The organism is Methylobacterium sp. 77, assembly GCF_000372825.1.
Taxonomy (GTDB): domain Bacteria; phylum Pseudomonadota; class Alphaproteobacteria; order Rhizobiales; family Beijerinckiaceae; genus Methylobacterium.
In genome coordinates this window covers 783,765-840,108 of the sequence record NZ_KB910516.1, presented here as the reverse complement: position 1 = coordinate 840,108, position 56,344 = coordinate 783,765, and the positions used below count along the sequence as shown (strand labels likewise).

The 56,344-nt window shown below is 65.3% G+C and carries 52 protein-coding genes and 1 pseudogene (2 of these 53 only partly in view); 26 read left to right on the top strand and 27 right to left on the bottom strand.

All coding sequences use genetic code 11. The features are described 5' to 3' along the window. The 4 genes in view from A3OK_RS0103910 to bchF are tightly spaced (at most 4 nt apart) and all read right to left on the bottom strand, a layout consistent with a single transcriptional unit that may run on beyond the window. On the bottom strand, positions 1-2,516 hold the 5' portion of the coding sequence (locus tag A3OK_RS0103910; protein WP_026596909.1) for a magnesium chelatase subunit H. The gene continues 1,195 nt to the left of window position 1, outside the view; only the first 2,516 of its 3,711 coding nucleotides appear in the window; it begins with the start codon at positions 2,514-2,516; its stop codon lies off the left edge, out of view. After that, positions 2,491-4,020 carry a ferredoxin:protochlorophyllide reductase (ATP-dependent) subunit B gene (gene bchB, locus A3OK_RS0103905; RefSeq protein ID WP_019903622.1) on the bottom strand — a complete coding sequence of 510 codons (1,530 nt, stop codon included), beginning with the start codon at positions 4,018-4,020 and terminating at the stop codon, positions 2,491-2,493. The genes A3OK_RS0103910 and bchB overlap by 26 nt, the downstream gene beginning before the upstream one ends. A 4-nt stretch (positions 4,021-4,024) precedes the next feature. Continuing rightward, a complete protein-coding gene (locus A3OK_RS0103900; RefSeq protein ID WP_019903621.1) occupies positions 4,025-5,308 on the bottom strand; it encodes a ferredoxin:protochlorophyllide reductase (ATP-dependent) subunit N in 1,284 nt (427 codons plus the stop codon). Continuing rightward, the gene (gene bchF / locus A3OK_RS0103895) at positions 5,305-5,811 is read right to left on the bottom strand and encodes a 2-vinyl bacteriochlorophyllide hydratase (protein WP_026596908.1); all 507 of its coding nucleotides are present in this window, start codon (positions 5,809-5,811) and stop codon (positions 5,305-5,307) included. Before bchF ends, A3OK_RS0103900 begins: the two co-directional genes overlap by 4 nt. A gap of 349 nt (positions 5,812-6,160) precedes the next feature. On the opposite strand from bchF, the gene A3OK_RS0103890 reads away from it, so the two are divergent. The 9 genes from A3OK_RS0103890 (at position 6,161) to A3OK_RS0103850 (ending at position 15,731) form a co-directional block, all read left to right on the top strand. After that, positions 6,161-6,988: a cobalamin-dependent protein gene (locus tag A3OK_RS0103890; RefSeq protein ID WP_245259305.1), complete on the top strand. Its 828-nt coding sequence runs from the start codon at positions 6,161-6,163 to the stop codon at positions 6,986-6,988. 35 nt (positions 6,989-7,023) lie between these two features. Continuing rightward, positions 7,024-8,466 (top strand): transcriptional regulator PpsR, encoded by a 1,443-nt coding sequence (gene ppsR / locus A3OK_RS0103885; RefSeq protein ID WP_019903618.1) that lies wholly within the window; start codon positions 7,024-7,026, stop codon positions 8,464-8,466. Positions 8,467-8,570: 104 nt separating this feature from the next. Beyond that, positions 8,571-9,491: a chlorophyll synthase ChlG gene (gene chlG, locus A3OK_RS0103880; protein WP_019903617.1), complete on the top strand. Its 921-nt coding sequence runs from the start codon at positions 8,571-8,573 to the stop codon at positions 9,489-9,491. Then, the gene (locus A3OK_RS0103875; RefSeq protein WP_019903616.1) at positions 9,491-10,834 is read left to right on the top strand and encodes a BCD family MFS transporter; all 1,344 of its coding nucleotides are present in this window, start codon (positions 9,491-9,493) and stop codon (positions 10,832-10,834) included. The genes chlG and A3OK_RS0103875 overlap by 1 nt, the downstream gene beginning before the upstream one ends. A 4-nt stretch (positions 10,835-10,838) precedes the next feature. Further along, complete coding sequence (locus A3OK_RS0103870) at positions 10,839-12,023, top strand: geranylgeranyl diphosphate reductase (protein ID WP_019903615.1); 1,185 nt, start codon at positions 10,839-10,841, stop codon at positions 12,021-12,023. Further along, entirely contained in the window at positions 12,023-12,547 is a 525-nt protein-coding gene (locus tag A3OK_RS0103865; protein ID WP_026596905.1) for a TspO/MBR family protein, read from the top strand. The genes A3OK_RS0103870 and A3OK_RS0103865 overlap by 1 nt, the downstream gene beginning before the upstream one ends. 17 nt (positions 12,548-12,564) lie before the next feature. After that, positions 12,565-12,903, top strand: coding sequence for a hypothetical protein (locus tag A3OK_RS0103860; RefSeq protein ID WP_036302544.1), 339 nt, complete (start codon positions 12,565-12,567; stop codon positions 12,901-12,903). A 46-nt stretch (positions 12,904-12,949) separates the two neighbouring features. Beyond that, on the top strand, positions 12,950-14,518 hold the full coding sequence (locus A3OK_RS0103855) for a c-type cytochrome (protein WP_019903612.1): 1,569 nt from the start codon (positions 12,950-12,952) through the stop codon (positions 14,516-14,518). Between the two features lie 319 nt (positions 14,519-14,837). Continuing rightward, complete coding sequence (locus A3OK_RS0103850; RefSeq protein ID WP_019903611.1) at positions 14,838-15,731, top strand: transporter; 894 nt, start codon at positions 14,838-14,840, stop codon at positions 15,729-15,731. 18 nt (positions 15,732-15,749) lie between these two features. Here the strand turns inward: A3OK_RS0103850 and A3OK_RS0103845 are convergent, their stop codons facing one another. The 8 genes from A3OK_RS0103845 to A3OK_RS0103810 all read right to left on the bottom strand — a co-directional run bounded on the left by A3OK_RS0103845 (position 15,750) and on the right by A3OK_RS0103810 (position 23,935). Further along, positions 15,750-17,003, bottom strand: a complete 1,254-nt coding sequence (locus A3OK_RS0103845; protein WP_019903610.1) for a cytochrome P450 — start codon at positions 17,001-17,003, stop codon at positions 15,750-15,752. Next, complete coding sequence (locus A3OK_RS0103840; RefSeq protein WP_019903609.1) at positions 16,996-18,315, bottom strand: FAD/NAD(P)-binding oxidoreductase; 1,320 nt, start codon at positions 18,313-18,315, stop codon at positions 16,996-16,998. The genes A3OK_RS0103845 and A3OK_RS0103840 overlap by 8 nt, the downstream gene beginning before the upstream one ends. Next, positions 18,312-18,560: a ferredoxin gene (locus A3OK_RS0103835; RefSeq protein WP_019903608.1), complete on the bottom strand. Its 249-nt coding sequence runs from the start codon at positions 18,558-18,560 to the stop codon at positions 18,312-18,314. Before A3OK_RS0103835 ends, A3OK_RS0103840 begins: the two co-directional genes overlap by 4 nt. A gap of 19 nt (positions 18,561-18,579) precedes the next feature. After that, positions 18,580-18,780, bottom strand: coding sequence for a hypothetical protein (locus A3OK_RS23870; RefSeq protein WP_155911942.1), 201 nt, complete (start codon positions 18,778-18,780; stop codon positions 18,580-18,582). Next, positions 18,777-20,066: a glycosyltransferase gene (locus A3OK_RS0103825; RefSeq protein ID WP_019903606.1), complete on the bottom strand. Its 1,290-nt coding sequence runs from the start codon at positions 20,064-20,066 to the stop codon at positions 18,777-18,779. Before A3OK_RS0103825 ends, A3OK_RS23870 begins: the two co-directional genes overlap by 4 nt. Before the next feature lie 146 nt (positions 20,067-20,212). Next, complete coding sequence (locus A3OK_RS0103820) at positions 20,213-21,958, bottom strand: patatin-like phospholipase family protein (protein WP_019903605.1); 1,746 nt, start codon at positions 21,956-21,958, stop codon at positions 20,213-20,215. Further along, complete coding sequence (locus tag A3OK_RS0103815; RefSeq protein ID WP_019903604.1) at positions 21,955-23,121, bottom strand: DUF3095 domain-containing protein; 1,167 nt, start codon at positions 23,119-23,121, stop codon at positions 21,955-21,957. The genes A3OK_RS0103820 and A3OK_RS0103815 overlap by 4 nt, the downstream gene beginning before the upstream one ends. Before the next feature lie 277 nt (positions 23,122-23,398). Next, the gene (locus A3OK_RS0103810) at positions 23,399-23,935 is read right to left on the bottom strand and encodes a fasciclin domain-containing protein (RefSeq protein WP_245259405.1); all 537 of its coding nucleotides are present in this window, start codon (positions 23,933-23,935) and stop codon (positions 23,399-23,401) included. 359 nt (positions 23,936-24,294) lie between these two features. Between A3OK_RS0103810 and A3OK_RS0103805 the strand changes: the two genes are divergently transcribed. From A3OK_RS0103805 to A3OK_RS0103780, 6 genes are all read left to right on the top strand, one after another. After that, positions 24,295-24,990 carry a DUF1223 domain-containing protein gene (locus tag A3OK_RS0103805; RefSeq protein WP_019903602.1) on the top strand — a complete coding sequence of 232 codons (696 nt, stop codon included), beginning with the start codon at positions 24,295-24,297 and terminating at the stop codon, positions 24,988-24,990. A gap of 3 nt (positions 24,991-24,993) precedes the next feature. Further along, on the top strand, positions 24,994-25,662 hold the full coding sequence (locus A3OK_RS0103800; RefSeq protein ID WP_019903601.1) for an NrsF family protein: 669 nt from the start codon (positions 24,994-24,996) through the stop codon (positions 25,660-25,662). 8 nt (positions 25,663-25,670) lie between these two features. Continuing rightward, a complete protein-coding gene (locus tag A3OK_RS22320; protein WP_019903600.1) occupies positions 25,671-27,743 on the top strand; it encodes a protein-disulfide reductase DsbD domain-containing protein in 2,073 nt (690 codons plus the stop codon). An 81-nt stretch (positions 27,744-27,824) separates the two neighbouring features. Further along, entirely contained in the window at positions 27,825-28,082 is a 258-nt protein-coding gene (locus A3OK_RS0103790) for a pentapeptide MXKDX repeat protein (RefSeq protein ID WP_019903599.1), read from the top strand. A 270-nt stretch (positions 28,083-28,352) separates the two neighbouring features. After that, positions 28,353-28,997: a cytochrome b/b6 domain-containing protein gene (locus A3OK_RS0103785; protein ID WP_019903598.1), complete on the top strand. Its 645-nt coding sequence runs from the start codon at positions 28,353-28,355 to the stop codon at positions 28,995-28,997. After that, positions 28,994-29,764 carry a molybdopterin-dependent oxidoreductase gene (locus A3OK_RS0103780; protein WP_019903597.1) on the top strand — a complete coding sequence of 257 codons (771 nt, stop codon included), beginning with the start codon at positions 28,994-28,996 and terminating at the stop codon, positions 29,762-29,764. The genes A3OK_RS0103785 and A3OK_RS0103780 overlap by 4 nt, the downstream gene beginning before the upstream one ends. Before the next feature lie 455 nt (positions 29,765-30,219). Here A3OK_RS0103780 and A3OK_RS0103775 read toward each other — a convergent pair whose 3' ends face one another. Together A3OK_RS0103775 and A3OK_RS0103770 are read right to left on the bottom strand one after the other, a co-directional pair. Beyond that, a complete protein-coding gene (locus A3OK_RS0103775) occupies positions 30,220-30,441 on the bottom strand; it encodes a hypothetical protein (protein ID WP_155911941.1) in 222 nt (73 codons plus the stop codon). Between the two features lie 164 nt (positions 30,442-30,605). After that, on the bottom strand, positions 30,606-31,505 hold the full coding sequence (locus A3OK_RS0103770; protein WP_019903595.1) for a LysR family transcriptional regulator: 900 nt from the start codon (positions 31,503-31,505) through the stop codon (positions 30,606-30,608). Between the two features lie 227 nt (positions 31,506-31,732). On the opposite strand from A3OK_RS0103770, the gene A3OK_RS0103765 reads away from it, so the two are divergent. The 3 genes from A3OK_RS0103765 (at position 31,733) to A3OK_RS0103755 (ending at position 34,530) form a co-directional block, all read left to right on the top strand. Further along, entirely contained in the window at positions 31,733-33,034 is a 1,302-nt protein-coding gene (locus A3OK_RS0103765) for a dicarboxylate/amino acid:cation symporter (RefSeq protein WP_019903594.1), read from the top strand. Between the two features lie 147 nt (positions 33,035-33,181). Continuing rightward, entirely contained in the window at positions 33,182-34,018 is an 837-nt protein-coding gene (locus A3OK_RS0103760) for a bifunctional allantoicase/(S)-ureidoglycine aminohydrolase (protein WP_019903593.1), read from the top strand. Beyond that, positions 34,018-34,530, top strand: coding sequence for an ureidoglycolate lyase (locus A3OK_RS0103755; RefSeq protein WP_019903592.1), 513 nt, complete (start codon positions 34,018-34,020; stop codon positions 34,528-34,530). The genes A3OK_RS0103760 and A3OK_RS0103755 overlap by 1 nt, the downstream gene beginning before the upstream one ends. Positions 34,531-34,630: 100 nt before the next feature. On the opposite strand, the gene A3OK_RS0103750 is transcribed toward A3OK_RS0103755, so the two are convergent. Further along, positions 34,631-34,951 (bottom strand): hypothetical protein, encoded by a 321-nt coding sequence (locus A3OK_RS0103750; RefSeq protein ID WP_026596902.1) that lies wholly within the window; start codon positions 34,949-34,951, stop codon positions 34,631-34,633. A 195-nt stretch (positions 34,952-35,146) separates the two neighbouring features. Here A3OK_RS0103750 and A3OK_RS0103740 point away from each other — a divergent pair, with 195 nt between their 5' ends. Next, complete coding sequence (locus A3OK_RS0103740; protein WP_155911940.1) at positions 35,147-35,398, top strand: hypothetical protein; 252 nt, start codon at positions 35,147-35,149, stop codon at positions 35,396-35,398. 62 nt (positions 35,399-35,460) lie between these two features. Here A3OK_RS0103740 and A3OK_RS0103735 read toward each other — a convergent pair whose 3' ends face one another. From A3OK_RS0103735 to A3OK_RS23865, 3 genes are all read right to left on the bottom strand, one after another. Continuing rightward, positions 35,461-38,856: a M10 family metallopeptidase C-terminal domain-containing protein gene (locus A3OK_RS0103735; RefSeq protein WP_019903589.1), complete on the bottom strand. Its 3,396-nt coding sequence runs from the start codon at positions 38,854-38,856 to the stop codon at positions 35,461-35,463. A gap of 18 nt (positions 38,857-38,874) precedes the next feature. After that, entirely contained in the window at positions 38,875-39,423 is a 549-nt protein-coding gene (locus A3OK_RS0103730; protein WP_155911939.1) for a toxin-activating lysine-acyltransferase, read from the bottom strand. An 858-nt stretch (positions 39,424-40,281) separates the two neighbouring features. Next, positions 40,282-40,464 carry a hypothetical protein gene (locus tag A3OK_RS23865; RefSeq protein ID WP_155911938.1) on the bottom strand — a complete coding sequence of 61 codons (183 nt, stop codon included), beginning with the start codon at positions 40,462-40,464 and terminating at the stop codon, positions 40,282-40,284. Positions 40,465-41,168: 704 nt separating this feature from the next. Here A3OK_RS23865 and A3OK_RS0103725 point away from each other — a divergent pair. From A3OK_RS0103725 to A3OK_RS0103715, 4 genes and pseudogenes are all read left to right on the top strand, one after another. Then, positions 41,169-41,423 (top strand): hypothetical protein, encoded by a 255-nt coding sequence (locus A3OK_RS0103725; protein ID WP_155911937.1) that lies wholly within the window; start codon positions 41,169-41,171, stop codon positions 41,421-41,423. Next, positions 41,365-41,662 (top strand): annotated as a pseudogene (locus A3OK_RS24505) (hypothetical protein); the annotation flags it as partial. The gene A3OK_RS0103725 and the pseudogene A3OK_RS24505, both read left to right, overlap by 59 nt. Positions 41,663-41,789: 127 nt before the next feature. Further along, positions 41,790-42,806, top strand: a complete 1,017-nt coding sequence (locus tag A3OK_RS0103720) for an HD domain-containing phosphohydrolase (RefSeq protein ID WP_019903586.1) — start codon at positions 41,790-41,792, stop codon at positions 42,804-42,806. Between the two features lie 203 nt (positions 42,807-43,009). Then, positions 43,010-44,335: a pilus assembly protein TadG-related protein gene (locus tag A3OK_RS0103715; protein WP_019903585.1), complete on the top strand. Its 1,326-nt coding sequence runs from the start codon at positions 43,010-43,012 to the stop codon at positions 44,333-44,335. Between the two features lie 240 nt (positions 44,336-44,575). Here A3OK_RS0103715 and A3OK_RS0103710 read toward each other — a convergent pair whose 3' ends face one another. The 3 genes from A3OK_RS0103710 to A3OK_RS24500 all read right to left on the bottom strand — a co-directional run bounded on the left by A3OK_RS0103710 (position 44,576) and on the right by A3OK_RS24500 (position 46,525). Beyond that, a complete protein-coding gene (locus tag A3OK_RS0103710) occupies positions 44,576-45,220 on the bottom strand; it encodes a TadE/TadG family type IV pilus assembly protein (protein ID WP_081631153.1) in 645 nt (214 codons plus the stop codon). A 2-nt stretch (positions 45,221-45,222) separates the two neighbouring features. Then, the gene (locus A3OK_RS0103705; protein ID WP_081631152.1) at positions 45,223-45,789 is read right to left on the bottom strand and encodes a TadE/TadG family type IV pilus assembly protein; all 567 of its coding nucleotides are present in this window, start codon (positions 45,787-45,789) and stop codon (positions 45,223-45,225) included. Positions 45,790-46,231: 442 nt separating this feature from the next. Beyond that, on the bottom strand, positions 46,232-46,525 hold the full coding sequence (locus tag A3OK_RS24500; protein ID WP_245259304.1) for a hypothetical protein: 294 nt from the start codon (positions 46,523-46,525) through the stop codon (positions 46,232-46,234). Between A3OK_RS24500 and A3OK_RS0103700 the strand changes: the two genes are divergently transcribed. Continuing rightward, positions 46,502-48,859, top strand: a complete 2,358-nt coding sequence (locus tag A3OK_RS0103700) for a hybrid sensor histidine kinase/response regulator (RefSeq protein ID WP_245259303.1) — start codon at positions 46,502-46,504, stop codon at positions 48,857-48,859. The two genes, A3OK_RS24500 and A3OK_RS0103700, sit on opposite strands and share 24 nt — an antisense overlap. A 290-nt stretch (positions 48,860-49,149) precedes the next feature. Here the strand turns inward: A3OK_RS0103700 and A3OK_RS0103695 are convergent, their stop codons facing one another. Beyond that, positions 49,150-49,845, bottom strand: coding sequence for a sigma-70 family RNA polymerase sigma factor (locus tag A3OK_RS0103695; RefSeq protein WP_026596899.1), 696 nt, complete (start codon positions 49,843-49,845; stop codon positions 49,150-49,152). Positions 49,846-50,081: 236 nt separating this feature from the next. Further along, a complete protein-coding gene (locus A3OK_RS0103690; RefSeq protein WP_019903580.1) occupies positions 50,082-50,309 on the bottom strand; it encodes a hypothetical protein in 228 nt (75 codons plus the stop codon). Between the two features lie 555 nt (positions 50,310-50,864). On the opposite strand from A3OK_RS0103690, the gene A3OK_RS0103685 reads away from it, so the two are divergent. Continuing rightward, positions 50,865-51,854 (top strand): SDR family oxidoreductase, encoded by a 990-nt coding sequence (locus tag A3OK_RS0103685; protein WP_019903579.1) that lies wholly within the window; start codon positions 50,865-50,867, stop codon positions 51,852-51,854. 197 nt (positions 51,855-52,051) lie between these two features. Here the strand turns inward: A3OK_RS0103685 and A3OK_RS0103680 are convergent, their stop codons facing one another. From A3OK_RS0103680 to A3OK_RS23470, 4 genes are all read right to left on the bottom strand, one after another. After that, complete coding sequence (locus A3OK_RS0103680; RefSeq protein ID WP_019903578.1) at positions 52,052-52,738, bottom strand: type 1 glutamine amidotransferase domain-containing protein; 687 nt, start codon at positions 52,736-52,738, stop codon at positions 52,052-52,054. A 119-nt stretch (positions 52,739-52,857) separates the two neighbouring features. Continuing rightward, positions 52,858-53,619, bottom strand: a complete 762-nt coding sequence (locus tag A3OK_RS0103675) for a TetR/AcrR family transcriptional regulator (RefSeq protein WP_245259302.1) — start codon at positions 53,617-53,619, stop codon at positions 52,858-52,860. A gap of 18 nt (positions 53,620-53,637) precedes the next feature. Next, positions 53,638-54,000: a DUF4440 domain-containing protein gene (locus A3OK_RS0103670; protein WP_019903576.1), complete on the bottom strand. Its 363-nt coding sequence runs from the start codon at positions 53,998-54,000 to the stop codon at positions 53,638-53,640. 205 nt (positions 54,001-54,205) lie between these two features. Further along, positions 54,206-54,415, bottom strand: a complete 210-nt coding sequence (locus A3OK_RS23470) for a hypothetical protein (protein ID WP_081631151.1) — start codon at positions 54,413-54,415, stop codon at positions 54,206-54,208. A gap of 436 nt (positions 54,416-54,851) precedes the next feature. Here A3OK_RS23470 and A3OK_RS23245 point away from each other — a divergent pair, with 436 nt between their 5' ends. Continuing rightward, positions 54,852-56,344 carry the start of a PAS domain S-box protein gene (locus A3OK_RS23245; RefSeq protein WP_196805420.1) on the top strand. The gene runs 2,296 nt beyond the window's last position, so only the first 1,493 of its 3,789 coding nucleotides appear in the window; it begins with the start codon at positions 54,852-54,854; its stop codon lies off the right edge, out of view.

Here is a 56,344-nt window from a genome sequence, read left to right as displayed (position 1 = left end):
GTGGGCAGCACCGCCGGGTTGCGCAGGAGGTCGCCGCCGGCCACCGGCGCGATGAAGCGGCCGTCCAGCGCCCGCAACAGGGCGGGCAACTCATGGTCACGCGACAGCAGCGCATCGGTCTCGCGCAGGGCGACGAAGGCGGCGCGATGGCCGTCGTCGAGGGGCAGCCGGGCCGCCGTCAGGGCTTGGTCGATCGTGTCGCCCGCCACCAGGGATTCGATCCCGGCGCGGTCGGGCTGGAGCCCGCTGGATGCTTCCGCCAGGGCCACGAGAAGGTCGATCCGCTCCTCGGGCGGGGTGCCTTCACCGACCACATGCATCCCGTGCGGGATCAGGGTGTGTTCGAGTTCGCTGACCGCGAGGCCGAGAGCCAGGACCTTGGCCGAGACGTCCCCGGACCAGGCCGGTTCGGCGGATGTCAGATCGAGAGCGGCGCCCTGAACCTGGATCATCTGGCCGAGGTCGCGGCGTTCGGCCTCCGCTTCCGGCTCCAGACCGCGCCAGCGCTCGATCGAGGCCTTGAGGTCGATGAGCCCGCGATAGAGCCCGGCCTGGGTGAGGCTCGGCGTGAGGTAGCTCACCATCGTCGCGGCCGAGCGGCGCTTGGCGATCATGCCCTCGGACGGGTTGTTGGCGGCGTAGAGGTAGACGTTCGGCAGCGAGCCGATCAGGCGCTCGGGCCAGCAGGATTCCGACAGGCCGGTCTGTTTGCCCGGCATGAATTCGAGGGCGCCGTGGGTGCCGAAATGCAGGACGGCATCGGCGCGGAAATCCTCGCGCAGGTAGCGGTAGAAGGCGCTGAAGGCATGCGTCGGGGCAAAACCGCGCTCGAACAGCAGCCGCATCGGATCGCCTTCGTAGCCGAAGCCCGGCTGGACCCCGACGAAGACGTTGCCGAACTGCGCGCCGAGCACGAAGATCTGCGACCCGTTGCTGTTCTGGCGCCCCGGGGCGGGACCCCATTGCGCCTCGATCTCGGCGAGATGCCGCTCGCGCCGGACGTGGTCGTCGGCCGGGATGCGGTGGTGGACGTTGGCGTTCGTGCCGAAGCGGGCGGCGTTGCCGGCGAGGACGGCGTTGCGCAGATCGTCGACACTGTCCGGCACGGCGACGTCGTAGCCGTCGGCCTTGAGCCCTTTCAGCGTGTTGTGGAGCGATTGGTAGACCGAGAGGAAGGCCGCCGTGCCGATGCTTCCGGCATTGGGCGGAAAGCCGAACAGGACGACGGCGATCTTGCGCGAGGCCTTGGCGCGCCTGCGCAGCGAGACGAGACGCTCGACGCGCGCGGCCAGCGTGTCCGCCCGCTCGGAATGGACGCTCATGTCGCGGGCATTGGCGCCGGGCGAGCGGCTGGAGCGGCCTCCGAACACCATCGGCGCGGTGGCGCCGTCGAGTTCGGGGATCGCCACCATCATGGTGGCCTCCACCGGCGAGAGGCCGCGATCCGAGGCCTCCCATTGCTCGATGGTCTGGAACTCGAGGGCGTGGGCGGCGAGATACGGGACGTCGAGGCCGCGCAGGGTGGTCTCGGCGGCGGCCGCGTCGTTATAGGCCGGACCACCCACCAGTGAGAACCCGGTCAGCGAGACGAGGGCGTCGATGGACGGGCGCCCGTCGCGATGGAAGAACGCCTCCACCGCCGGTCGGTTGTCGAGGCCGCTGGCGAAGGCCGGCACGACGGCGAGCCCGCGCGCTTCGAGGGCGGCGATGACGCCGTCGTAATGCGCGGTGTTCCCGGCGAGCACGTAGGAGCGCATCACGAGAAGGCCGACACGGCCTTTCATGGCGCCGGTGGGCACGGGAAGCCGCGCGACGTCCTCGCCGATACGGCCCTTCATGCGCGGATGGTAGAGGCCGGTCTCGGGATAGCTCACGGGTGGCGGAGCGGCGGCGATGTCGCGCCAGACCGCGCGCGGACCGGCGGCATAGCGGCTGACGAGGAAGCGCACGAGGGCGGCGATGTTCTCGTCCGAGCCCGAGAGCCAGTATTGCAGGGTCAGGAAATAAGCCCTGACATCCTGGGCCGAGCCGGGGATGAAGCGCAGGATCTTCGGCAGCCGGCGGATCATCGCCATCTGGCGGGCGCCGTTGCCCTGGGCTCCCGGCTTACCGCGCAGCTTCTTGAGAAAGTCGAGGGCGCCGCGCTTGGTGCCGTCCATGTCGAAGCGGTTGAGGCGGGTGGTCTTCACGATCTCGCTGGCCGAGAGGCAGCCGATCATCGCGTCGCAATGGGGCCGGCGGGCGAGCAGCGTCGGATGGATCGCCCGGACATGCTCATCCATGAACAGCATGGTCGAGAGCACGATGTCGGCGGATCCGATATCGGACTTGCAAGCCGCGAGCGCCCCCGGGTCCGTGTCCCATTCGGCCGCCGCGTGGAAGCCGAGGACGAGTCCGGGCATCTCGTCCTGGAGCCGACGGCGAGCGCGTTCGAGAGCGCTCGCCATATGGTTGTCCATCGTCACGACGACGATGCGGAGGGTGGGACGCTCAGCGCCCGAAATGCGCTTTGGCATCATAGAGCGTCTCGACTGTGATGAGGGAGAGTTCGCGCTCGCGTGCGAACCGTTCGGTGTTGGCGCGGGCTTTTCCGCGCACGAAGAAGGGGATCTTCTTGAGTTCCTTCTCGGCGGAGGCATCCCAGGGTGCCACCCGCTGTCCTTCCGCTTTGGGGGAGGCGATGTCCTCGGCATGCGCCGACAGGTGCGAGGGCGCGGCGTCGGCGTGGAATTCGTGGTCCTCGCGGAACATGCCCAGGAGGTGCTCCTCGAGCCCCATCATCAGGGGATGGACCCAGGTATCGAACAGGACGTTGGCGCCCTCGAATCCCATCTGCGGCGAGTGCCGGGCCGGAAAATCCTGGACGTGGATCGGGGCCGAGATCACCGCGCAGGGCAGGCCCAGACGCTTGGCGATGTGGCGCTCCATCTGCGTGCCCAGCACCAGCTCGGCGGCGCTGGCCTGGATTGCCGCCTCCACGTCGAGGTAATCGTCGGTGACGAGGGCCTCGATGCCGTGGAGCGCCGCCTCGGCCCGGATCTCCCGAGCGAATTCGCGAGTGTAAGTGCCGAGACCGACGATTTTGAAGCCTAGCTCGGTGGCCGCGACCCGGGCGGCGGCGAGCGCATGGGTCGCATCGCCGAAGATGAAGACGCGCTTGCCCGTCAGATAGGTCGAATCGACCGAGCGCGAATACCAGGGCAGCCGCGAGGGGGCGCCGGCGAGGACCGGGGCCGGATCGATCCCGGCGAGTGCCGCCACTTCCTCGATGAAACGGATGGTCGCTCCGACGCCGATCGGCACGGTCTCGATCATCGGCTGGCCGAAGATCTTCTGCAGGTGCTGCGCGGCGGCGCGGGCGATCTCGGGATAGAGCACGACGTTGAAATCGGCCGCGCCGAGGCGGGTGAGGTCGGTGGGGCTCGCGCCCAGCGGCGCTACGACGTTCACGTCGATCCCGAGCCGGTCGAGCAGGCTCCTGATCTCGATGAGGTCGTCGCGGTGACGGAAGCCGAGGGCGGTGGGGCCGAGGATGTTGCAGAGCGGACGCCGTCCCTCGCGAGGTCCGGCGGGCGCGGCCGGGCCGGCGAGCGTCCGCACCAGCCGATAGAAGGTCTCCGAGGCGCCCCAGTTCTCCTTCTTCTGGTACGCCGGGAGTTCGAGTGCGATCACCGGGATCGGCAGGGCGAGGGCCTTGGCGAGGCCACCCGGATCGTCCTGGATCAGCTCAGCGGTGCAGGACGCGCCGACGATCATCGCCTCCGGTTTGAACCGCTCGTAGGCGGCTTCCACCGCGTCCTTGAAGATCGCGGCGGTGTCCGAGCCGAGGTCGCGAGCCTGGAAGGTAGTGTAGGTCACCGGCGGGCGCGCATCGCGCCGCTCGATCATGGTGAACAGCAGGTCGGCGTAGGTGTCGCCTTGCGGCGCGTGCAGGACGTAGTGGAGGCCGCGCATGGCGGTGGCGACGCGCATGGCGCCAATATGGGGTGGTCCTTCATAGGTCCAGACGGTGAGCTGCATCGGCCTACACCTCCAGCCGAGTGCGGCGGACGAGGGGTCTCGCGAACAGCTCGGCGAGGTCGCCGGCCTGGTCGTAGCCCTGGATCGGGGTGAACAGCAGCTCGATCGACCATTTGGTCGCCAGGCCTTCCGCCTCGAGCGGATTGGCGAGGCCGAGGCCGCAGATCGTGAGGTCCGGGCTCGCCGCCCGGCACCGGTCCATCTGCGCGTCGAGGCTCTGGCCCTCGACCACCCGCGTCCCGTGCGGGAGCAGTGCGAGTTCGTCGGCGAGGTGGCCGCGATGGAGATAAGGCGTCCCGACCTCCACCAACTCGGCTCCCATCTCTCGCGAGAGGAAGCGCGCGAGGGGGATCTCCAGCTGCGAGTCGGGGAAGAAGAACACGCGGCGTCCGCCGAGCATGGCGCGATGTGGCGCCAGCGCCTGCTCGGCGCGCCGCAATCCGGGAGCGGTCGCCGCTGCGAAGCGATGCGGCGCGACCCCGAACGCATCCGCGGCGGCCCTGAGCCAGGCGGTCGTGCCTTCCGCGCCAAGCGGGAACGGGGCGGCGATCCGCGTCGCGCCGCGCTCTTCCAGTGCCCGCGCCGTGTCGGCGAGGAAGGGCTGTGCGAGCAGCATGCGGGTGTTGGCGCCGACAGGCGGCATCTCGCCGGCCCGACGCGCGGGAAGGAAGCGCACGGGGCCGATGCCCAGATCCGAGAAGATCCGGGAAAACTGGTCCTCGACCACGTCGGCCAGCGCGCCGACAACGAGGAGCGAAGGTTCGGCACCCTTCACCTCGGCCGGCATGTCCGGCACGAGGGAGGCGAGGCAGGCATCCTCCCCTTGCGTGAAGGTGGTCTCGATGCCGCTGCCCGAATAGCTCAGCACGCGGACCCCGGGAGACAGGTCGCGCGAAAGGCGTTGCGCCGCGCGGGACAGGTCGAGCTTGATCACTTCCGAGGGGCAGGATCCCACGAGGAACAGGAGCTTGATCTCGGGGCGGCGCTCGATCAGCCGGCCGACGACGCGGTCGAGCTCGTCGTTCATGTCGGCGATGCCGGCCAGATCGCGCTCATCGATAATGGCGGTGGCAAAGCGCGGCTCGGCGAAGATCATCACTCCGGCGGCCGACTGGATGAGATGGGCGCAGGTGCGCGAGCCGACGACGAGGAAGAATGCGTCCTGGATCTTGCGGTGGAGCCAGACGATGCCGGTGAGGCCGCAGAACACGGCCCTCTGACCGCGCTCCTGCCTGATCTCGACCCCGCAACTCGCGTCGAAGGAGCCGAGCGGCGCGTGGGCGTTCATCGCGCAGTCTCCGGGGTGAGAGCCAGGTGGGGCGAAGCCTGGAGCCGCGCCGCGCGCAGCTTCAACAGGAATTGACCGGCATTGACGGCGTAGGAGGCGTAGGCGGCAAGCGCCAGAAGCATCAGGCCCGTCGTGTCGAGGGCACCGGTCACCAGAGCGGCGAGATAGGCGCTGTGCAGGGCCAGTACGAGCATGCTGACCATGTCCTCCCAGTAGAAGGCGGGGGCGAACAGGTAGCGTCCGAAGACGTCCTTCTCCCAGATCGAGCCGGTGATCATGATCGCGTAGAGGACGAAGGTCTTGGCGACGATCGAAGCATTGGCGGCCAGCACCCCCTCCCCCGTCGCGAGTGTGCGCAGGACGAGGCCGAGGCTGATCAGGAAAACCAGGAATTGCAGCGGAGCGAGGATGCCCTGGACCAGGGTCCAGCGGGAGGCGTCGCGCCGTGCGCGCTCGGCCGGCGAGTACAGAGGTCGTCTCGGCTGGCCTCCTCTTGCAGGCATCGGCTCCACCCCGTCTCGACCCGGCTCCGCATGGTTGGAAGCCCGTTGAGAGGGAGGTTATGAACCGGTTGCAGGAGTGTCAAGCCAGCTTTACGTCATTTTCAATTTACGGAATTGATGCATAATAATGTGAGTTTCAGGATTGCCAAACCGATTTCCATGCGTATCGTCACCGACAAGGTCGCCTGTCGCATTGTAAGCAGCGCCTGACGTCTTTTAAGTCGATGACGTGAAGTTCGGCAGTTAAGATCGAGCTGTATCAAGAAGCCATCATGAAACATTGGAGGATCCAATGGATGATGTTCGACAACTTCGTACGGTTTCGACCTTTGATTCATTGCCTAACGACGTGCACGCACTCCGCGAGTCTGCACGATATCCCGATCTGCCGCGACCGGCTCAGAGCGCACCCTGGGATCTCCATCTCGCCGGTGTGATCGAGGCCGAGATCATCCCGCGTTTGATGCTCGCGCATCGGGCGGATTCTCGCGCCGAACGTCCCGGTATCCTGCCGAATTCCGACCAGATCGTGGATTTCGCGACCTTGGTCCTGTCGCCGGATTGCGAGGATGTCGAAAGCCGGATCGCGATCCTCGTGGATGGCGGCTTGGCCCTCGACAGCCTGCTGCTCGATCTGCTCGCCCCGACGGCCCGCCATCTCGGGCATCTCTGGGAGGAGGATCTCTGCGATTTCGCGGAACTCACCATCGCCATGGGCCGGCTTCAGCGCATCATGCACGATCTCACCGCCCGGTTTCACTCCGAGCCGGCGCCGGATCCGCATGGGCGCAGCATCTTCCTGATGGCCTGTCCGGGCGAGACGCATAGTTTCGGCCTCTCTCTCGTCGAGCGGTTCTTTCGTGATGCGGGATGGGACGTGACGAGCACGGCGCACTCCCCTCATTCCAATGTCCTCCGCACCGCCAGCACGGGTTGGTTCGACGTGATCGGCGTGTCTCTCGGGTGCGAAACATTACTTCCGACTCTCACCCGGGTGGTGACCGAGCTTCGTCGTGCCTCGCGCAATCCCTCTGTCCGTGTCATGGTCGGCGGGCCGATCTTCCTCGATAACCCCGACCATTCGGCACTCGTCGGCGCGGACGCGACGGCGAGCGATGCACGTATTGCCTTAACCATCGCCGAGAGCTTGCTTGATCCGCGGGCGAGACCCTGCTGAAAGACCGGCTCGACGTCGTCACATCGTGGTGATCCTTGACCAGTCTGGCACTTCCTGCAGCGGCGGAAACGTTCGCAGCGCTCCGCAAAGCCCTCGGCCCACTCGATGCAGAGTCGGCTGGGCTTCTCGTCGCGGCTGCCACCGACCTCGCCCTTGTGGTCGACGCGGATGGGATCATCCGCGACGCGGCCTTCGGCAATGCCGATTTCGCCGACGAAGGCTGTGAGACCTGGCTCGGCCAACGCTGGGTGGATACCGTCACCGTCGAGAGCCGGCCCAAGATCGCCGCCCTCCTGCGTGATGCCGCACCCGGTGCCGTGACGCGCTGGCGGCAGGTGAACCACCCCTCCGCCACCGGCATCGATCTGCCCGTGCGCTATTCCGCCATGCGCCTCGAGACCGATGGCCCGATCATCGTCATCGGCCGCAATCTGCGCGCGATGGCGGCGCTTCAACGCAAGCTCGCGGAAACGCAGCAGGCGTTGGAACGCGACTATCTCCGCCTGCGCGGGGCCGAGACCCGTTATCGCCTGCTGTTCCAGCTCGCGGGCGAGCCGGTGCTGGTGGTGGATGCCGCCACCCGCCGCGTCACCGAAGTGAACCCGGCCGCCGCCCGCCTTCTCGGCCGGGCGGAGAAGCGAATCATCGGCCAGGACGTGGTCGATCTGTTCGAGGCCGGCAGTACGCGCGAGCTCGAATCGCTGTTCGCGGGGCTGCGCGTCACCGGCCAGGCCGGCGACCTCGTTGCCCGGCTCGGCAACGGCCGCGGCGAGACCCGCGTCGCCGCCTCTTTGTTCCGGCAGGAGAACGCCACGAGCGCGCTCCTGCGCCTCTCCTCCGGACCGTCCGACGCATCGGTTCCCGGGCGTGCCGGTGCCTCGGCCCTCGACGTGATCCAGAGCCTGCCGGAAGGCTTCGTCGTCACCGATCCGTCGCGCCGCATCCTTGCCGCCAACGCGGCCTTCCTTGATCTCGTGCAGCTCGCCACCGAGGAACAGGTGCGCGGCGAACCCCTCGACCGCTGGCTCGGGCGCGAGGAGACCGAGGCCGCCGCCTTGTTCTCGACCCTCGGCCAGCATGGCTCCGTGCGTCACTTCGCGACGAGCCTCCGTGGCGAGTACGGCTCGGTGGAGGATGTCGAGGTCGCGGCCGTCTCGGTGCCCGGTGGCGGGCAGCCCTGCTTCGGCTTCACCATCCGCTCGACCCCGCGCCGCGCGGCTGCCGCACCGGGCGGGCGTGAGTTGCCGCGCTCCGTCGAACAGATGACCGAACTCGTCGGCCGCGTATCGATGAAGAACCTCGTGCGCGAATCGACGGATCTGATCGAGCGTCTCTGCATCGAGGCCGCCCTGCGCATCACCCGCGACAACCGCGCCTCGGCCGCCGAAATGCTCGGACTCAGCCGCCAGGGGCTCTACGCCAAGCTGCGCCGCTACGGTATCGGCGATCTCGACGGGCCGGAGACCCCGGACGAGTAATGAGGCCGTCCTGTCCATTGATGGACGAGATGTCGCATTTTCTTGACGTCTTCATTGTCAATCCAGATTGACACAGGCTGGGGGCGACCCCTAGCTTCGACGTCATGGCAACGTCGGCGTCCACACCTCCCGCCGCTTCCGTCGGCATCCCCGCTCCCAGCACTCTGCTCGAGCTTCTGAAGCCGATCACCTGGTTCGCGCCGATGTGGGCCTTCGCCTGTGGCGTGGTCTCCTCCGGTGTGTCTGCCGAAGGGCGCTGGCCCGTCATCGTCGCCGGCATCGTGCTGGCCGGTCCGCTGGTCTGCGCCACCTCGCAGGCGGTCAACGATTGGTACGACCGCCATGTCGATGCGATCAACGAGCCGCATCGGCCGATCCCATCCGGGCGGATGCCCGGACGCTGGGGACTCTACGTCGCCCTCGCCTGGACCGCCCTCTCCCTCTCCGTCTCGGCCGTGCTCGGACCCTGGATCCTCGGGGCCGCCCTGTTCGGGCTCGTCCTCGCCTGGGTCTACAGCGCACCGCCACTTAGGCTGAAGCGGAACGGATGGTGGGGCAACGCGGCGGTGGGGCTCTGCTACGAGGGCCTGCCCTGGTTCACTGGCGCTGCCGTGATGGCCGGTGCCCTGCCCGACCCTCGAGTCCTGATCGTCGCCCTGCTCTACTCCATCGGCGCCCATGGCATCATGACCCTCAACGATTTCAAGTCGGTGGAGGGCGATGAGCGCATGGGCCTGCGATCGCTGCCGGTCCAGCTCGGAACGGACCGGGCGGCTCGCTTCGCCTGCCTCGTGATGGCGGCGCCCCAGGTGGTGGTGATCATCATCCTCTCAGCCTGGAACTGCGCCGGGCATGCCGCCGCCATCGGAGGCCTGCTCGTCGCCCAGCTGGCCCTGATGTCCCGCCTGCTTCAGAGCCCGCGCGAGCGGGCGGCCTGGTACAACGGCACCGGCACCACACTCTACGTGCTCGGCATGCTGGTGGCGGCATTCGCCCTGCGTGCCCTCATTCAGGGAAACACCTGATGGCGCCGACCCTGAGCTGGCTCGCCATCGTCCGGCTCGGCCTCGTCCAGACTGCTCTGGGCTCGGTCGTCGTCCTCATGACCTCGACCCTCAACCGGGTCATGGTCGTGGAACTCGCCCTTCCGGCGATGATTCCGGGTGCTCTCGTCACGCTGCATTATGCCGTGCAGGTCCTGCGCCCTCGCTGGGGCTACGGTTCGGATGTGGGTGGGCGGCGCACGCCCTGGATCGTCGGCGGAATGGCGGCGCTCTGCCTCGGCGGCTTCGGCGCGGCTTCGGCCACTGCCCTCATGGAGACGCATCTCGCGGCCGGTATCGGCCTCGCCATCCTGTCCTTCCTGATGGTGGGGATGGGCGCGGGTGCCGCGGGGACCTCGCTCCTTGTCCTCCTGGCGGGCGGCGTCGATGCCCGCCGCAGGGGGGCTGCCGCGACGATCGTCTGGGTGATGATGATCGCCGGCTTCGCGATCAGCGCGCCCCTGGCCGGCCATTTCCTCGACCCGTTCTCCGGCGGCCGCCTGGTCGCCGTCTCCGGCACGGTGTCGCTCGCCGCCTTCGCCCTCGCCGTGATCGCAGTGAGCGGCGTCGAACCGCACCGGTCCGCATCCGGCCCGTCGGAGACGTCGGAGAAGCGGCCGTTCGGTGAGGTGCTCGCCCGGGTCTGGGCCGAGCCGGCCTCTCGCCGCTTCACCATCTTCATCTTCGTGGCGATGCTCGCCTACAGTGCGCAGGAACTCATCCTCGAACCGTTCGCCGGTCTCGTCTTCGCGATGACGCCGGGCGGCACCACCAAACTGTCGGGCTTGCAGCATGGCGGCGTGCTCGCCGGCATGCTCACCGTCGCCGGCCTGACCATGGGAATCGGTGGTCCCTATCTCGGATCGCTCAAGCTGTGGACCGCCACCGGCTGCGCCGGTTCCGCCTTGGCACTCGCGGCGATTGCCGGAGGTGGCCTGGTCGGACCGGACTTCCCCTTGCGCGTTGCCGTCTTCGCCCTCGGCCTGTTCAACGGAATCTTCGCGGTGGCCGCCATCGGCTCGATGATGGGGCTGGCCGGCGCCGGCGGTGAGGCCGAGCGCGGTACGAGGATGGGTGTCTGGGGGGCGGCCCAAGGCGTCGCCTTCGGGGCCGGCGGCTTCCTCGGAACGATGGCGGTGGATCTCGCCCGCCTCGTCAGCCCCGAGCCGGTCCATGCCTATGCCGCCGTTTTCCTGGCCGAGGCCGCCCTGTTCCTGGTCGGCGCCGCCCTGGCGGTGCGGATCGAGCATGCGACCGAGACCCAGTTGCGCCGCCGCGCCCGTCCCAAGGAGCCGGTGCTCCAGCCCCACTTGTCGCTGAGGTGAACCGATGCCGGAACTGGAGACCTTCGACGTCGTGGTGGTGGGCGGCGGCCCGGCCGGGGCCACGGCCGCCACCGACCTCGCCCGGATGGGCCGCCGGGTTTTGCTCCTCGACAAGCCGGGTCGGATCAAGCCCTGCGGCGGCGCGATACCGCCGCGACTGATCCGCGATTTCGCCATCCCCGACGAACTCCTCGTCGCCCGCGTGCGCTCGGCCCGCATGGTCTCGCCGGCCGACAAGCGTGTCGACATGCCCATCGGCGACGGTTTCGTCGGCATGGTGGACCGGGAGCATTTCGATCCCTGGCTGCGCGACCGAGCGGCCCTGGCCGGCGCGGACCACCGGGCCGGAAGCTTCTCCCGCATCGTCCGGGACGATGACGGCAGGGCGGTGGTGCATTACCGCGCCGGCGACATCGAACACCGGGTCCGCACACGCCTCGTGATCGGTGCGGACGGCGCGAGTTCGGTGGTCGGGCGGGCGGAGATTCCTGGCCACGCGTCGATGAAGCAGGTCTTCGCCTATCACGAGATCGTCCGGCGGCCGGCGGATGGAAGCGGCGATGTCGAAGGCACGCGCTGCGACGTCTATTACCAGGGCAAGCTCTCGCCGGATTTCTACGCCTGGGTCTTTCCCCATGGCGACACGATCAGCATCGGCACCGGCAGCGCGCGCAAGGGGTTCTCCCTGCGCGGGGCGATCCGGGCCTTGCGCGCCTCCACCGGCCTCGATGCCGGGGAAACTGTGCGCCGTGAGGGCGCGCCGCTGCCGTTGAAACCGCTCAAGCGCTGGGACAACGGCCGCGACGTGCTGCTCACCGGGGACGCCGCCGGCATCGTCGCCCCGGCCTCCGGCGAGGGTATCTATTACGCGATGCTCGGCGGCCGGCTCGCGGCGGAAGCGGCCGACACCTTCCTCGCCACCGGCAAGGTCGCGTCGCTGGCTCTGGCCCGGCGCCGCTTCATGCGGCTGCACGGCCGCGTCTTCCTGATCCTGCGGATGATGCAGTGGGTCTGGTATCGCAACGATGCCCTGCGCGAGCGCTTCGTCTCGATCTGCAAGGACAAGGACGTCCAGCAGCTCACCTGGGATTCCTACATGAACAAGGAGCTGGTCCGAGCAAAGCCAGCCGCCCATGCGCGGATCTTCTTCAAGGATCTCGCGCATCTCTTCCGCTGGGTCTCGCCATGATGTCCGGGTTGCTCGCGGATTGGGGCACGATCGCCGTCGCGGCGGGAGCGGCCTTCGTTACCGCCCTGGCCGGCGGCCTCCTGACGGTGACCGGCCCCTGGTACCAGGCCCTGCGTCGGCCTTCCTGGAAACCGCCGGATTGGGCCTTCGGCCCGGTCTGGACCACGATCTTCACCCTCACGGCGGTCTCCGCCGTGATCGCCTGGAACGCCGATGCGGAAGCCTCGACGCGCCATGCGCTGCTTGCCGCCTACGGCGTCAATCTCGTCCTCAACATCGCCTGGAGCGGGATCTTCTTCCGTCTGCGCCGGCCGGACTGGGCCTATCTCGAAGTGATCGCCCTGTGGCTCTCGATCGTCGCGCTGATCGTGGTGACGGCCCGGATATCGGGGATTGCTGCGCTGCTGCTCGCCCCTTACCTCGCCTGGGTCAGCGTCGCGACCCTGCTCAACCGGGCGATCGTGCGGCTGAATGGGCCGTTCGGGCAGGTCGGCCCGGCACGCACGGCCGGGAGCCGGGCATGATGCCGGATTCGGCGAGCATGGCGACCCTGTTCGCCTCCGGGCGGATCATCGACCTCATCCTTTGCCTCGTGGCTCTCGAAGCGGCGGCTCTCGTGGTCTGGCGCCTCCGACGCGGGGGGCGGCTGGTCCTGCCGCCGCTGCTCTGTAATCTCGGCTCCGGTGCAGCCCTGATGCTGGCCATCCGTGCGGCGCTGACCGGTGCGGACTGGATCACGATTGCCGCCTGTCTCGCGCTGTCGCTGATGGCACATCTCGCCGAATTGCGGCTCCGCCTCCGCGAGCCAATACGTCGCAATCAAGAACTGGTCGCGCCAGGAACAAGCTCTGCTGGTGTCGCGTTCCCCGGACATCTTTAAATAATTCCGATTCGATATTTGATTCCGTGAGCGGAGAACCGGCTTCATGCGTCATATATCCGCTCTCCTGCTCGGTTCGGCCGGATTGTTCGCCGCAGCGACCTGTGCGTCGGCCCAGGATGCGGAGCAGATCAAACGCGGCGAATACTTGGCGACGGCGGGCGATTGCGTCGCCTGCCACTCCGCTCCGGGCGGCAAGCCCTTTGCCGGGAATTACGTTCTCAACACGCCGATCGGAAAGATCCGCACGCCGAACCTCACGCCGGACGACGAGACCGGCCTCGGCAAATGGACCGCCGACGACTTCTATCGGGCCCTGCACGAAGGCATCGACAACGAGGGTAGCTACCTCTACCCGGCCTTCCCCTTCGCTTGGTACACCAAGGTGACGCGCGAGGATTCCGACGCGATCTTCGCGTATCTCCGCTCCCTCGAGCCGGTGAAGGAGCCGCGCAAGCCCTCCGAGATCCCCTTCCCCTTCAACATCCGCACTGCGCTCATCACCTGGCGCACCGCTTTCTTCACGGCGGGCGAGTTCAAGCCGGACCCGAATGCCAGCGCCGAGGTCAATCGCGGCGGCTACCTCGTGGAAGGGCTCGGCCATTGCGGAATGTGTCACAACGCCAACAAGATCGTCGGCAATAGCGGGCTGGCCGGCAAGCTCGGCGGTGGCGTCATCGACGGCTGGTACGCGCCCAACATCACCCCCGACGACCATACCGGCATCGGCGCCTGGACCGACGATCAGGTGGTGACGTACCTCAAGACCGGCGCCGCACCCGGCAACCGACCGGGTGTCGCCGCCGGGCCGATGCGACAGACGATCGAGGAATCCCTCTCCAAGCTCACCGATGCCGACCTCAAGGCGATGGTGGCCTATCTCCGCACTCAGAAGGCCAAGGAGAGCTACAAGGTTAAGGACATCCAGGCTTTCAACCAAGCCGATGCGCCGGGTGCCGCGACCTATCTCAGCTACTGTTCCTCTTGCCACAAGCCGGACGGCAAGGGCGTCGAGGGCGCGATCCCCGCCCTTGCCGGCAATACTTCGGTCCAGGCCGCAGGACCGGAGACGGTGATCCGTGTCATCCTCGGGGGGCTCGCCGCCCAGAACGGCTACGCACCGATGCCGGCGGTCGGGGCCGGCATGACCGATCAGGAGGTGGCCGACGTCACCGATTACGTCCGCAATGCCTGGGGTAACAACGCCCCCGTCATCCGCGAACGCGGCATCGTCGGAACCGCGCGCTCCGCGACTCAGACCATGCTCGCCGGATCAGCACCCTGCGCCGAGATCGCCCAACCCGAAGTCGCCAAGGCTATCGCCGATGCGGGCAGCGCGGAAAGTCTGAAGGGGTTGGCGCAGGAGAATTTCATTCCTGTCGTCGACAGCCTGCTTCGCAAGGTGAAGGCATCCGCAGGGAGTGCCAAGGACGACGACATCGTCAACGGTCTGACGACGGCATTCTGCCAAGCCGCTCGCAACGACCCGAGCTACGACAAGCCCGGCTGGCACGCGGTGATCGGAAGCTTCTCCAGCATCGTCTACAGCCAGATCAAGAACCCCGAGAAGCGGGCCGCCTTGCCGGCTCCAGCCGGTACCGCCCCGACGCCCTGACACAGGGCGGCCGACGGATCTCGCATGATTGCGCGCAGGGGCTCATGTACGGAAGAAATATGATCGGCATCGGATCGGTCTATGTCGTCATAATGGAAAGACAAATAATCAAATTCAATTCATGAATAAGACGGAATAACTTTATCGCCGAGCGAATTCGCCGCCGAATGATCGAGTCAATACGGATGTGACCTTAGAGTGACAGCCGCCGATGCGATGCTGAGCGGGAGGGAATGAGAGCCAGTGCCGGTACGTCGATGAGGGAGAGGCTGCTCGAACGCGGCGGCTTCCCTGTCGCGGCCCCCATATGAGGCACTGGATGATCCACGGTTTTCGTCACGCAATTTGCACCATCGGTCTCGCTCTGTGCGCCGGCTTCGGCCTGGTAAGTGCCGCTGTGGGGCCGGCACAGGCCGGTTCGGCGGCGCAACCGGGCCAGACCGTGGGCCTTCCTGCCGGCGCGCAGCTTCCCGTCGGGCTCTACTTCGTCAACACGTCGAGCTTCGGCGTCCGGGATACCCTACCGCTCGAGTCTCAGTCGAACATCAACCTGCCTACGTTCCTCTGGGCGACGTCGTGGAACCTGCTCGGCGCGCGCCTCAACCTGATCGCGATTCAACCGGTCGTGGCTTCGAGCCCACGCGGCACTCCCTACCAGAGTGGCATCGGCCAGCCTTTGCTCGCCGCGCAGTTCGCCTGGAACCTCGGCAATGATTTCGGGGTGAGCTATCTCTTCGGTGGGTACCTGCCGATCCAGACTGGCTTCCTGACGCAGAACGCCTCCCTCAGCCACCGTTTCGCCGCGAGCTATACCGGAAACGGCCTCAACCTGACGGCCAACCTGCTCTACGGGATCTTCGTCGATCCGGTGACCGCTCAGGGCGTGGTCTATCCCGATTACCTCAACCTCGATCTGACCGCGACGAAGAAGTTCGGCAAATGGGAGGTCGGCCCGGTGGCCTTCGCCTCCACCGACCTGCCCACTCGGTTTCCCGGATATCGCCGCCAGGGCCAGATCGCCGTCGGTGGCCTCGTCGGCTATAATTTCGGCCCGGTGAACGTCCAGGCCTACGTCACGCAGGATGTGGTCGAGCGCAATTACGGCGGCCGCGAGACCCGTGGCTGGCTCCGGTTGATCGTGCCGATCTACAAGGAGAGCACCAGTTCGGCGGCTCCCTCGATCCCGCTCAGTGGACGGCAAACTCTTCGGTAGGTCGTGAGCGGCGGATCGCTACGCGTGAAGGGGCGCGATCCCTGCGATGGCGATGCCGAGCTGCTCCGGGCCACGCAGCGACGCGCCGGGCCGATAAGGTGGCGGATCGGCGAGGAGACGCGGTGCGATCAAGCGGCGACAGAGGGCGACCAGGGCGATCTCGGCCTCGATCCTCGCGAGCGGTGCACCCATGCAGTAGTGAAGCCCGCCGCCGAACCCGAAATGCTGGATGTCCTCCCGATCCGGGTCGAAACGGTCCGGATCGACGAATCGGGCGGGGTCGCGGTTCGCCGCGGCAAAGAGCAGGATCACCGGCGTTCCCTTCGGGATGCTGTGCCCTGCAACTTCGATGGTCCCGAGCGCCTTCCGGGTCCGGAAATGCACGGGCGGCTCGTAACGGAGCAGTTCCTCGATGACGCGCGGGGCGCGCTCGGGATCGTCGCGCAGGCGGTCCAGTTCCCGCGGATGTCGCAGCAGGGTCAGCATGCCGTTGGTGATCAGGTTCACGGTCGTCTCGTGGCCCGCCACCAGAAGCAGGATCGCCGTCGAGATCAGGTCGAAATCGCCCATCACCCCCTTTCCGCCGGGGCCGGGTGCTGCAAGTGCGCTGAGCATGTCGGGGCCCGGACGCCGGCGCTTCTCACGGATCAGGGCGCGCATGTATCCGGAAATCGCGTCGAAGGCGGCGACCGTCCTGTGCCGGCTGGCCTCGTCGTGGCGGGCATCGGGTTCGAGGGCGGTGGCGAGTTGCGTCGCCCAGACCTGGAACTGTGGTTCGTCCGCCTCCGGCACGCCGAGCATGTCGCAGATCACGGATACCGGCAGCGGGTAGGACAGATCCTCCACGAGGCAGACCTCGTCGCGTCCCCGGCAGGCATCGATGAGAGCGTCCACGTCGCGGACGACGCGGTGTTTCAGCGCCTGCACCCGCGACACCGAAAATTCCCGCATCACGACGCTGCGCAAGGTGTCGTGGTCCGGCGGATCGCGGAAGATCAGGGGGCGGTGCGCCGTGGCGATGCGGTCCTTGATCGGGTTGAGGAGCCAATCCTTGAGCGGGTTGCCGGTGCGTGGGCGGTGGGAGGGCGGCAGGTCCTCCGAGCTGAGGCGCGGATCGAACATCAGGCTGCGGATCGCCGCATGCGTGCTCACCACGATGCTGCCGTCGCGCTGGCGCGAGACCGGGCTCTGGCGGAGCCGCGCATAGATCGGATACGGATCGGCCCGATTGGCCGGGTCCAGCACTTCGGCGAACAACGTGTCGTCAGCCATGGCGGGCCTCGTCGGGTCTGGATGCGGGACGCGGCGTCGGAAAACCCGGTGCCATGGAGTGGAATCGGCCCTGGTCGCCGGCATCGCGGATCGGCGGGAACGGGTGGCCGGCGACGATCGCCTCGGCATAGGCCGGGAGCCACCGCGCCTGATCGAACGACACGGCGCTGATGCTGCGCCCGTGGCGGCCGTAGACGGCGAGGAAGCGCCGCGATGCGCGCGAGCCTTGCACGATGGCGACCGAATCCGCGCCTTCGCTCAGGCCCACGGCCTTGATGTTGATCCCGAACTGGCTCGACCAGAAGGCCGGCAGATGCTCGTAGATCCGCTGGTCTTCGGCCGGCGCCAGCATGTTGCGTGCCGCATGCGCGCCTTGCGCGATGGCATTGCCCCAATGCTCCACCGAGACCAGTCGGCCGCCATAGAGGGTGTTCGGCCAGCGCGCGACGTCTCCGGCCGCGTAGATGCCGGGAGCCGGAATGCCGTCTGTGCCGAGAACGCGGCAGGCGCCGTCGCAGGTCAGGCCGCCGGGATCGGCCATGAGGCCGGCTCCCTTCAGCCAGTCCGTGGCCCGGGTCGCGCCCAAAGCCACGATGACGAGGTCGGTCTCGACGACGCGCCCGTCCGCGAGCCGGGCGCGAACGACTCGGCCCGACGCATCGCCGTCGAAGCGGAGCACCTGTGCGCCCGGATGAAAGACGACGCCCGAATCCGTGAGGCATTCGGCGATCACACCGCCGATCCAGGTGCCGAGGGAGCGGGCGAGCGGCGTCGGGTTGGGGTCGACCAGGGTGACGGGCAGGCCGAGATCGCGGCAGCAGGACGCCGCTTCGCAGCCGATCAGGCCGGCACCGACGATCAGGACACGGCGAGGCCCTCGAGCGAGCGCGGTGCGCAGCCGGGCGGCATCGTCGCGGCCGCGCAGGGTGAAGATGTTGGCGAGGGTGCCGCCCGACGCGGACGGCCAGGGGCGTGCCTGGGCACCGGTGGCGACGAGCAGCCTGTCGTAGGCGAGCGAGGTCCCGTCGGCGAGGCGGATCGTATGTGCGTCGCGGTCGAGGGCCACTGCCGCTTGGCCCAGTCGCCACTGCGCGTCGAGGGCGACGAGGTGCGGAAGTTCCGTTGCGTCCGGCGCCAGTTCGCCGGACAGGACGTGCTTCGACAGCGGCGGCCGATCGTAGGGGCGATGCGGTTCGTCGCCGATGAGGGTGAGCCGGCCCGCATAGCCGTTTCGGCGCAGAGCCTCCGCACCGCGAAGGCCGGCCAGCGAGGCGCCGACGACGACGATGCCGGCGTCGATGCCGGGGCTCACGGCATCTCTCCCTGATCGGCCTGCAGGCTGATGGCGCGGACGGGGCAGGCCTGGACGGCGCGCTCGATCTCGCCCCGTCGCGCGCGCGGCGGTGCGGGATCGTAGAACAGGATCTCGTGGCCCCTGACCTCGAAGGCGCCCGGCGCCGCGTAGCAGCATTGCGCGTAGCCCTGGCACCGATTGAGGTCGACCACGACGCGGAGAGGCGCGGTCTCGCCTGGAACAGTCTCGCTGGTGCGCGTCATGACGAGGTCTCCCTGATGGTCAGATGCCGAGAAACGGACCGGCCCGATCGTCCGCCTGCGGGATCAGGCTGGCGACGGACCCGATGGGCAGGCCGGTCGCCATGGTGAGCACGAGGGTGGCGGCGAACGCGATCAACCGGGGCGTTCGTATCCCGGCATGGGGTGGGCGGTTCTGGTTCGATACGGTCCGGTCGCGGTGGGAGAGGAGTGGGACCATCATGCGGCGATCCCCTCGATAACCGGCGCGGCGCGAACGACATCGTCGATCCCGGCGAGGACCGCCCTGCCCGATTCCAGCATCGCGAAGGAGCGGGCCATGGACGCGGCCCGCGCGCGGAAGCGGGGCTGGGCCAGCGCCGTATCGATCGCGTCACGGAGTGCGCCGACCGTCGGAGCGTTGGTCGCGAGGTTGAGGCCGGCGCCGGACCAGCCGATGCGTGCGCCGATCTCCGCCTTGTCCTCGGTCATCCCCGCCGAGACGATGGGGACACCGGCCGCGAGCGCTTGCGAGACGCTGCCGTAGCCTCCGTTCGTGACGAGAACGGCGACCTCCGGCAGCATCGCATCGAACGGCAGGAACGGTGCGACCCGTGCATTCGCCGGCACTGCCCCGCTCAAGGCTTCGATCGGGCGCCCGCCGGTCGTCGCGACGACGATCAGGTCGTCACGATCCGCCAGGGCCGCCAATGTCGGTTCGATCAGTTCGCCGAGATCGGCATTCGCCAGGGTGCCCTGTGTCACCAGGACGACGGACTTCGCCGGATCGCGCGTGCGCCACCAATCCGGGAGCGGCACCCCTGTCTGCGGGACCGGTAGCAAGCCGGTAAAGCGAAGGTTCGGCGGAAGCATCCCGTAATCGTACTCGAATTCAGGCACGGTCGGCTGGAGGAACAGGTCCGGCAACACGGCGATGGAATGCGGAAGTGACGCCGGCAGGGGCGGCAGGCCGAGCCCCGCGAGCTTTGCGTCCGCATAGGACCGCACCGGAGCGACGAAGGCGGCGTCCATGGCGGACTTCAGCACCGCGTATTGAGCCCGCTCGACCGCGTTCCGGGCCGGCGCCAGTCCGAGGCCCACCGGCGCGTCGTCCGGCCGGTCGAGGAACAGGAAGCTGACGTTCAGGACGACGATGGGCGGACGCGGACGCGATCCGAGCAGCATCGGCAACACGCCGAGGAACAGGCTGCCGGCGACGATCACGTCGGGCCGTTCCGTCTCGACGAGACGCCGCAGGGCCTCTGCCTGCACCGGCATCGGATCGATGAAGCGCCGTTCGAACTCGCGCCGGGAGCGCTCGGGGCCTGCCGGCAGGCCTGTCTCGCGGTATTCCGCGGCATGGCCGTCGTCATAGGGCACGAAACGCAGGGCCGCCGCTTCGATCGGCTCGCGGAACCGCTCGGCGGTGGTCATGACGACGCTGTCCCCACGCGCGGCGAGAAGCCGGCCGACGGCGAGAAGCGGATTGACGTGCCCGGTCAGGGCGGTAGCGGCGATCAGCACCTTCATGGCGGCGCGTCCTCGATACATCGATTGCGATGCTAGGAACTCGCTGCGGCAGACCTCCCGGTTACCTGCCGATCCCGCGATCGGGTGCGCCCGCGCACCGGGCTTTCCCCGAATGCTCATGCCACGAACGCTCATGCCCCGAACGCTCATGGCCGGCGTAGGCCGTCGCCCTCCGCCCATGCCTGCAGCTGCCCCTGCGCGATCGCTTCCCTGGCGTGCCGGTAGCCGATCTCGGCGATGGCCTCGAAGCTCGACCACGCCCGCAGGTCGATGCCGGCCAGGGGCGGCTTGAGCAGGGCGGCGGCGTGGCCGACCGCCATCATCGACTGCGCGTCACCCGACACCGTTGCCGCCCGAAGCAGAAGGGGCGCGATGCCGGGCATGGCATCGGGCGCGCCGAGCATCCGCCGGATCATGCGGCCGCGCCAGGAGCGCGCCGGCATGTCGCCGAAGGCGCGGTCGCTGCCGACATCGATGGCGAGTACCGGTCCCCGCTCCAGCCCGGCCATGACGTCGGCCGGCAGGTTGTTCATCATGCCGCCATCCACCAGCACGCCCGCCTCGGTGCAGACCGGCGGGAGAAGTCCGGGAATGGCGATGCTGGCACGCAACGCCTCCGGCAGGTCGCCCGCGCGATGAACCATCGCGGAGCCCGTCGTCAGATTCGAGGAGACGCAGAGGAAGGGGAGCCAGAGATCCTCGATCCGGGCGCCGCCGAACCACGCGGAGAGGCCGGCATCGACCTTCGCCCCGCGGGTCAGCGCATGGTAGGGCAGCGTGTAGTCGTTGAGGGGATTGTGCCCGACGAAGAAGTCGACGGTGCGCGCGCGTATCCGCTCGATGCTCAGCCCCATGGCGAGGCTCGCGGCGACGACCGCGCCCATGCTGGTGCCGCCGACGAAGTCCGGAGCGTAGCCGGCCTCGTCCAGGGCCTGCAGCACGCCGAGATGGGCGAGCCCGCGCGCGCCGCCGCCGCCGAGGACGAGGCCCCTGGCCGTGCCGCTCGCGAGACGCGCGAGCCGGCGGAGATCGCCCGCATTGCCCACACGCACGGGGATGCGCAGGGCGACGGGCAACGCGGCGACATCCGGGTGGATGGCCTGGGGTAGAACCGCATCCGCACGCTGCGGAACGGCGAGATCCATGCGGATCCAGTCCGATCGCAGGCTCCCGAGCCAGGCGGCAGCCCCGGCGCGCAGCGGTTGGCCGGGTTCGGCGAGAAGGAGGACATGATCCGCGTAGCGCAGGCACAACCGGCACCATGGGCAGCCGACCTCGTGAGCGACGAAGATCGTGCGGGCGTGGCCGGTCTCGTAATCATGGAACCACGTTTCGTCCGCCCCATCCGGCCAGCGCGTCAGGCAACCCGTATTCCCCGGGAGGGTGTCGTCGAAGGCCGCTGCCAGCGCATGCCCGAACGCACTGGCATCGAGGCCATCGGTGACGGCGAGCACGGCGAAACTGCGCGGCTTGTGGTGGATTGCCTCTCCGGCATGGGTGGCGCGCATGCGCTCGGTGAGCAGTCGCGCGAAATAGAGCAGCATCCGAGGATGACGCTCGACCACCTCCTCGAAATCCGGGCGGGTCAGCCGCAGGAGACTGGAATCCCGCAGGGCCGTGGCCTTCGCGGACCGGGGCGCGGGCGACAGCAGCGCCATCTCGCCGAAACTTTCGGGCGGCCTGAGGCGGGCGATCCGGCGCGGCGCGCCATCGGGATCGTCGACCGAGATCCCGATGGCGCCCGAGACCAGAGTGTAGAGCGCGTCCCCCGGCTCTCCTTCCGCAAACAGCGTGCTTCCGCCGGCCACCGCCACCGGGACCATGTGCGCCCGCACCGCGGCGGCGGCCTCGTCGTCCAGACCGGCGAGGAACGGGATTTCCGGTCCCGTCATGGCCGTCGCTTGAGCATGGTGGCCGCCCTGGCATAGCCGCCATCGGCGCCGTCGACGAAATGGACGTGATCGTCGCGCAGGACCGACGGGCTGATACAGGTGACGACGGCGGCATCCTGGCGGTGGATCCCGTATCGCACCAGCCCCTCGTCCTGCGCGACCGAAAGGCGGGCCTCGATCCGATTCGCCACGGCGACGGGACAGGCCACGGTCAGGCGGAGCCCGTCATCGTATTTGCGGAAATCGGCATTGGCGGCCAGTCTGCGTCGATAGCGGCGTGGAGAGAAGCGTCCGAACGGCACGCCGAGACGGAATATCGCGAAGGCCGTCCCGCGCGACAGGAACAGCTGCGCCAGCCGAAGAAGCCTCGACCCCGCCAGAGGCCCTTCCGCGTGCGCGTCTTCGAAGAGGCCCGACCAGGGCGGTCGCATCGGAGGACCGGATTCCGGCAGCGGCCGTCCCATGCCGGGGCTCGCATCGATCTCGGCCAGGATCCCGCCGAGGATCGCGAACACCGCGCTCCGATCCGCGCCCTCCTCCGGCAGGACGATCAGGGAGAGGACCAGACCGGCCTGGGCCGGGACCGCCTGGAACCGGCAGGAGAGGCCGGTGAGGTCGGGCTTGGTACCGGGAGAAGCCGCCGGGATCGCGTGGAGGCCACGCTTCAATGTCGCGTCCGCATAGGCGACGCCACCGCCCGAAAACATCGCGTAATCGACGGTGGCAGAGGCCGAGAAGCGTGCGACGCGCAGATCGTGACCGGCCGCTCTTACCGCCGAGATCGGAATCAGCGCGGCCCGTAAGTCGAGCTTGAGCGCCTCGCGGACCCAGGTCACCGTCGCGGCCAGCACCGCTTCGACCGTATCGCGATGCTCGGGCGAAACGAGCAGGGTCGCGCCATCACCCCCGAACACGAACGGTATGTCGGCCCCAGGTAGGGCGTTGCTCACGGCCGCGATCATGGCGGCCCCGGCGATGTTCACGGACCGGTAGCGCCCGTCCTCGATCGCCCGCGTCGACATCACCACGTCGCAGAGGGCGATCCACCAGCTGTCCGGTACCGGGACGTACCGAGCCTCGTCGAGCACGTCCGAGAAATGCGTGAGACGTGGAACCGCGTCGTAACGGAAGTCGCGCGGGCCGCCCGTTTCCTCGATGGCCATCGGTGGACCTATGGGCGAGGCCGAAGCAGGTTCGACGTCGGTGCGGGCGTAGCACGCTAGCATAGCCGAGCATCCCTCCCGCCCCCAAGGCCTTTGAGGAGCACGGCCTTATGGATAAGGACCGTCGCCGGGCGCGAACACTGCCTCCTTGAGGTTTCGACACGATACCCGGTTCGGTTACGCCGAGGTCGTCATTCTTCCGACTTCGCACGGCGGACACGGAAAGGCTGCCCGGAGAGGTTCCGGGCAGCCTCGGGATACCGGAATGGTGCGCCGATTACTTCGGCATGAGGACGGTATCGACCACGTGGATGACGCCGTTCGATTGCATCACGTCGGCGATCGTGACGGTGGACATGCCGCCCTTGCCATCGACGAGTTCGATCTTGCCGGCCTTCTCTTCGGCGGTCAGGCTGCCACCCTCGACCGTCTTCAGCATGGCCTTGCCGCCGCCGGCCTTGATCGCCTTCTGGAGATCGGCCGCAGTCATGGTGCCCGCCACCACGTGGTATGTCAGAATCTTGGTGAGCGTCGCCTTGCTCTCGGGCTTCACCAGCGTATCGACCGTGCCGGCCGGCAGTTTGGCGAAGGCCGCGTTGGTCGGGGCGAAGACGGTGAACGGACCCTTGCCCGAGAGCGTCTCGACGAGGCCGGCGGCCTTCACGGCGGCGACGAGCGTGGTGTGATCCTTCGAGTTGACCGCATTCTCGACGATCGTCTTCGATGGGTACATCGGCGCGCCACCGACCGTCACCGTCTTTTCTTCCGCTGCCTGGGCCACCGTGCCGAACGCGCCGACGCCGGTGAGCGCCATGGCGACGGTGAGGCTAGCGACCTTGAACATGCGAGTCATGTGTATCTCCGGGTGTCCGGCCCCGTCTTGCGGGGTCATCGATCGATACGGCCGGAGGAGCGGAGAAGTTTCAGGCCGATCTCGTCGGAGAGAACGATTTGATTCACGGTCCCTGGAGAAGGAGAATTCTTTGTTCTCCGAGACCATGTTCCTGCTTCGATTGGATTTCATCTCGGAGAGTGGACGCAAAAAAGCAAAACGTTACTTTGAGAGACGGACGGGCGATGGGGGTCGGGAACCTCACAGAAGCATCGATTGCCTGTAACCAAGCCGCGTCTCCGACGAATGACGGGTATCCCGCCATCGTTTCGGAGCACGCCATGTCGTCCCGCCTCATTCCCATCCTCGTCGCCCTGTTCCCGGTCGCGCTGTCGCCCGCCGGTGCGCAGGCAAGGCCCGTGGTGGTCGAGCTCTTCACATCGCAGGGATGCTCGTCATGCCCGCCCGCAGAGGCGTTGCTCGGTGAACTCGCCGGGCGGGCCGACCTTCTGCCCCTCGGATTCCATGTCACGTACTGGGACGATCTCGGCTGGAAGGACACCGCGTCCTTTCAAGGGGCGACGGATCGGCAGGCGACCTATGCCGGGCGCCTCGGCCAGGGCAATTTCACCCCGCAGCTCGTGATCGACGGACGCCGGAGCGTCGTAGGCTCGCGCCGCGCCGAAGCCGCCTCGGCGGTGGCGCAGGCCAAGGCCGAGATAGGCTCGGAGACGGACGTCGCCGTGTCGCGCCGGAATGGTCGCCTCAGCGTGAAGGTCGGGTCCGGCAAGGGCAGCGCCCAGGTGATCCTCGTCGGCTTCGACCGATCCCTGCGTACCCCCGTGGCACGGGGCGAGAACAGTGGACGGACCATCGCGCAGGCCAATGTCGTGCGCTCGCTGCGCACCATCGGCACATGGTCCGGCGAGCCCCTGCAGCTCAGCGAGGCGATTCCGGCCGGGCAGGACGTCGCCGTCATCGTGCAGCAACCGGACGGCCGCATCCTCGGGGCCGCACGCCTGACGCCGGGAGCCTGAGACATGGCCCTCTGGGACAAGGTGCCGATCGCCTCCGGCTCTCCTCACGCGCGCCTGATCGACAGGCTGGCCCGCGGGCTCCTCCCGGTCCCGAGCTTCGGCTCTCCGGTCCGACGCATTCTGGGCTGGCTCCTCGTCGTGGGCCTGCCCGGTGCTGGGCTCGCCGCCGTCGCCGACCTGCGCGGCACGCTCGCACGCCACGCCGTCGACCCGGCCCTGGTCCTGGCGGCGGTCGGTTCGATCGCGACCGCCGTCGCTGCTGCGGCCGCGGCGGTCCTCGCGACGCTTCCCGACCGCGATCCTCGCTGGGCCTTGCTGCCCCTGCCAAGCCTCGCGCTCTGGATCGGGGCGAGTGTTTCCGGGGCAGGCATGGACCACGGAGTGCCGATTTCCCTGTCGGAGGCCTGCGCATGCGTCGGGTTCATCCTCGGATTCGGCATCCCCTTCGCGCTTCTGCTCGCGGCGAGCATGAAGGGGGGATATGCCCTCCATCCGTCCTTGAGCGGAGGTCTCGCGGGTCTCGCGGCTGCGTCGGCCGCGGCCTCGATCCTCGGCCTTTTCCACCCCTTCGCCATGGCCTTGAACGATCTCGCCCTGCATGCGCTCGCGGTGGCCTTGCTCTCCGGTGCCGGTGCGGGCCTCGGCCGGCGCCTGCTGCGCGCGAAACCCTGAGGGCGGCGATGATCGGTCCCGTGCTGCGAAGCGTGTTCGCGTACCTCGCGATCTTCCTCGCGGGGGCTGGCCCGGCGCGAGCGGCCGCCAGCGCCTGGATCGGTGACGCCAGGGCGTCGGTACGGCTCATCACGGCCACGGATTCCGTGAGCGCGGGATCACAGCTTGAGGCGGGCCTCGAGTTCCGCTTCGGCGACGGGTGGCATGGGGCGTGGCGCAGCCCGGGCGATGCCGGCCTCGCCCCGACCTTCGACTGGAGCGGATCCGACGGGCTCGTCCTCGAATCCATCGATTGGCCCGCACCGCGACGTCTCACCGTCGGTGATCTCCAGACCTTCGTGTACGAGTCCGGGGTGATCCTGCCCCTCCGCTTCGCGCACCGGGGGGACGGAGCCGCACATCTTCGCTTGCGCCTCGTTCACGCGGTCTGCGGCGAGGTCTGCGTGCCCTATCGCGCGACCCTCGATCTCGCGCTGCCGGCGGGTGTCGAACGCGCCTCGGCCGAGGCGGGGCCGATCGTGACGGCGCGTGGCCGGGTTCCGGGCTCACCCGAAGCCGCCGGCTTCGCGATCGCGGAGCAGACGCGCGAAGGGCCGCCACACGATCAGCGGCTGGTGCTGCGCGTGATCGACGAGGGTCGAGCCTTCGTCGCGCCCGATCTGTTCGTCGAGGGGCCGAAGGGGGCCGTCACCGCTCAGCCCACGATCACCCTCTCGAACGGGGGGCACGAGGCTCGTTTCGAGCTCGACCTACCTCCGGGCGTCGCAGATGCCGCCCTGCATGTGACCCTGGTCGATGGCCTCCGCAGCGCCGAACACGTGGTTCCACCGCCGGCCGAGGTCGGGTGGGGCGACTTTCTTGCGATCCTCGCCACGGCCCTGCTCGGAGGCTTCATCCTCAACGCGATGCCCTGCGTCCTGCCGGTCCTGTCCTTGAAGGCCTTCGCGTTGACGAAGTCTGCCGGAGCGGGTCGGGCCGCAATCCGAAGCGGGCTCCTCGCGACGGCCGCCGGGATCCTCGCTTCCTTCCTCCTGATCGCCACAGCTCTCATCGGTCTGAAGGCGTCGGGGGCGAGCATCGGCTGGGGCATCCAGTTCCAGTCCCCCTGGTTCCTCGCCGGAATGGCCTTGCTGACGACCTTGTTCGCGGCGAGCCTGTTCGAGTGGGTGGCGATCGGTCTGCCCCGCTCCTTTGCCGCCCTCGGTTCCCTGCCCGGTGCCGGACGTCATTCGGAAGCCTTTCTCACCGGCGCCTTCGCCACGCTTCTGGCCACGCCCTGTTCCGCTCCGTTCGTCGGCAGCGCCGTCGGCTTCGCACTGACTCGTGGGACCCCGGAAATCCTGGCCGTCTTCGCCGCTTTGGGCATCGGCATGGCGCTTCCCTTTCTCCTGCTGGCAGTGAAACCGGGATGGACCCGGTTCCTGCCGCGACCGGGGGCCTGGATGACCCTGCTTCGGACGGGCCTCGGCCTGCTGCTGCTCGGAACGACTCTCTGGCTCCTCACCGTCCTCGGCGACGTGGTCGGCCTCCCGCGGGCGATCGGAACGGCAGCGATCCTGACTCTCCTTCTCGGATGGCTCGCCCTGAGCCGACGGGAGAGGGATGTCGGCCGGCGCCGGAGCCTCGTGGCGGCGCTCCTTGCCCTCATGCTCATACCCGTCGCTTTCGGCGCGGCTTCCCCGGTTCGAACGGCGGATGGGTCATGGCGCGCCTTCGCGCCCGACACGATCCCGGGTCTGGTGGCGGAGGGGCGGGTCGTGGTCGTCGATGTGACGGCGGCATGGTGCCTGACCTGCCGGCTCAACGAACTGACGACTTTCGACCGGGCCGACATCCGCGCCCGCCTGTCGGCCCAGGATCTGTTCGCCATGCGAGCGGACTGGACCCAGGCCGATCCCGCGATCCTCTCGTTCCTGCGCCGCTTCGGGCGCTTCGGAATTCCCCTCGTGGTCGTCTACGGGCCTGGAACCCCGGACGGAGAGGCGCTGCCGGAACTGCTCGCGCCGGCAACATTGCGGGCGGCCCTGATGCGGGCAGAACATTCCATCGAACGCCCGACGACGATGAAAATTTCCCCCTGACGCGTAACCGCCGCGGACGCCCGGGCGAAACTCATGGCAGTGCCACTGCTAGTCCCGGCACACTTACGAAGGATCATCTCCATGAGCACGCTCCTGCGCATCGCCTCCGCCCTCGTCCTCGCCACGGCTGTCACGGCGACCCCGGTCTTCGCGGCCGATTCCATGTCGAAGGACAGCATGTCGAAGGATTCGATGTCCAAGGACGGCATGGCGAAGGACGGCATGGCGAAGGATTCCATGGCCAAGGATTCGATGAAGAAGGATTCCATGTCCAAGGACGGCATGGCCAAGGATTCCATGTCCAAGGATTCGATGTCGAAGGACTCGATGAAGAAATAATCGCGTCGACATGAGCGCGCGGTGCGGGTGGCCCATCCAGGTCGCCCGCTCCTCGCGCCGGTCTTTCACTGGGTTCGACATCATAGAGCCGCAGGGCCGTCACCGGTTCGATGGCACGCACAGAGCGGTGCTTTCGCAAGGTGTCGCCGCGGTGAGAATGCAGCGCGGTCCGTAACCAAGTCGCTGCAACGACGAACCGTATCGGACAGCCCCGGCACCGGTCGGCCGCCATCCTGCCCGAGGTCCGGGGCAACCATCAGGAATGCTCCGATGTCCTCCGCTTCACCGCGGGCCGAGCGCCCGATTCACCCCCTCTTCGTGCGGATCACCCATTGGGTGAACGCGCTGGCCATGCTGATCATGATCACCAGCGGTTGGCGCATCTACAACGCCTCGCCGATCTTCGGCGATTGGGCTTTCCCGAAGGCGATCACGCTCGGCGGTTGGCTCGGAGGGGCCCTGCAATGGCACTTCGCCGCCATGTGGCTCCTGGTCGCCAATGGCCTCGCCTACCTTACCTATGGGTTCGCCTCCGGCCATCTGCGCCGGCGCCTCACACCCCTGCGGCCGAGGGAGATCGTGCACGACTTCGTTGCGGCCCTGAAGTTCCGGCTTCCCCACGACCCTGGAGTCTACAATGCCGTGCAGCGACTGCTCTACGTCGTGGTCCTGCTCATTGGAATCGTCATCGTGCTGTCCGGTCTCGCGATCTGGAAGCCTGTCCAGCTCGCCCCGCTCACGGCCCTCATGGGCGGCTACGATATGGCGCGGATCGTCCATTTCCTCGCCATGGCCGGCATCGCGGGCTTCGTGGCGGTGCACCTCGCCCTCGTGCTCCTGGTCCCTCGGACGCTGCCGACGATGATCGTCGGTCGCGAGATCCATCTCGGCCGCCATAGCGTGGTGAAGCCATGAAGACCTTCGACCGGTTCCTCCGCCGCCCGCGCACGGATCTCGCGAACTCCGAGGCGCGCCTGATCCAGCCCGACAGGCGCCTGTTCCTCCGTGGCGGTCTCACCGCGGCCGCCGGTCTCGCACTGGGCGGTTGCGATCTCACGGACAATCCGCAGGTGGACAGCATCCTCGGCGGGATCTCCCGCCTGAACGACAGGTTTCAGGGCGCCCTCTTCGGTGGCACCCGCCTTGCGCCGACCTTCGGGGTCTCGGACATCACGCCGGACTTCCCGTTCAACGCCTATTATCCGGCGAGCAAGATCCGGGTCATCGACGGCTCTACCTGGAAGCTCGAACTCGCCGGGCTCGTCTCCGACAAGACGCCCTGGACGCTCGATCGCCTGAGGGCTCTGCCGCAGGAAGGGCAGATCACCCGCCATGTCTGCGTCGAGGGCTGGAGCGCCATCGGGCAATGGTCGGGGGTCCCGTTCCGCACGTTCCTCGAACGGATCGGGGCCGATACCAGAGCCCGCTACGTCCGGTTCGCCTGCGGCGACGATTACTGGACGAGCATCGACATGGCGAGCGCGCTCCATCCTCAGACGATCCTCGCCCTGGATTACGCGGGCGCACCTCTGCCGCCGAAATACGGATTTCCGGTCAAGCTGCGCATCCCGACCAAGCTCGGCTTCAAGAATCCGAAGCACATCATGGCGATCACCGTCACCAACGACTATCCCGGTGGATATTGGGAAGATCAGGGCTACAACTGGTTCTCCGGCCTGTGAGCCGGTTTCATGGCCACCGTCGAAGGCAGATGTTCTTCTTCGCGGTTCGTCACGTGTAAGAAATCCGATACGGACCGACGGACTTCGCTGCTTGCCGAACCGTAATCGAGTCAACCGGATCGGTCGTTCGCGGGCTCGAGGCCATCGCGGCGGACATCGGCAGCGACCGAAGTTCGGTGCGGGCCGGACGCGCGGATGAAGCAAGCCCAGCCCGCTGTCACCTCGTTGCCGGTTGAGGCGGGCAAATTGAAGCGACGATCTGAAAAAGCCATCGGCTGGATCGTCGGTCAATTGCCCCTTCCGAGGTAGCCGGTACGCTCGGATCTCGCCCGCGCAACGCAAGCCCGCCATAACCGATGGCGAATGCCGGATCGGCGTTCTTGCGGCGAACACCATGTTCGGGTCCGACCGCATTCCTCGGTTCCTGACCGAAGCAAGCGACACGACGGGTCGGATCAGACGATGAGCCACTTGATCACGGGCACGGCGCCATACGCTAACGCGCCGATCCACATCGCTTCGACGAGCACCCAGAACGCAATGAGCGCGCGCTGAACGTAGACGTCGACAAAGTGACCTTCGGGCTCCGGCAAGTGCCCGTTATCGTAATGCGTCACCGGTGCTCCCTCAGGCAGTTCCAGCGCCAACCCGGGCATCGGTAACACTTCGTTAACCATGCGAGGAATCACCTATGAGTGTCGCGGACCTCCAGGGTGTTCCCTTTGCACTCTCCATTGCTGACGACCTGGACGCATCGATCATGCCCGCCACACGCCTCACGTGGCTTCACCGGCTCGGACGGTTCCGCTCATCCGCCCTCCGTCGTGGCAAGGTCGTGACGTCACCCGAGGCGAAGCTGTTCGACCAAGTCTCCCGCATCGCTGCGCATCTTGGCCAAGAAATGATGCGCGATCGGTCCGGATCGGAGATGGTATAGCGCATGGACATCCGCCGACAGGGTGGAAGAGATGACGCGCCGATAGCTGACCTTCGCGTGAGCGAGGTTCGAGACGAATTCCGGGATCAGGGCGACGCCAAATCCCGCCGCGACGAGACTGGTGAGCGAGGCTGCCTCGACGGCCTGCTGAGATATTTTCGGATAAAACCCGCTGCTGACGCAGCATTGCAGGATGTGCTTGGCGAAGAGGGAGTCCCGCAACCGCAGGAAAACGAACCTCTCGTCTTTCAGCTGGCTCAGGCCGATCGAGTCCGTTCGAATTCTGTGTCCTCTCGGCAGGACGACGTTGATCCCCTCCTTCCAGGCGAGTTCGCTGACGAGACCAGGGTCCTGCGGTGGAGTTCGGAGGAAACTGATATCCGTCTGCCCCGACTTCAGCGCGGCGATCTGCTTGTCCGGCGACATCTCGTGGATCTGGATGTCCACGCCGGTGAAAGAGGCCTGGAAGTTGTAGATGAGCCGGCCGAGCGGTCCGGCGAGCATTGATCCCGTCAACCCGACATTGAGCACACCGACGCTGCCGCAGCCTATCGCCTGCGCCCGTTCGGCGGCGTCCTGCACATTGTGCAGGATCGCCTTCGCCCTGATCAGGAAATCCTCACCCGCTGGCGTGAGCGACACGCGGCGGGTCGTGCGCTCGAACAGACGGGTTCCGATGTCGGCTTCCAGATCTCGGATCTGTTGGCTCAAGGGCGGCTGCGCTACCCCGAGATCCGCCGCCGCCACGGTAAAACTGAGGCGTTCCGCGACGGCAACGAAGTAGCGGAGGTGACGGAGTTCCATAGTCGCTATTCATATAAGGAAAGTCTTATTGGCGATCAAATATATATTTGACGCCGATGGATGGCCGAACAATGGTGCGTCTCGCGATTGTTGGCGGTGCTCCCTCCTGAAAAATTTTGCCTGAGAAATTTTGCAGGACGCCCCGTTTCCGGTCTGCCAACCTTCCGATGCATCAGGGCCGGGCACGCGAAGCGACGAATGGCCTGAAAAAACGGAGGGTGGTTCGCATGCGGCGCTTTTTTGCGTCCCTGTTCTGTCAGGTGATCACGGCCCTCATCCTCGGAATCGTCCTCGGAATTGTCTGGCCGGATTTCGCCGTCGCCCTGAAGCCCTTGGGTGACGCGTTCATCAAGCTGATCAAGATGGCGATCGCGCCGCTCGTTTTCGGTGTCGTTGTGCACGGCATCGTCGGCGCGGGAGATCTGCGCAAGGTCGGCCGGGTCGGTCTCAAGGCCTTGATCTATTTCGAAGCCGTCACGACGCTCGCGCTCGTTCTCGGCATCGTCCTCGCCTACGTGTTCGCGCCTGGCGCGGGCATGAATGTCGATCCGACCACCCTCGATGCCAAGGCCATCGCCAGCTACACCGATCGCGTCGGGCAGGTGACGGGTACCGTCGACTTCCTGATGAAGATCATCCCCACCACCCTGGTCGATGCCTTCGCCAAGGGCGACATCCTGCAGGTGCTCATCATCGCGGTCCTGTTCGGCTCGGGATTGTCGTTGCTGGGCGAGCACGGGCAGCCCCTGGCGCAGAGCATCGAACGGATCACGGCGGTCCTGTTCAAGATCATCGGGTTCATCGTACGGCTCGCACCGCTCGGCGTGCTCGGCGCCGTCGCATTCACCGTCGGCAAGTACGGCATCGGCTCGCTCCGGCAGCTCGGAATGCTGGTCGTGCTGTTCTACTTCGGTGTCGCGTTCTTCGTCTTCGTCGTCCTCGGCGCGATCCTGCGCGCCGCCGGCTTCAGCATCCTGAAGTTGCTGGCCTACCTGCGCGAGGAACTCATCGTGGTCGCGGGCACGGCCTCCTCCGACAGCGTGCTGCCGCAGGTGATGCGCAAGCTCGAACGGCTCGGCATCCGCGACTCCACCGTCGGTCTCGTGATCCCGACGGGCTATTCGTTCAACCTCGATGCCTTCTCCCTCTACCTGACGCTCGCCACGGTGTTCATCGCACAGGCGACCAACACGCCCCTGTCGTTCGGGCACTTGCTGCTGATCCTCGGGATCGCCCTCCTGACCTCGAAGGGAGCCCACGGCGTTCCCGGTTCGGCCATCGTCGTCCTGGCGGCGACGTTGTCGGCAGTGCCAGAGATCCCGGTGATCGGTTTGGTGCTCGTGTTGTCGATCGACTGGTTCGTCGGCATCGCCCGCGCCCTCGGCAACCTCATCGGCAATTGCGTGGCGACCGTGGTGATCGCCGCCTGGGAGGGCGACATCGACCGCGCGCAGGCCCACCGCGTCCTGAACGGAGAGGTTGCGGCCGACACGGCCGCGGTGCTCGATGGACCCACCGCCCAGGCGTAATCTCCATGCCCGGCCCGAACGGGTGGCCTCAGGACGACGGGCCGAACTTGCCGTGGCACGATCCGCGCTGTGTCGGCTACGCTGCGAGATGATGACGGCCCGAAGGTTCTGCCCGAAGGTCATGATTGAGATGTCGGAGACGAGCCCATGAGCGCCTCTTCCTACAATCCACCCTGTGGCGGCCTTCCGCCCCAGACCTCGCTGATGACCGGCCGGGCCGTGTTCACGGAAGCCTATGCCGTCATTCCGAGGGGCGTGATGAGCGATATCGTCACTAGCGTGCTTCCGTTCTGGGACGAGACCCGCGCCTGGATCCTGTCCAGGCCGCTCTCGGGCTTCTCGGAGACGTTCGCGCAGTACCTGATGGAGGTCGCGCCCGGCGGCGGCAGCGAGCGCCCGGAACTCGATGCCCGCGCCGAGGGCGTTCTCTTCGTCGTGGGCGGCCATCCCAGCCTCGTCCTCGATGGGGCCACCCACGACCTGCGCCCCGGCAGCTATGCCTATTTGCCGCCGGGCGCCGCCTGGACCCTGCGCAATCGCGGCGACGAGCCCGCGCGCTTCCACTGGATTCGCAAGGCCTACGAGCGTGTCCCCGGCATCGATGTCCCGCCGGCCTTCATCGCCCATGATTCCGAGGTCGATCCTCGGGGCATGGTCGGCACGAACGGTGTCTGGGCCACGACCCGCTTCGTCGCGCCCGACGATGTGCGCCACGACATGCACGTCAACATCGTGACCCTCCAGCCCGGCGCCTCGATCCCCTTCGAGGAGACTCACGTGATGGAACACGGGCTCTTCGTCCTGGAGGGCAAGGCGGTCTACCGGCTCAACCGCGATTGGGTCGAAGTGGAAGCCGGCGACTTCATGTGGCTACGCGCCTTCTGCCCACAGGCCTGCTACGCGGGCGGCCCCGGACCCTTCCGCTACCTCCTCTACAAAGACGTCAACCGCCACCCGGCCCTCACGCCGCACAGGTTGGGCTGATGACCGGCCGCCACATCGTCGCGCAGTCACTCACCGCCGAGGCCTTCGCGCCGTTCGGTGCCGTCATCGACAAGGCGGCCGTCGATCCGCGTCCGATGAATGCCGGCAAAGCCCGCCGTTTCCACGACCTCGCGGCGCTACGCGCCACCGGCGAGGATGCGCGCGTTGTGATCGGTCTCGTCGAAGCCGAGCCTTATGCGCTGCCGTTGCGTGTGAGCCTCGTCGAGCGCCATCCTCTCGGCTCACAGGCTTTCATGCCCCTGAATGCCGCCCCGTTCCTCGTCGTGGTCTGCCCCGATGAAGGCGGGCGACCCGGGCGGCCGCAGGCCTTCGTCACGGCTCCGGGCCAGGGAATCTGCTACGATCTCGGCATCTGGCACGGCGTGCTGACCCCGTTCGGCGAACCACAGGAGTTCCTCGTGGTCGATCGCGCCGGCGCGGGCGTGAATCTCGAGGAGGTCAGCTTCGACGAGCCCTGGACGGTCGATCTGCCGGGCGCGCTCGGAGCGTAGGCCGTCCTCCGAACCAGCCCGGCTCTCCATGACGTCGGCTGTGCCGACGAGAGGGCCGGTCGCAACGCACGGGAGGCGTGCTCGCCGGCCGGCCTCTGGTTCAGCGCCTCTTCGAAAAGTGGAAGATCGCGAAGCCTGCCACTGCCGCGAGACCGAGTGCGAGTGGCCGATTGTCGTGAAAAGCACCGATCGCACGCGATCCGGCATCGCGGATATCCTGCACGACCGGGTTACCCAACAGAATATCCTGAGCGCGATCCAAATTCTCCAACTTGGTGCTGATGGAGACCTCGAACTCGTCGCCACGACGTTCGATGTCGATGCTGTTTCGGGCAAAGCCGGCCTGGGCGAGCCGTTCTCTTGCCGATCGGGCAGCCCTGAGTGAGGGTAGGGTCACCGAAGCCAAAGCGCTGTCAGACATTCATTTCCTCCGATTTGGAAACGAACACCGTCGACGAACGGTCGGTTCCGCTCTGCCCCCGCCGAGCGATCTTCTCCCTGGCGGCCATCCTGAATCCGTGACGGGCGAAACCCGGATGGCAAAGACGAGGCTCGACGATTCAGCCGGCCATCGACGCACTCGCCCGCCTCCTGTCGCCGCGTGCCACACCGTTCGATGCGGGTGACCGAGCCGAGGCTGGGCATCCCGGAGCGGAGCGTTTTCCAGGATGTGAAACTATTGCCGTCCTGCCTGCGTATCTATGGCATGATCGGTTTTGACACACTCATCAGGCGTCTGAAACGGGAGCGGCAAGCTCTGGCAGAGCGTGCTGCATTGCATGAGCCGATCCCGCTCACGGTCGTCGATACGCTGATCGCGCTCGATCGCAGGATTATCGCCTTGGAGGCAGTCAGCGAAGACCGCTGACCGCTCGTCTGCATCGACCGACCCCGCCCGACCAAAGCTGGGCGGAGTCCGGGAACGGCCGGCTAGAGGATGAAATCGGCCGAATGCAGGGTGATGGTGCTTTTCAGCAGGATGCTGAAATCGGATGTGCCGTCGCCGTCCACATCGCCACTGACGAGGGTGTTCGCCCCGGAAGCGACGGCGTGCAGTTCTCCGGCCCGCTGAGTGAAGTCGTCGTCGCCGATGAATTTGAAGGCTTGGTTGACACTCCCACCCGCGACCGCGTCGATCAGGTGCAGATCGATCCGGTCGCCCTGAGTACGGCTGAAATCCTGAAGCGTATCGCGTCCGCTTCCGGCCACCGTACTATCCGTCAGTAGCTTGTAGAGGAACGTGTCGGCCCCTCCCCTCCCGAAGAGGCTGTCCGCACCAGTCCCGCCGCTCAGTATGTTGGCCCCGTCGTTTCCGACGAGCTTGTTGACGCGTTCGTTGCCCGTCAGATCGATGGCCCCCGTGCCTGTATCGCTGGTCGTCCGCAGAGCTTCGATTTCCTGGCCGGCGGCCAGCACGAAGCTCACCGAGGCCCTGACCGTGTCGTTGCCATCGCCGACGGCCTCGAACACCTTGTCGGAGGACAGGCCGACGAAGAAGGTGTCGTCGCCGCCTTTTCCATAGAGGCTGTCTGCACCGGCGCCGCCATCGAGCACGTTTGCCCCGTCGTTTCCGACGAGCTTGTTGGCGAATGCGTTGCCCGTCAGGTCGATGGCCCCCGTGCCCGTATCGTTCGTGGTCCGCAGGGTTTCGATTTCCTGTCCGGCGGCCAGCACGAAGCTCACGGAGGCCCTGACCGTGTCGTTGCCATCGCCGACGGTCTCGAACACCTTGTCGGAGGAAATATCGACGAGGAAGGTGTCGTCGCCGCCCTTTCCATAGAGGCTGTCCGCACCGGCGCCGCCATCGAGCACGTTGGCCCCGTCGTTTCCGACGAGCTTGTTGGCGAAAGCGTTGCCCGTCAGGTCGATGGCCCCCGTGCCTGTATCGTTCGTGGTCCGCAGGGTTTCGATTTCCTGGCCGGCGGCCAGCACGAAGCTCACGGCGGCAATGACCGTGTCGTTGCCGTCACCGATGGCCTCGACGACCTTGTCGGCCGCGATGTCCACGATGTAGGTGTCGCTGCCGCCTCGTCCCGAAAGGGTGTCGATGCCGCCCATGCCGTCCAGTCGGTTGGACCCGTCATTGCCCACCAGGGTATTGCCGAACGCATTGCCCGTGAGATCGATGGCGTTGACACTGGTGGCGGTCGCGACCTCGAGCCGCTCGATTTCCTGGCCGGCTTCGAGGATGTAGCTGAAACTCGTCAACACCCGGTCGGCTCCGCCGCCGACGGCTTCGAGCACGCGATCGGCGGCCGAGTCGACGAAGTAGATATCGTCGTCGGCTCCTCCGCTCATCGTATCGTCGCCCGTGCCCCCCACCAGGCGGTCCTTGCCGCCAGCCCCATTGAGGATGTCGGCGCCGTCGCCGCCTCTGAGGATATTGGCTTTCGCGTCACCCGTCAGGGAGTCGGCCCCGATCGATCCGGTCAGGTTCTGGATGTCGATGAGCGTGTCACCCGCGGCGTCGCCGCCGGAGGCCGTACCGGCGCCGAGGTCGATGGTGACGGCACCCGGGGAAAGGGAATAGTCGGCGGTGTTGTTGCCGCCGAGGCCATTGAGCACGTTGGCGCCCGCAATGCCGCCGAGCACATCGTCGCCGGACGAGCCGGTGAGGTTCTGGATGTTGATGTACGTGTCGCCCTGCGCATCCCCCCCGGTGCCGGTGCCGGCACGCAGGTTCACCACGACACCGATGCTCGATTGCGAATAGCTCGCCGTGTTCACGCCGCTGCCGCCGTCGAGCACGTCGGCGCCTCCGCCGCCCTTGAGCGTGTCGTCATCGGCGCCGCCCTCGAGGTTGTCGGTTCCGCCTGCTCCCTTGAGGATATCGGCGCCGCTGCTGCCCTCGAGATGATTGTCGGCCTCGTCACCGCCGAGGAAATCGGCCAGGGTCGTGCCGAAAATGTTCTCGATGCCGGTCAGCGTGTCGCCGTCCGCGTCGCCGCCGCTTCCGGTCCCGTCCGTAAGGTCGACCGTGACGCCGTCGGCGGATTGTGAATAATCCGCAGTGTCGATGCCCGCGCCGCCATCGAGCGTATCCGCCCCGCCGCCGCCCTTCAGCATGTCGGTGCCGCCGCCGCCATAGAGCGTATCGGCGCCTCCTCCGCCCTTGAGCGTGTCGTCGCCCGACGCGCCGAAAATGCTGTCGCCGTAAATGGTATCGGCGCCCTCGAGCCCGTAGAGCGTGTCGTTGCCGCCGCCGCCCTTGAGTGTGTTGTCGGCGCCGTTGCCCGAGATCGTGTCGTTGCCGGATCCGCCGGTGGCGTTCTCGATGAGGGAGGCCACCTCGGTGGGGTTGGTGGGGTCGATCAGCGCGTTGGCGATGTTGCCGCGGGCATAGTGGTCGCCGCTTCCGCTGCCGTCATTGCCGAGATAGGCGCGCTGGGCATGGCTGCTACTGGTGTCGAGGATCGTCCATCCTCCCGGCGCCAGATCGACGCTGAGATTGGTGGTGTAATTCGAGAAATCGTAGGTATCGATGCCGCCGCCGTCCCAGACCGTCATGAAGACGGCATTGCGCCAGGGGGCGCCCTGACCGGTCCCCTCGATGCTTTCCTCGCCCGTGGTGGCACTCCACGTGTAGGTCGTATCGCCGTTATGGGCGCTGGCGCCGTAATTGGCGCCGTACATGAGTTGCAGCGCCGCGATGTCGTCCTGCATGAAGGTGGTCGGCAGATCGGATGAATTGATCCGCGGGTCGGTGTCGCCCACGAAGTCGTTGTAGGTCATCACCGAGTATTCTTGGCTGTTGTGATCGGAGGGCAGCATCGGGAACGTCGTACCATGGCCGTTCTGGGTCGCATGCCCATGCTTGAGCCCGAGATTGTGCCCGGTCTCGTGCATGAGCCCGGCGGTGTACTGATAGGTACCCTTCAGGGGATTGTCGTAATTGTTCGGGTTGTACCAGCTGTCACCCTGCGCGAAGGCCGGTGAATAGGGCGGGTTTCCGTTGTAGGCGAGCTCGGGCGGGTTGGCCTCGGCGGTGCTGATAGTGTGCAGCCCGCGATGCCCGGCGACCGTGGCATCGTTCGAGTAGTTGATCGACGTTGCTTGCGCGAACCTGAGATAGGCACCGGAGCTCGTGGTTTCCGTGAAGGTGAGGTTCGTGAAGCTCGCCAGGTTACCGACGATCATCCTCACCGACCCCTGCTTATCGTCGCCGGGCACGCCTTCGAAGGCCTGAAAGCCGTTGATCGTGGTGTAACTGCCGTATTCGGCCGTCGAGGTCGGGAAGGAGAACGTGATGTTCGTCCGGTCCGTCTTCCATCCCCAGAGGATGCCATCGATATCCGGATTGCCTGTGGCGTTGACGACCGAGACCATGGGAACCTCCTCAGGCAGCTAGGTGCCGGCCGTGTCGCCGGTCGCGAAACGGGGCGGTGGAGTCGGGACGCGAAGCGATGGATCGTCGGCGGTCGAGGCGCGGTCGATATGCCCGGCGACGAAATCGTTCACCGACAGGCGGACGGGGCGAGACGTGCCGTTCTTGTAGTGACGCTTGAAGTACAGCGTCTGCTTGTCGCTGATGAGTTTGCGTGCCTCGTCCACGAGGAACCGGTGCACGCGCGTCGAATTCGCGGACCAGGCGTTAAAGACGAGACAATCGCCCGCCAGGCTCTCCTCGTAGGAAAGAGCGTGTCGGCCCTCGACCCAAGCCTCCGCCTTCTCACGATTGGTCAGTGCCCAGCCGACGAAGCCTTGGATCTGGCCCGCCTCGTCGATGGCAAAGCAGTAATGGCCGCGATTGATCTGGCCCACGAGGATGCGCGACCATTCACCGAACCGCAGATTCGCAAAGGCCGGCTTCACCATGAGATGGTTGACCGCGAGGCCGAGGGCGACGGCAGGCTTGTCTGGGCGGAACAATCGTAGCGTCGGGGGAAGCGCCATCGTCGTCACCAGACACCCTCCCCCGGCCCGAGAACAGAGTCTTGATCGATCTAATCACCGACGAAAGATCAAAAAAGCATCATTCGTTGTACAAAACAAAAAGGGATCGTTGAAAGCGACATCAAATTATAAAGTGCGCGTCTAATACATCATCAAAATCCGGGCTCAATCTATCTAATGCCAATCAAGTGTTGTTTTCATCGAATATTTCGATTTGGCCGAAATTTGTACAGCACTTTGAAGATAGACTATAATTTACGATGGCAATCAAGATTTTTTGCTTATATCACGAATTCGTGATCGGGGGATGATTTGCGCGACGCAGCACGAATCGATCTCGGAATTCATGCTGCGCCGCCCACCTCCAAACACGGAAAAAGCAAGATCGGTGATCGCGATCCCCGCCCCGTCGACGGCGTCTGCAGACGGTTTTAGAGGCTACATCGCAGTCTCGTCTGATCGGCTCGAAAGCGATGACGCCGGTGGCGCGTGTGACATCGGTTCGGTCGATCTCGGTGCATCTTCCAGAGCGAGTGTTTCGGCGTGCGGCTTTGGATCCGAATCATTTTCGGTGCAGGCGCGGTGATGGGCCTCGGCTTCGGTCGAGTGAGATCTCGCCATGCCTCCCAGCCCGCGTCCCGGTTCTCTCGTCCCGATTCTCTAGTCCTATTTGGCCTCGTCATCATTGACGGGAGCGTCCGCCGCTTCTGGTGCACGGCCCGGCTCGACGGCATCGTCGATCGTCTCCGGCTTGCGCTCGGTGCCGGACCCGCCCCGAGCTTGCCCCACAAGCTCACGGTGCCGGCCGGTGGCGACACGATTCTGCGTGACCGTGCACCGCCAGGACGGCCATATCGATCACAGCGCCACCACATAGACGGCAATCCCCACCGTCGCGGTCATGACGACCCCGCATCCGCCTTCGTGACCAGCCCGTGAGAGGACGCCACGTCGCCAGCGATGCAGCCGGTCGATACCGCGAGCCGCATCGAACACGCCGAGGGCGACAGCGGCACGTAAGCCGTGACGAAGCACCAACACGGAGAGATCCTTGCAATCATCCCGATATTAACTGTGTCGGGATAGTTACTGTGGCGATATTGGGCGGCCTATGTCTCGTTTCTGGATTCTTGCTAGCATATGCCTCGACTGTCGATCCAAAACGAAGATTAAAATTCGAGGTTTACGCTGGGGTATTGCTGGTGGCCGGGTTTGCTTTTCTAGGAGCTGGCCTCGCGCTCTTCCGATGACGCCGCTTCGCGGTCGGAACTGAAGCCACGCAGGCACACGATTTGGGGGCATGTTGCTGATCGGGAGCTTCGAGGAATGATTAATATTCCGATGTCTACGGATCATAGCTCCAGGATTACACGTGCCGATAAAGCGATGTCATATGACATGCATCATCAACTGGCATCGCAATTTTCGAAGCGCAAAAGTGCAAGACACATCATGGTAGAACGGTGTTCGACAAGCAACATTATAATCTACATATTCTTAATTTTATCCATATATCGGCGAAAAGAACTGCGGGCAATATCAGTCTCTGAGCAGACGGCGAGTGTCATCTCGATCTCATTTTATTAATAAAATTGTCATCTTTAATTCGTTGTGCATGAGTAGATATTTTATGAGTTGTCGCTGTATACCGCTTTGGGCGATAAATACGTCGCCTGTCTATGATCTGGTGTCCCTCAACAAATACGTTCAAAAGCCCCATCGCGGGTACGTCCAGGGAACACGTCGTGTCCCATACTTCGATCTCGACTACGCTCACCGCGGCCGTCACGCTCAGAGACGGTAATCGCAGTGCGGATGATGGGTTTACCGTCACCTCCGTGGGCTCGCCCAAGACGACGGCCGTTGCGATTGCCCTGGACACGACGAATCTGCCAACGAGTGCAGGCATCGTCATCAATAACAGCGGCACGATCAGCGCCGCGGCTGCGCATCATGCAGGCGATGCCCTCCATGAGGCGGACAGTCTGCTGCTACGATGACGCCCCGATGGAAAGCGTTGTCCCCACGCTCGAGGTCGAACTCGCACACAGTCGAACGCGAACAGCGGTGACGATGGGCGACCCGCGACGAGGTCCGATATGACCTGTTCGCCGGCAGCGAAGGCTCTTACAAACGGTCGCGTATCCACTCGGCGCTCGGCGACATCACGCCCGAGCAAGCCGAGGGGAATGCGAGCCAACCCCCTGTCCGTGAAGCCGGGGAAGGATCGGGATGTTAATCAATTTTTGCGCATGGGCTTAAGCACACCGGCTGTTCTCGAATCGCGCGTTCTCTGCGGTGATCCATCAATGGCTGATCGCTAGAAATCGAGCCTGCCCCTCACGATGAAACCGTAAGTATCTTCCATGTTCGTGCTCATTCTGGATGATGCCCCGCTGAACAACATGCTGATGGGCGAAGCGCTTCGTGACCTGCCTGACTGCAAGGTCCAGGACTTCACGCAAGGCTCAGACGCCCTCGCCTTCGTACGGGAGTATGCCGCGCAGATCGGCGTCGCCATCTCCGACTACGAGATGCCCGGCATGGATGGCCTCGCTTTCATCCGCGCTGCTCGTGCCATTCCTGGCTTCCAGCATGTTCCCATCGTCATGGTCACCAGTTTCGATCAGCGAAGCCTGCGTCGTGAAGCCTTGGCGGCGGGTGCCACGGACTTTCTCGCCAAGCCGTTCGACGCCGTCGAAGTCCGAGCCCGTGTCTCCAATCTCCTCGCACTGAACCAGGCACGCCTGGACCAGATCGATCGTGCGGCCTGGCTCGATCGCGAAGTGAAAGCGGCCACGGCAGTGATCGCAGCGCGCGAGCGTGAGATCGTTATGATGCTGATGAAGGCCGCTGAGCACCGCGATACCGAGACCGGCAATCACGTCGTGAGGGTTGCGGAGTATGTTGCGATGATCGGCCAGGCGCTTGGGCTTGCGCCGGATGAGGTAGATCAGCTCAGCTTGGCCTCGACCATGCACGACGTCGGCAAGATCAGCGTTCCCGATTCAATACTTCTCAAGCCTGGGCTTTTGTCAAACGATGAGCGCCGGGAGATGGAGGAGCACGCCGAGCGTGGCCGCCGCATTCTCGAAGGCAGTGGCTCACCGCTCATTCAGCTGGCGGCGGAGATCGCAGCCACTCACCACGAGCGTTGGGACGGGACCGGTTATCCGAACGGATTGAAGGGAGAGTGCATTCCACTGTCCGGGCGCATCGTCGCCGTCGCGGATGTCTACGATGCACTCACATCGGAACGGCCCTATAAAAAAGCTTGGACCAAGACCGAAGCCCTCAACCATCTAAAGGTGAATCGAGGAAGTCATTTCGACCCAGCGTGTGTAGAGGCTTTTCTCCTATGCCATGGCGTATCACTCGAATAGCCTTCGGGTTGCAACTCTTAGTCTCGGTCCATTGACTTGCGGGACGGCATTTATATTAACCTTAGGATCGCGATCTGCCGACTCCAGGTACTTTCGGCATTCAAGTTCAGACTTTAGGCAGGTCCGCGCGCTAGCGTCGTGGCATGAAAGTCTGCAAAGCCGTTAAGTTCGCTTCACGTGTTCGCGCTCAAGAGAGCGGCGGGGTGCTCGTCCTTTTTGCTCTGATGACGCCCGTTCTGATCGGTCTCGCCGGAGCCGCGATTGAGTACACTGGCCTGGTGAAGCGACGGACCGAGCTGCAGCGTGCGGCCGACACCGCCAGCATCGCGGGAGTGAACCAGTTCAAGCTCGCCAATGCCGACGACGCCAGCGCGATCCGAATGGCGGAGACAACGGCAAAGGCCCAAGGCCGAAACAACGGTGGGTCAACACCGCAAGTGACCGCTGTCGTGATCGGCAACCACTCCGGGGTTCAGGTTACGGTTTCAGAGACCGTGCCGCTACCCTTCGGCAAGTTCCTCAACATGCCCAGTGCCGAGGTCGCGGTCCGCTCGACAGCCAAGCTCGCAGGAACGACGCGGCTCTGCCTCCTGGCTCTCGATCCGGTCGCACAGGGTGCCTTCCATCTGGAAAGCGCGGCACGGGTCACCGCTTCCGATTGTTCACTCTATTCGAATTCGACCAGTTCGGCGGGAATCGAAGGTGAAAACGCGGCTGTCGCCAAGGCGCTGTCAACCTGCACAGCGGGCGGCTTCTCCGGATCGAGCGCGATCTTCATGCCGCCCCCCGCCACCAACTGCCCGCCCTTACGCGACCCGCTCATCGAGAGGCAGGGACCTCCTTCAGGGAACTGCATCTCATTGGGGTTCTTCCTCGACCCCAAAAAATTCATCGATGGTATCGACGATCCTCTTTTTGGCGTGAACGTCGTCAGTGGTTTTGCGACCCTGAATCCTGGCACCTATTGCGGTGGTCTCCACATCACGAAGGGGGCCCAGGTCGTCCTGAAGCCCGGCATCTACATCATGAAGAACGGCCCTTTGGTCGTTGACAAAAACGCAAGTCTGACGGGGGTGAACACCGGGTTCTATTTTACTGGAATGCGCGGTGGCCTTCTGTTCGATGAGAAAAGCGTCGTCAGTCTCACCGCACCCAAGGACGGTGACATGGCGGGACTTCTATTCTTTGAGGACCGCCTTGCACCGCCGGGACTTCTCTCGCTGCTTCCGGCCAGTGGAAAAGGAAAGGCGAAGTCGGCACCTGGTGGCATCACGGCTCTGCGCGAGTACCGGATCATCAGTGACAACGCACGGACCCTGCTGGGGACCATTTATCTTCCCGTCGGCCGCCTGATCATCGATTCGAAAAAGCCCGTCGCAGACCAATCCGCCTACACGGTCATCATCGCGCGCATGATCAATCTTTATGACGGACCGGATTTGATGCTGAATGCCCGTTACGGCACAACCGACATACCGGTGCCCAAAGGCGTCGGACCCAGCTCGGCGGATACGCAACTCTCGCAGTAACACCAAGACCGCGATGAGCATGGCGCATCGCGGTCTGCCGGCGCGACGGCGCGGCGCCGGTCGTCCTCCCCGTCTCACTTGAGCCTGACCGATGCGGCAGGCTCAGTGAGGTTGGGTTATAAGCGAAATGCCATGCGCGGTTTGAGGACATCCGCGTGGCGGTGCCATGGCCCATCCATTTGATGGCCCATCCATTTGATTGTCCCAGGACGGACGTCTCGTCGTGGACCGCGTCGCCTCTCAGCGGTCGGGACAGGCGGCGCCGTTCGCGATGACGATCTCGGGGCTCTGGCTGTAAAATCGTCGCCCATAGCGGACTGGCCACAGGGTCTTTCGCGACATCGTGAAGCCGATTGGGCTATCCTTGAAGATGGTAGCGCCAGCCACGGGTTTGTAGATCATCGAGATCTCGACCAGGATGAGGCGCGTTCCCTTGGTTTGGAGAAGGTCGGCGGCTTCGACGTTGGCCTGGTTGCCAGGGGCACGGATCGGTGAGTTCGGCGCGGATGCGCTCGAGCAGACCTGCAATGCGCCGTCCACTTCGCCAATCACCCCCACCGCGCTGACGGTCATCAAGATACCGGTGCTGTCGAAGGGTGCCATCACCATGTGGGCGACTTCGAAAATGTCGGCCGCCTCCGCCGGTGTCGACGTATTCCGTTGTGAGAAAGTGTCACCGAGTGTTCGTGACAGGAGATCGATCTTGCGCGCATACCGCATGGCGTTGGCCAGCTCGACCGTTCCAAAGTAGAGCAGAATCAGAATTGGTGTAATGAGTGCGAATTCGAGTATGGCAATGCCATCCTCGGCCCGTCCGAACCGAGCGCGACTGTGCTGTCCCTTACGACAGGCACAATGGATTGCCCTGAGGAACGCTCTCGACATCCCTAGCAGCCGGTGGCGCCGATGGTGTTGCCGTCGAGCTGGAGGACCGAAGTCGAAAGAATCAGCTGGCTGCCATCTTTGAAGCGATTCTTCACGATGCCGAAGTTCTGGAAGGTCTGCTGGGCCAAGGCCGCCTGCACCACCACAATGCTGCTTTTCGTCAAGCAACCGTGCTGTTCGCCGAAACCCACGCGCCACGTCCCCGCTGCATCATCGACCGGTCCCGTCTTGTCGATGCGGCCGAAGCTGTCATAGGCAGCGATGTCGACCTTCAGATTTTCGCATTTCACGAAGGGCGACACCTGTCGGCACAATTCTTCGCGGATCCCTTCCATGGGTGTCTTCGAGTTGGCTTCAGCCTGGACGTAGAACTGCCGCATGGATACATCGAGTCCATTGTCCAATGCGGCCGAGATCCAGTAGACCAATGCGACTTCCATGATAAAAAAGAGCAAGACGCAGAGGGGAAATAGGATCATGGCAAATTCGACTGCCATCGCTCCACGCTGATCGGTCTTGAGCCGATTCAAGTGCCGAAATGCGACGCTGTATCTCCCCTCCACCAGCATTCCTGCCCCGCGAACGACCCAATACAGAAGTAATGGCTGCTTATACAACCGTGAGTTTCAATGTTATATCGAATGCAGTGTGGGGTATTCGCACCCTGCCTTGAGGTCAGATTGAAGATGGAATGACTCAAAACAGGCAGGCGTAGCTTACATCGGTCTCAGCTTAATTTTCCATCAACTGTCCGCCCTGGCGCTGTGCCATCCTCAGGCACGCGTCACAAACCCGCCCGGCAGTTAGGAAGCGTCAAACAAAACCTGCCCATGCTGCGCAATCATGAACGATACGCGCCTGACGACCCTTTCCGCCCCGGGATCCCACCGTCCAAGGTTGCGGTTCGCGCATTCGCTCGCCACCCGGCTCGCCCTGGCGGTCTTCGGGTCTATTGCACTCGCCCTTGCCATAGCGACGGTCCTTTCGATTTGGCAGGAGGTGCACCGCTACTCAGAGACCAAGCGTGAGTCGTTGATTACCATCGCTGACATCTTCGCCGCTGCGAGCGCGCGGGATGTAAAGGCTGGGGATGCCACAGCGGCGGCGCGCGCCCTCAATGCCATCGGCCGGCGCTCCGATCTGGTTTACGCGGGAATCGAGCGCCTCGACGGTTCGATTCTCACCGACCGAGGCCTCGCCATCCGCCTGGCGAGCGACATCGATCTCGACAAGGACGTCTCGCCCTTCCTGCTTCTCCTGAGCCGCACCGCACAGGTGGAGGTGCCGATCCTCGAAGCTGGACACAAAGTCGGCACCCTGGTTCTCGTCGCGGACACGACAGATCTTCTGGATCGTATTCTCACCCTGCTCAAAAGCTCCGCACTCGGCTGGCTCCTGGCGCTCGGCCTTGGTATCGGCTTGTCCTACGGTCTCCAGCGCGCCATCACACGACCGATCGCATCGCTTGCCAGAACCATGGATCAGGTGGGCGAGAGCCAGGATTACACACAAACGGCCCGGATCGTCCGCGACGACGAAGTCGGCGTTCTGGCCCGCTCGTTCAACGCGCTCCTCGTTGCCTTGCGCGACCGCGACGCCCGTCTGGTGCAGCACATGGAGCAGTTGGAGAACGAGGTCGCGGATCGCACCGCCGATCTGCGTGAGGCGAAGGACGCGGCCGAGGCTGCCAACCAAGCCAAGTCGAGCTTCCTCGCCACCATGAGTCACGAGATCCGGACACCGTTGAACGGCATGTTGGTCATGGCGGAATTGCTCGCCGAGTCGAACCTGCCGGAACGCCAGAAGCGCCACGCCGACGTCATCTACCGGTCGGGCCAGAATCTTCTCGCGATCATCAACGACATCCTCGATTTCGCGAAGGTCGAGTCCGGCAAACTGGATCTTGAGCACGTGTCACTCGATCCATCCGAGATTGTGGATACCGTCGTCGCGCTCTTTGCCGAGAAGGCGCGCGAGAGCGGGCTCGATCTCGCCTCGACCGTAGCGCCCGGCGTGCCACTCCGCGTTCTGGGCGACCCTGTCCGCCTTGGCCAGATCCTCGGCAACTTCGTCAATAACGCCCTCAAATTCACTCTGACCGGCTCGGTGCGCGTGCGCCTGGAATGCCTTGCGAGCGGCGCCCTGCGGCTGAGCGTTCGGGACACGGGCATCGGCATCGCCGCCGATAAAGTCGGAACCATCTTCTCCGCCTTCTCCCAGGCCGACCAATCGACGACGCGGCGCTTCGGTGGCACCGGGCTGGGTCTCTCGATCGCTCACCGGCTGGTCCTCGCAATGGGCGGACGCATCGGGGTCGACAGCCAGATCGACGAAGGCTCGACTTTCTGGGCCGAACTGCCTCTGGAAGCTGTTGCCGACGGACCGTTCCACGCCGCCCCGCAGCGGGGCCAGGCGGTGGCATCAGGCGTCGTCGTCGCGATCTCCGGAGAAGCGACGGCAGATACGGTGCGTGAAGGTCTCGTGGCGGCAGGCTTTACTATAGTCACCTCCGGGACTCGGACGGACGGTGCCCACTGGATTGCGGATGCCGCCGCCATCAGTGAGCTCGGACGCCGTCCCAGCGCATCTGGTCGTATCCTGGCGCTGGCTCGATTCGGCGATCCCACGGGCGCAGCGATCGTTGAGGCCGGCTGGGCCGACGCGCTCTTGACGTGGCCCCTCATTCAAACGGAATGGTCGCGAGCGCTCGCTGCTTTGGCAAGCGGAACCGATCTCGCGTGTCTCGATGCGCACCCGGTCAACGTTCGAACAGCCCTCCCACAATTCCCCTCCGCAAGGGTTCTGGTGGCGGATGACAGTGCCGTGAATCGCGAGGTCGCTCGTGCTGCGCTGGCCCGTTGCGGTATCACTGCGATCGTGATGGCTGAAGACGGGCAGAGCGCCGTCGATGCCTGCCGAGTCGAAGCGTTCGATCTCGTGCTCATGGATGGGAGCATGCCGATCCTCGACGGCTACGAGGCGGCCGCGGCAATCCGAGCCGATGAAGCTGCGCGAGGAGCGGCGCGCTTGCCGATCATCGCGCTGACTGCTCACGTGGTGGGCACGGCAGCGCAGGCGTGGCAGGCAGCCGGCATGGACGGGGTCCTGACGAAACCTTTCACTCTGAGCGGTCTCGGAGACACGCTTCTGCGCTTCCTGATCCCTGACCACGCAGTGCCAAGTGAGTCTCAGGAGAGCAGAGGGGGCAACGAGCAGGTGTCTACGGCACCGACGCTTGATGCGGCCTCTCTCGACACAGGCCTCCTCGACGAAGACGTGGTGGGCGGCCTCGCAGAGATGGCCGAACGAGCGGGCCCAGGCTTTGCCGCTCGTATTCTCGACCTCTTCGCGGAGCACGCCCCGGCAGCGCTCGACGCGCTCCGGGCTGCGACCAGCGCGGATGAAGTCGCCCGCGCGGCGCATAGCCTACGCTCCATGAGCCTGAACATCGGCGGCCGTGCCCTTGCGAAGGCCCTGGCTGAGATCGAGGATGCAGCCCGGTCGGAGGCGCGCCTACCGACATCCGACGCCGTCGAGCGCCTTGCTCCCCTGGTCGATTCCACCGTGGCCAAGGTCGGCGAACGCCTGTCGCTCGGCACGGTCTCTACCGATGCGGCGCAGACCCGACGAGCCGTCTGAGAAGGGCACCGCTCCTCCAACGACGCAATGCGGAGACGCGCTCCGAAGGAAGCGGCCAAATGGCAAGGGGGACCTGCGGTAAGGCGTCAATCATGCCGAGAGGCGTATCGGGATCGCATTCCTCAACCCTCCGAAGCCGCGGGTCGCGTGCGGCCATGCCGCCTCGTCCGATTCTCGTCGAACGCGAAGGCAATCGGTCGATAAGGCATCCGAGGATGACGGACTTGCCGAAACGTCCGACGCGAGGTTGCCAGGCGATCTCGTGCAGGGTCATCGTCTTGTCGGCGCGGTCAGGCTGCGGCGTTTGCGCCGTCCATGCCGCCAAGCCCAAGTGCCTCGGATAGGTAGGCCCGGGCCCGGCTGACCCGGCTCTTCACCGTGCCCACCGCGCAGTGAAGCCGCTCGGCGGCCTCCTCGTAGGTATAGCCTTCCGCACCCACCATCAGCAGCGCGATACGCTGCGCTTCCGGGATCTGCTCGAGCTTTTCCTGAAGCTTCTGAAGGTTCACGACGCCTTCCTGTTCGGGGAGCGCCGTGAGCTTGCCGGCGTGGACGCCATCGGCGTCCTCGACCTCGCGCTTGGCCTTGCGCATGTCGGTGTAGAACTGATTGCGCAGGATCGTGAAGAGCCAGGCATTCATGTTGGTGCCCGGCGTGAACCGCTGGCGGTTGCCCCAGGCCTTCACGAGGGTCTCCTGCACGAGGTCGTCGGCCCTGGTCGCATCGCCGATGAGAGAGAACGCAAAGCCCCTCAGCGCCGGTACCGCCTGGATCAGGGCATCGCGGAACTCATCGCCAATGCCGATCCCTGTCGATGCCACGACCGCTTCCAATCGCCCCACGAGGTGGGCAAGGCGCTGCGGAAGCCCCTCACCCGTCGCAACGGCGAAATAGGCCTGTAACTCGCAACCCAGGTGTCGACGGACATGGGTGGGAATATCGACCGTGCCAGTGTCCGAAGATGGGTCTGGATCGAGGATGGACATGCTGATGCGTCTCGCGGGCTCCAGGGAAGGTTCTTCCTTAGACTCGCTCAAAACTGAACAGCAGTGAAACGAAATGCCGGCTTATGGTTCATGTTTTCGCGGACTGAAGGGAGCCGTACAACTGCAGCATCCCGTCCATTCGGCGGCCTATCGACCTGAAACAACCAGGGATTATCCTCTGACGTACAGAACGGCGGCAAGCCATCGTTCTCGTGATCGGCAGATATAGACCCGCTTCAGGCCGATTCGAGTTCCATAGCAAGGTCCGTCAGGTAGAAGGCGATACGCTCGCGTGCGCCGGCATCCGCGCAATCGACGCAGAAACCGAGCGTCAGGGACGATCCCTCGTAGCGACGCATCACCGACTCTGCCATCAACGCGACCTCGCGCTCGCTCGGCGCGTCGAGCACGCGACGGCCATCGCGGGTCTCCAGGGTCACGCGATGGGGCGTTTCGTAGGTCATGGACTGGAATTCCCGACGATCCACCAAAACGGGGGATACGTCCGTCATCGAGCAAAGCAACGACGCAAGGGCGAAAACCGTTCCGGATCGGTCTCAGGTCAGTCAGGTCTCGACATTCAGGACAGATGCGCACAGCCGCTCGTGAAGTCAGGATACCTCGGAGCGGGCGGCGGAATAATCGACATCGTCGGGTCGGAAACGAGCCCGAGACCTTGGTTCGGAAGCATCCGAAGGCCGAGGATGAGCCTCGATCTCCGATACCTTGTCACCGTGCCGGCGGATGGCAAAACCGGCCTCATGGACCGCTTCGTTTACGACCGCCTTCCAGCCGCAAGCGAGACGCTGAGCGGAACAAGCGTCGATGCGTTCGCGGATGGCGTCGCGCCCCCTGAACGCCTGCCAGCGCCGGGTCGCCAAATCGATAGAGACAGGTCGAACTCCAGTAGCGGAGTGCATGACGTCCAGAGTCCAGTTCGGCCCTGCTACCTTACGGCACATCCAGCCGCTGGACGCTGACGCGTTCTTCCTCCGGGCATCAGAACTGGAAAACCAACGATGGCACGAGTCGCAGTCGTGACGGGAGGAAGCGCCGGCATCGGGTTGGCCACCGCCGAGGCGCTGGCCCGGAAAGGCTGGTCCGTCGCCATCTTGGCCCGTGATCCCGAACGCCTGGACGAAGCGGTCACGTTTCTGCGCCGCTTCGGTGGCGCCGTGCTGTCGATCTCGGCTGACGTGGCGGATGCCGCTGCCGTCGATGCTGCGGCCGACCGGATCGAACGGGATCTGGGACCGATCGCGGCCTGGGTGAATAATGCCATGTCGACCGTGGTGGCTCCCGCGGATCGGATCAGCGCCGCGGAATACGCCCGCGTCACCGCCACGACTTATCTCAGCCAGGTCCACGGCACCCTCGCCGCCTTGCGCCACATGAAACCACGCGGTCGCGGCACCATCATCCAGGTCTCGTCGGGCCTCGCCATCCGGGCGGCGCCACTCCAGGCCGCCTATTGCGGTGCCAAATTTGCGGTGACCGGCTTCACCGATGCCTTGCGCTCCGAACTGATCGCCGACCGTATCGATGTATCCCTGTCGGTCATCTACCTCCCTGCGGTGAACACGCCGCAATTCGGATGGTCGCGCAATCATACCGGGCGCCAACAGGTGGCCCCTGATCCCGTCTTCGATCCTCGGCTTTGTGCCGATGCCATCGTTCATGCGATCGAACATCCGTCCCGCGAAGTCTGGGTCGGACGAAGCACGCTGATGATGGCTCTCGGCCAAGCCGTGGCGCCAAGCTATGCCGATCGGAAGGCGAGTGACATGCGGGATGTGCAGCTTGGCGGGTCCATTCCCGAACGGTCGGGCAACCTGGATGAGCCGGTTGCCGGTCCCGCTGCCATCGACGGTCGATGGACCGATCGCGTGTTGCCGACGCGAACCGAATTCTTCACCAGCCGCCAGCGCGACGCGTTCCTGATGGCGGCGGCCGGTGGGCTGATTGCCCTGTCTACGCTGCTGCCGCGATTGGGACGGTTCCGGCGATGAGATGCGGCGGCTTCGCTTTCGCCGTCCCGTGATCGAATCCCACTCGTCGCCTGCCGTCGAGAGGCCTTTACTCGGCGGATGCGCCCGACGGCCGGCACTGCGATCTTCATGAGATCATGGATGGTATCCGCGAAGATTCGAAGGTGGGAGCGCGGCTCCACCTCCGGATCGACGCTGGACTGAAGATGAGACGCGGATCAGGCGCGCTTCTTTAGACGGTCGAGGAGGGCCTGAGCCGCCGGGCCCGAGGATGCTGGGTTCTGCCCGGTGATCAGGAGACCGTCTTCCACCACATAGGGTTGCCAGTCGGCGATCTTGCTGAAGTGACCGCCGAGACGCGTCAGCTCGTCCTCGACCAGGAACGGCACGATGGTTGTGAGCTGCACGGCGTCTTCCTCCGAATTCGTGAAGCCCGTCACCTTCCTATCGCGGACGAGAGGGGCGCCGTCTTCGGTCGTGACATGTCGCAGCACGCCTGGGGCGTGACAGACGAGCGCGATCGGCTTGCCGGCCCTGACCGTCGTTTCAATCAGCCGACGGGAGTTCGGATCCTCGGCAAGATCCCACAAGGGGCCATGACCACCGGGATAGAACACCGCATCGAACCCGTCCTGCGAGACCCCGTCGAGACGCACGGTGCTGGCGAGGGCTGCCTTCGCATCCGCATCAGCTTCGAAGCGTCGTGTGGCGTCGGTCTGGAATCCAGGCTCGTTGCTCTTCGGGTCGAGCGGCGGCTCGCCTCCCTTGGGTGAGGCCAGCACGAGGTCGGCACCCGCGTCCCGGAACACGTAGTAGGGCGCGGCCAACTCCTCCAGCCAGAATCCGGTCTTGCGGCCGGTGCTGCCGAGCTCGTCGTGCGAGGTGAGGACGATCAGGATGTTCATGTCGGGTACTTTTCCATTGTGCGGTCGTGAGTGACAACGACTGGATTGACCGCTTACAGTAGACCAGTCGTCTATAAATTCGCCACGGCGTGGTTCGGGCCTTGCTGTCGGAACCAACTTCAGTGTGCGGGAACGCTCAGAATGCGCCGCGTGGTCGCTGTTGCAGTGTCGAATGGTGCCGGCGTGCGAAGGATCTTCGCCATCAGGCTCGCGCCCATCCAGAGGTGATAGAGCGTCTCGGCTGTCGCGTGCGGTTTGTCTTCAATCACGACTGACCCCTCGGCGACGCCAGCCTCGATGGCATGCGACAACCGTTCGATGATGCCGGTCGTCCCAGTCTTGAGCGCGAGGCGCATGGCCTCAGACAGATCGGAGACTTCCGCTGCGAGCTTGATTGCAAGGCACTTGCCTTGGCAGTCGAGGTTACCCTGGCTCTCCTGCCACCGGCGCCAGTAGTTCATCAGTCGCTCGGCATGGCTGAGGCCGGGCTCTCCAAGGGTCGCATCGAGATCCATGAGATAGTCTTGAAAGTAGCCCGCCAGCAGCGCTTCGCCGAACGCCTCCTTCGAACCGAAGTAGTGGTAGAACGAGCCCTTCGGCACCCTGGCGGAGACGAGGATCTCGTTGAGCCCGACGGCCGAGAAGCCCTTCGCCGCCATGATGCGCTGGGCAGCGGCGAGGATGTTCTGCCGGACGTCGATGGTATCGCGGGCAACGCTCATGACGGCAACATAACCAAAATTAGACCGGTCGTCTAGTGAGTGTAGAGAAAAGCGGTTTCGTGGTTGTTCGAGGCCACCAACCGCTATCGCCGATCGTGGTGGGGCCGGAAAAGCAACCGATCGGGTGACGAGCGCCGGGCCGCAGATGCAGCCCGGCAAACCGGTTTCCGAGAACGTTCAGTTCCAGGTGTGAAGCAAGGTGCGCCAATCATCGCCCTGGCGTTCCAGGACGTTGACCCAGTTGCCGCCGTAGCTCTGCGTGTCTCCACTTTCACCCGGACCGTTCAACTGCCAGCGTCCCGTCAGGATGAGGGTCTCACCCTTCTGAGTGGTGTCCTCGACCGTAATCTTATGGTCCTTGAACCCCTTGGACTGCAGATCGGCGAAGAAGGCGGCGATGCCCTCCGGGCCCTGCACGGACGTGCCGCCGGCGGGGATCACCTTGCCGTCGCGGCTATAGAGTCTTCCCAACGCGGCGGTGTCGCCCCTGTTGAAGGTTTGGTCCCAGATATCGGCGATAGCTTGGCCTTGTAAGCTCATTGGATGTCCTTGCATGGCGACGCGCAAGCGTCGCGTCTGTGATGACCGATCCCGAAGGGTCTCGCAGGACATCAACGAAAGCGGTCGCGTCCGCGTTGCCCAAGAGTGTCCGATGGTGCCCGAGAGGACGTGTGCATCCGCACCCCCTCCCGATCGAAGCCATCGGAAAGCCGGCGCAGCGGCACCGCCGGCCCCTCTGCCACGTTCAGAGCTTCTGGTGACCGATGGCCCGGACATAGGCCGCGAGCGCATCGATCCAAGAGCCGTGGAACGCGATGAAGGTGCCGCCCCGATAGGCTCTCCGGAACAGATCGGAGAGGTCGATCTCCACATCGTTCGGTGCCCAATGCGCCGGGAATGCCGCTACGGAACCCTGCTTCCCGGTGCGGACCCTGGTGCGCGGAGGTCTGCTCATCGGTGGAGACGCGAGCGTCAAAAACGGTCTGAAAGGGCTGGCTTCATGTCCACAAGGGCCGTGTTCACAAGGCGAAGGCAACCCTAGCGGACAGATTTTTGGACAGTTTCTGGAAGTCCTCTGGGGTGTGCCCTAACGGACGAATGAACTCATGCGTTGTGCGCATGAACTATAGATTCCGCAGTTTCATGCACCGCATCTGATGGTCAGGCCACATCCACACTGAGAGCGGGTCTGTTTCCTTCTTGCAACACTTAAGGGTTGGCTGATGAACCCGGCAAAAGTGATTGGCTTTCGCCCACAACAGACGATTCAGTCAGTGAAAACACTCGAACCTCCAGGCTGACATAATCAGACTGCGAACGAACGGGTGCCCACTGGCTCGTAAGCGGACGGCCCTATGTCAACCCAATTGCATCCGGGGCCATCCGGTGTCGTGTTCCCGAAGCCGCGACCGGCGACAGACGCCCTCCAGATCCTCGTGTTCGCGGCAGGATTGCTGACGATCGCCGTTGTTTGGATCGGCCTGTCCTTGCACCTGAGTCTGCGCGAACAGACGGTTCAGGAGCAGGCGGCACGGGACGTCGTGAACCTTTCGATCGCCGTCGAGCAGCACGTCGAGCGCCTCGTCGTCGGAATTGATCAGGTCATGCGCTTCATCGCAGAGGATCACTTTCGCGACCCGGAGACCTTCAACTTTCACGCCTGGCTCCAGCGCGCGACCTCGCTGGAGCACGTCGTGCATCAGATCTCGCTGTTCGACGAGCATGGAGACCTGATCTCCTCGCGCACGCCACCGCCGCCCGAGCTGCCACGCATCAACGTCCGCGACCGAGTGTACTTCCAGGCACTTTCTGCGAACCCCGATGAAGGCCTCTACATCGACCGGACGATGAAGGGTCGGTTCACCGGCGCCGATCTCATCCAGACGGCGCGGCGCCTCAACCATCCGGACGGACGCTTTGCGGGCGTCATCGTCACTTCGATCGATCCTGCTTACCTTGCCGGCCAATTCAAAGCCTTCGACCTTGGGGCCAAGGGCAGCATTGCGTTGATCGGCAAGGACGGATTCATACGGGCTCGCTCGCCGCAGGTCGTCGGCATGTACGAGATGAATACCCGTACCCTCGGCCTGCCCAGCGACCTCTTCCAGCAGAGCACCTCGGGCTCGTTCCAGATGAAGAGCCCCTACGACCAAGTTACCCGCATCTACGGCTATCGCTCCGTCGGGTCGCTGCCGCTCATTGTCAACGTCGGTCAGTCCCTCGACGAGGTCATGGCGCCGCTTGCCGACGAGCGCCTGCGCGCGCGGATCGCAGGCGCCATCGTGACGGTCCTGCTTTTGGCCTTCCTCCTCATCCTCCTGCGGGGTCTGGAGCGCGGCGGCCAGCAGCGGGCGGCCCTGACGCTGGCCAACGTGACCTTGGCCGAGAAAGAAGCCGTCGCTCGCCAGGCTGTGAGCCAGACGCATGAGGCCAACCGCCTGCTCAGCCTCGCCGCCCAGATCGCGCATATCGGGCACTGGCGCATCAGCGTGCCCGGACGCGTCCTGTACTGGTCGGACGAAGTGTTCCGGATACATGGCCGCTCGCCCGAGGGTGGGCCGCCCTCCCTCGACACAGCGATTGCGGTCTATCATCCCGACGATCGGGACGAGGTCGCGCGCTGCGTCGCGGACGCGATGGAGACCGGGCAGAGCTTCTCCTTCTCGGCCCGCATCATTACCGGCGACGGAGACCTACGCGAGGTCGTGAGTCGGGGGCTGTGCGAACAGGATGCCGTCGGCGCCACCACGGCGGTGTTCGGCACCGTCATGGACGTCACCGACCTGCGCCAAACGGAACGGGCCGTGGTCGAGAGCGAGGCGCGCTACCGGCTGCTTGCCGACCACACCAGCGATATGATCGTCCAGGTCGACCTCGACACCAC

Excerpts from the sequence above, each read along its gene's own strand:
- bchB (WP_019903622.1), bottom strand. The coding sequence starts at position 4,020 with ATGCAGCTCACCGTCTGGACCTATGAAGGACCACCCCATATTGGCGCC.
- A3OK_RS0103900 (WP_019903621.1), bottom strand. The coding sequence starts at position 5,308 with ATGAACGCCCACGCGCCGCTCGGCTCCTTCGACGCGAGTTGCGGGGTC.
- bchF (WP_026596908.1), bottom strand. The coding sequence starts at position 5,811 with ATGCCTGCAAGAGGAGGCCAGCCGAGACGACCTCTGTACTCGCCGGCC.
- chlG (WP_019903617.1), top strand. The coding sequence starts at position 8,571 with ATGGCAACGTCGGCGTCCACACCTCCCGCCGCTTCCGTCGGCATCCCC.
- A3OK_RS0103875 (WP_019903616.1), top strand. The coding sequence starts at position 9,491 with ATGGCGCCGACCCTGAGCTGGCTCGCCATCGTCCGGCTCGGCCTCGTC.
- A3OK_RS0103870 (WP_019903615.1), top strand. The coding sequence starts at position 10,839 with ATGCCGGAACTGGAGACCTTCGACGTCGTGGTGGTGGGCGGCGGCCCG.
- A3OK_RS0103865 (WP_026596905.1), top strand. The coding sequence starts at position 12,023 with ATGTCCGGGTTGCTCGCGGATTGGGGCACGATCGCCGTCGCGGCGGGA.
- A3OK_RS0103860 (WP_036302544.1), top strand. The coding sequence starts at position 12,565 with ATGGCGACCCTGTTCGCCTCCGGGCGGATCATCGACCTCATCCTTTGC.
- A3OK_RS0103855 (WP_019903612.1), top strand. The coding sequence starts at position 12,950 with ATGCGTCATATATCCGCTCTCCTGCTCGGTTCGGCCGGATTGTTCGCC.
- A3OK_RS0103850 (WP_019903611.1), top strand. The coding sequence starts at position 14,838 with ATGATCCACGGTTTTCGTCACGCAATTTGCACCATCGGTCTCGCTCTG.
- A3OK_RS0103845 (WP_019903610.1), bottom strand. The coding sequence starts at position 17,003 with ATGGCTGACGACACGTTGTTCGCCGAAGTGCTGGACCCGGCCAATCGG.
- A3OK_RS0103835 (WP_019903608.1), bottom strand. The coding sequence starts at position 18,560 with ATGACGCGCACCAGCGAGACTGTTCCAGGCGAGACCGCGCCTCTCCGC.
- A3OK_RS23870 (WP_155911942.1), bottom strand. The coding sequence starts at position 18,780 with ATGATGGTCCCACTCCTCTCCCACCGCGACCGGACCGTATCGAACCAG.
- A3OK_RS0103825 (WP_019903606.1), bottom strand. The coding sequence starts at position 20,066 with ATGAAGGTGCTGATCGCCGCTACCGCCCTGACCGGGCACGTCAATCCG.
- A3OK_RS0103820 (WP_019903605.1), bottom strand. The coding sequence starts at position 21,958 with ATGACGGGACCGGAAATCCCGTTCCTCGCCGGTCTGGACGACGAGGCC.
- A3OK_RS0103815 (WP_019903604.1), bottom strand. The coding sequence starts at position 23,121 with ATGGCCATCGAGGAAACGGGCGGCCCGCGCGACTTCCGTTACGACGCG.
- A3OK_RS0103810 (WP_245259405.1), bottom strand. The coding sequence starts at position 23,935 with ATGGCGCTCACCGGCGTCGGCGCGTTCGGCACGGTGGCCCAGGCAGCG.
- A3OK_RS0103805 (WP_019903602.1), top strand. The coding sequence starts at position 24,295 with ATGTCGTCCCGCCTCATTCCCATCCTCGTCGCCCTGTTCCCGGTCGCG.
- A3OK_RS0103800 (WP_019903601.1), top strand. The coding sequence starts at position 24,994 with ATGGCCCTCTGGGACAAGGTGCCGATCGCCTCCGGCTCTCCTCACGCG.
- A3OK_RS22320 (WP_019903600.1), top strand. The coding sequence starts at position 25,671 with ATGATCGGTCCCGTGCTGCGAAGCGTGTTCGCGTACCTCGCGATCTTC.
- A3OK_RS0103790 (WP_019903599.1), top strand. The coding sequence starts at position 27,825 with ATGAGCACGCTCCTGCGCATCGCCTCCGCCCTCGTCCTCGCCACGGCT.
- A3OK_RS0103785 (WP_019903598.1), top strand. The coding sequence starts at position 28,353 with ATGTCCTCCGCTTCACCGCGGGCCGAGCGCCCGATTCACCCCCTCTTC.
- A3OK_RS0103780 (WP_019903597.1), top strand. The coding sequence starts at position 28,994 with ATGAAGACCTTCGACCGGTTCCTCCGCCGCCCGCGCACGGATCTCGCG.
- A3OK_RS0103775 (WP_155911941.1), bottom strand. The coding sequence starts at position 30,441 with ATGGTTAACGAAGTGTTACCGATGCCCGGGTTGGCGCTGGAACTGCCT.
- A3OK_RS0103770 (WP_019903595.1), bottom strand. The coding sequence starts at position 31,505 with ATGGAACTCCGTCACCTCCGCTACTTCGTTGCCGTCGCGGAACGCCTC.
- A3OK_RS0103765 (WP_019903594.1), top strand. The coding sequence starts at position 31,733 with ATGCGGCGCTTTTTTGCGTCCCTGTTCTGTCAGGTGATCACGGCCCTC.
- A3OK_RS0103760 (WP_019903593.1), top strand. The coding sequence starts at position 33,182 with ATGAGCGCCTCTTCCTACAATCCACCCTGTGGCGGCCTTCCGCCCCAG.
- A3OK_RS0103755 (WP_019903592.1), top strand. The coding sequence starts at position 34,018 with ATGACCGGCCGCCACATCGTCGCGCAGTCACTCACCGCCGAGGCCTTC.
- A3OK_RS0103750 (WP_026596902.1), bottom strand. The coding sequence starts at position 34,951 with ATGTCTGACAGCGCTTTGGCTTCGGTGACCCTACCCTCACTCAGGGCT.
- A3OK_RS0103740 (WP_155911940.1), top strand. The coding sequence starts at position 35,147 with ATGCGGGTGACCGAGCCGAGGCTGGGCATCCCGGAGCGGAGCGTTTTC.
- A3OK_RS0103735 (WP_019903589.1), bottom strand. The coding sequence starts at position 38,856 with ATGGTCTCGGTCGTCAACGCCACAGGCAATCCGGATATCGATGGCATC.
- A3OK_RS0103730 (WP_155911939.1), bottom strand. The coding sequence starts at position 39,423 with ATGGCGCTTCCCCCGACGCTACGATTGTTCCGCCCAGACAAGCCTGCC.
- A3OK_RS0103720 (WP_019903586.1), top strand. The coding sequence starts at position 41,790 with ATGTTCGTGCTCATTCTGGATGATGCCCCGCTGAACAACATGCTGATG.
- A3OK_RS0103710 (WP_081631153.1), bottom strand. The coding sequence starts at position 45,220 with ATGTCGAGAGCGTTCCTCAGGGCAATCCATTGTGCCTGTCGTAAGGGA.
- A3OK_RS0103705 (WP_081631152.1), bottom strand. The coding sequence starts at position 45,789 with ATGCTGGTGGAGGGGAGATACAGCGTCGCATTTCGGCACTTGAATCGG.
- A3OK_RS0103695 (WP_026596899.1), bottom strand. The coding sequence starts at position 49,845 with ATGTCCATCCTCGATCCAGACCCATCTTCGGACACTGGCACGGTCGAT.
- A3OK_RS0103690 (WP_019903580.1), bottom strand. The coding sequence starts at position 50,309 with ATGACCTACGAAACGCCCCATCGCGTGACCCTGGAGACCCGCGATGGC.
- A3OK_RS0103685 (WP_019903579.1), top strand. The coding sequence starts at position 50,865 with ATGGCACGAGTCGCAGTCGTGACGGGAGGAAGCGCCGGCATCGGGTTG.
- A3OK_RS0103680 (WP_019903578.1), bottom strand. The coding sequence starts at position 52,738 with ATGAACATCCTGATCGTCCTCACCTCGCACGACGAGCTCGGCAGCACC.
- A3OK_RS0103670 (WP_019903576.1), bottom strand. The coding sequence starts at position 54,000 with ATGAGCTTACAAGGCCAAGCTATCGCCGATATCTGGGACCAAACCTTC.
- A3OK_RS23470 (WP_081631151.1), bottom strand. The coding sequence starts at position 54,415 with ATGAGCAGACCTCCGCGCACCAGGGTCCGCACCGGGAAGCAGGGTTCC.